Consider the following 57,671-nt stretch of genomic DNA (forward strand, 5'->3'; position numbering starts at 1 on the left):
CCGGGTGATCCGCACCCAGCAGGATCAGGGCGTGGTGATGCTGATCGATGACCGGTTTGGCGACAGCAAGGTCAAGCAGTTGCTGCCGCGTTGGTGGTCTGTTCGCTCAGCATCCGCACCCATTCAGTTGCAAAGCGATGACAGTCGCCTGGCCAGCGAGCGGTGAGCAATTGGCCGTCGCGAACCACAAAGCCGCGTTCCGGCTTGTCCGCCGAATCGCGTTTGGACAACCACGGGCCGCGCTGGAAATCCGCCGGTTGGCGCAGGGCGGCGCGGACTTCGTATTCGACGGTTTGCCAATAAGTCCGGTAATAGCGCCCCAGCCACAGCCCGGTGAGCAGCCAGGCCGGTTGCTCCATGGTGCTGGCCACCAGCGCCGTGACCTTATGCCCATCCAGCACCGGACGCCCGGTGTCAGGGTCAAGTGTGCGGGCCAGCAACAACACGCCGTGGCAGACCGCGGCCACCGGTTTATCGGTCTTGAAAAAGTGCCGGGCAATGCGCCGGGCCTGCCCGGACTCCAGCAGGCTGCGCATGCCCTTGGCGTGACCACCGGGAATCAGCAGCCCGCTGAATTGCGCCGGGTCGACATCGGCGTAGGCCAAGGGCTGGCGAAATCCTTCGTCCTCGATCATGCGGGCGTAACTGGCAAGATCGGGTTTGCGTGTCATCAACACCGGGTTCAACAGGCCAAAGCCGCCGTCCACCAGGCGCGGATCGGCGTAGGCGGGCAAGCCCTCGGGCGTGGCGAAACGCACCTCGATCCCGGCCTGGCGCATGGCTTGCCAGGGCACGCTGCTTTCAGTCGGATCGTAATCGCGGGTCGGCAACAGAATCAGAATCATCGAGGGAGTTTTCCTTGGCCGCAGGTGGTTGCTGGCGTCGAGAATAGAAGCTCTGTGACCATCACTCCACCCAGAACTTCCAAACCCAGGATTTGTCTTTCCAATTACGCGGTTTATCGCATACTCCATGAAACAACAATGCCGGGATGGATCAATGAGTGGTGATCGGACTAAAACCAAGGCTATCGAGGACAGCCGTTTCCGTCAGTTGATCGATTCCGTGGTGGACTATGCGATCTACATGATCGACCCGGATGGCATCATCACCAGTTGGAATGCCGGCGCCCGGCGTTTCAAGGGCTACGAAGAAGCGGAGATTCTCGGCCAGCATTTCTCGCGTTTCTATACGGAGCCGGATCGTCTTGCCGGTTTGCCCCAGCGCGCGCTGGATACGGCAAAGACCGAAGGACGTTTCGAGGGCGAAGGCTGGCGGGTGCGCAAGGACGGCACGCTGTTCTGGTCCCATGTGGTGATCGATCCGATTATCGACCCGTCGGGCACGTTAGTGGGTTACGCCAAGATCACCCGGGACCTGACCGACCGCAAAATGGCCGAAGAAACCCTCAAGCAAAGCGAACAGCAGTTTCGTTTGCTGGTTCAGAGCGTCACCGACTACGCGATCTACATGCTCTCCCCGGACGGGCACCTGACCAACTGGAACCTCGGCGCCCAGCGCATCAAGGGTTACCGCCCCGAAGAAGTCATCGGCAAGCATTTTTCGATGTTCTACACCCCGGCAGACCGCGAGGCCGGCGAACCGCAACGGGCGTTGGACACTGCGGCGCGGGAAGGCCGGTTCGAAAACAAGGCCTGGCGCCTGCGCAAGGACGGCACACAGTTCCTGGCCCACGTCGTGGTGGACCCGATCTGGGGGGAGACGGGGACGTTGCTCGGCTTCGCCAAGATTACCCGCGACATCACCGAAGTAACGCAAGCCCAGCACGCCCTTGAACAAACCCGTGAAGCGCTGTTCCAGGCGCAGAAGATGCAGGCCATCGGCCAACTCAGCGGCGGGATTGCCCACGACTTCAATAACCTGTTGACGGTGATTCTCGGCAATCTGGAAATCGTGCGTAAACGGGTGACGGACGATCCGAAAATCATGCGTTTGCTGGACAACGCCACCCAAGGCGCCATGCGCGGTGTTTCCCTGACCCAGCGCATGCTGGCCTTCGCCCGGCGCCAGGAACTCAAGACCGAACCGGTCGAGATCCCGGCACTGATTCAAGGGATCACCGGCCTGTTGCGCAGCTCCCTGGGGCCTTCAGTGGGTCTCGAAACCCGCTTCGCCCCCGACCTCGAACCCGCTTTGGCGGACCTCAATCAGCTCGAACTGGCGGTGCTGAATCTGGCGACCAACGCCCGTGATGCCATGCCCAACGGCGGCAAGATTGTCATCAGCGCCAGGAACGAGGCGGTCAGCGATCCGGCCCGGTCATCCTTGCCGGTCGGCCGATATGTGTGCCTGAGTGTCACCGATACCGGGGAGGGCATGGACCCGACCACGCTGGCGTCAGCAACGGATCCTTTCTTCACCACCAAAGGCGTCGGTAAAGGCACCGGGCTGGGGTTGTCGATGGTCCACGGCTTTATCGCGCAACTGGGCGGACGCTTCATTCTCCACAGTCAGAAAGACGTCGGTACGACCGCCGAACTCTGGTTGCCCGTCGCCATACCCGGCGCGGTACGCGCACCGGTTATCGAGACGCCCGCCATGTCGACGATACCGGGCTTAAGCGTGCTGGTAGTGGATGACGACAGCCTGGTGCTGACCAGTACCAGTCTGTTGCTCGAGGACCTGGGCCATCGGGTGATCAGCGCGACATCCGGTGCGCAGGCCCTGGAAGCCTTCGAAAGCGGCCAGGCCATTGATCTGGTCATCACCGATATGGCCATGCCGCATATGAATGGTGCGCAGTTGGCGCAGGCGATCCGCAACCGCCAGCCAGACCTGCCGATCATCCTGGCCACTGGCTACGCCGAGCGCCTGGAAGGCTTCGTGACCGAACTTCCGCGCTTGTCCAAACCGTTTACCCAATTGCATCTGGTGGAGGTCATTGCCCAAGCGATGAAATGACGGTTGGGAAGACGGGCTGAACTTTGCCGATGCGGGCTTCTTCTAAACGCTTTCCACTCTGTGTGTGAGCGCCGTGCCCAGAATCCTGACCGAAACCACTGCCGAAGAAGCGCTGACCGAACACAACGCCAAAATGTTCGGTTCGCCCAAGGAACGCCTGGACTTCTATCGCCGGGAAATCCAATACGAAACCAGCATTCTGGCCAACCGCACCGATGCTTATCTGGCGGCGCAATCGTTCCTGGTGATTGCCTTCGCGTCCTGCATGTCCAACCTCAACCCCGAGTGGGGCAAGTTGTTCACGCTGGTGGTGCCGCCCTTTCTGGCACTGCTGGGCGTGCTCAGTTCGTTGAACGCCTGGCCGGGCATTCGTGCGGCGTACGACATCATCGATCACTGGCACTTCAAGCAAAGCCAGTTGCTGGACAGCGAACCGCTGATGGGATTGGCCTACGATGAATCGCCGCTGTTCGCTGAGACAGAGTCGAGTCATAAGGGGTATCGCAAGTCGCTGTTGTTCTCCGTGCGCACCCCGTGGATCTTTGCGACGTTCTGGATGCTGCTGGGGAGTTATGCGTTTTACATTCAGGTCACAAACCCTGGGGCCTGAATGGATTTCTTGGTTAGAAAAGCATTTGTGGCGAGGGGGCAAGCCCCCTCGCCACAGGTTTAGTGCCAGCCTTGTGATCACGCCGCCATGTTGGCCGCCGTCATTTCTTTCTTGTATTGAACCTTGAGCATTTCCATCTGCTGCCCTAGCTCATCAAGTGTGGCTTTACCTAGCAGCTTCCTGGCTTGCGGGAACATCTCGGTTTCTTCTTCCTCGATGTGGTGTTCCAGCAGTTCCTTGACCACTTTCACCCGGCCCGAAAACTCAGGCGTCGAAGGGTCGGTGGTTTTCAGGTCCGGCAGGACCAGGGAGTCCACGGTCCGGTGTTCTTCCTTGGCTTCGTAGTACATGACTTCCTGCTCTTTGCCACCGGCCTTTTTGTAGGCGGGGTAGAGCACTTCCTCTTCCAGGCGCGTGTGGATGGTGATCTCCATTTCCAGTTTGGCGATCAACTCCGTGCGTTTTTTCACCGCGCGCTCCGTGGATTCACTCAACTGGCCAAGGATGCCTTTTACGCGTTCGTGGTCGGCTTTCAACAGGTCAATGGCGTTCATGTCGCACCTCTTGTTTTAGTCACGGGACAGCGCAGACGATCGGGTTGCCGTCAGTCGCTTACAGTGCAAGAGCATTTCCTGTGCCTGATTTCGCTTGCAGTTAAACGTCTATAAAACAATAAGTTAGCGCAGCTAATAGCCATTTGTACCGTGCAAGGTGCATGAATTGACGATGGCATCCAGTGCAGATCGCGGCATCGGAAGGCAACGCCAGAAACAAAAAATCGCAGCCGACACAGGAGCTGCCGAAGGCTGCGATCTTTTGATCTTCAACACACCTCAAACCCGCGAATCAAAACCCTCGCCAGAGGATTTCGAGCGCAATAACGCCAGGGTCTCCCGCGACGGAAACTCTTCTTCAATCAACCGCAGATGGTCAATTGCTTCCTGAAATTTCAAATCCGCCTTGTGCCGCAGCGCCTGGTAATGGGTAAACAACTCGGCATCCAGCTCGACTTTCTCCAGCAGTTCAAAGGCCTCCTGGCTCAACTGTTGCGCGTCCTCGAACAATTGACGATTACATTCGAGTGCGAAGTCGCGGCAAGCCTGAGGGTGTACCGGGGTCGAGTAGTACTGCATAGCGTTCACCTGATTTTGGGGGAGAGCCACTGGGGCTGGATAAACGTGTGACTGTTAACCTCTAGAGGAAATTTCATTATTTTCAGGCGGGAAATGGATGAATGCATAGCAGGCTATCGGAAAAAATAATCAGGAATCCCGATGATTGAGTCGTTCGTAGCGGGCCAGCATCGGTTGTGTGCTGATGCCATGAATCAAGATGCTCAGCGCCACCACTGACAGCGTCAGGTCCGTGCACAGGGTGGCCACGGAGGCGGGGAGGTCGTGGTTCAACACATAGAACAGGTAGTAAAAACTGCCGATCCCACGAATCCCGAACCAACCGATCAACGATCGTTGCCGCCCATCGAGCAATCGCCCCCAAGGAATCAGCCACACGCTCAACGGGCGGATCACACAGAACAAAACCGCCGCAATCACCAGCGCCCGCCAGTCCCAATGCGCCACCAGTACCACCCCGAGCAAGGTCACCAGAAACACTTCCATGGCCCGCTCCACCAGGCTGCCGAAAGCCAGCATATCGCCCATCATGATGCCGGCCGCGACCTGGGTGTCTTCGAGTGTTTCCACATCGCCATGTACCGCGGCTTCAGGCTCGACGTTCTGATGATTGACCAACGGCTGCACCAGATGCTCGGCTGGGATCTGGGTGTCGCCGGTGGATTTGACCTCGGCCTGGCGCAGTCCCAAACCCGCGGCAAACACCGACAGAAAACCGTAGCCGTGAATCGACTCCGCCGCCACATAGGCCAAAGCGATCAGCGCCAGGGTCAGGTAATCATTGGGAGAAAGGGTGCTGTCGGCGTTACGGATGCGCATCGACAACGTCACACGACCGATGCCGTGGCCCATCCAGTAGCCGGTCAGTAACCCGGCGGGCACCGCCCACAACAGGCTTTTCAGCGCCCAGTCATCGAGCCAGGCACTGGAATTGCCGCTCTGTTGCAGAAACAGCAAACCCAGGATGACAAAAGGAAACGCGACCCCGTCGTTCAGTCCGGCTTCACCCGACAAGCCGAAACGCACCGGATCGTAATCCTTGGCGTCATTGACCTGGACTAACGACGCCAGTACCGGGTCGGTCGGTGCCAGGATTGCGCCGATCAGCATCGACGGCCCCCACGCCAGCTCAAAGCCGTAATGCAGCAACAGGCACACGCCGGTAATGCTCAACAGCATCACCGGGCCCGCCAGCCCGAACGCAACCCGCCACTTGCGATCCCTGAACGGCAGACGCAACTTCAACCCGCAGACAAACAGCGAAAAGAGCACCGCGACTTCCGTCAGGTGCTCCATCCAGTTCGCCGCGTCCTTGATGTCCAGCTTGAGCAAACCCATGCCCGCCGGACCAATGCCCACCCCAAGTGCCAGGCACACCGCCGAGGTGGTCACCGGCATCCAGCGCAGGTACGACGAGGTCAGCGCCAGCGTCAGCAGCACCGCACCCAACACCGCCACCCACAGAATGAAGCTCATGCCGGACGCTCGCTGGGTGGGTGCATTCGCAGGATCAACCGACGGTCGCGCGCAGGTATTCAGGGGCCAGCACGTTGGTCCACAGCAGAATCATTTCCACCAGAATGGTCACCAACACCAGCAGGCCCAGCCCCCAGACACTGGCGGCGTACAGCAGGCCCTGTTCCTTGCGCTCGTGCATGAAGGTCGGCAGGCCGACGAACAACAGGAACGTCGCGTAGGCACACGCCGCTGCCAGCACGATGACGGCCAGCCAGAGGTTCGGGTACAGCCCGGCGAAACCGGCGATAAAAAACGGCGTCGCGGTGTAGGCCACAAAGCCGATGCACTGATTGACCGTTGGCCGGGCGTCGAAGGTGCGCGACATCCAGCGAATGAACAGCCCCATCAGCGCCACGCCGGCCAGGATGGTCAGGTACAACAACCCGCAGAGTTGCAGGGCGCTACTGGGGCTCAGCTTGACGACTTCGTTTTCGGCCAGGCTCCAGCCGACATAGGTGGTCCCGATAAACAGGCATATCGCAGGGATCAGTGCGAGTAGCACCAAATGCGCGAGGTAGTGCCGTGGATGTTCTTCCTCCTCGTGACGAATATCCGTCCAGGCGAAGTTGGGTTGGGTAAACAGCTTGATAATAGGTGCGGACATGACGACCTCCAGATATCAAAGGCCCGCCATGGGCAGGCCTATACAGGGTTGAGTTCTGGAATCGGTGGCGGGTTCCATTTAAAGGATCGGTTTGCCGCCCGTCACGCCGTAGCGCTGGCCGGTGATGTAGCTGGCTTCGTCCGAGGCCAGCAACACATAAATCGGCGCGACTTCCACCGGTTGTCCCGGGCGCCCGAGCGGTGTTTCGCCACCGAAGTTCTGCACCTCTTCATCGGTCATGGTCGACACGATCAGCGGCGTCCAGATCGGCCCCGGCGCCACGCTGTTCACCCGAATGCCTTTGGGCCCGAGCAACTGCGCCAGGCCACCGGTGAAATTGGCGATAGCGCCCTTGGTCGTGGCGTACGGCAGCAGGGTCGGTTTGGGCATGTCGGAGTTGACCGAACTGGTGTTGATGATCGAACCGCCCGCCTTCATGTGTTTCAGTGCGGCCTGGCAGATTCTGAAGATGGCGGTGATGTTGACGTCGAAGGTCATCACCCATTCTTTGTCGGGGATGTCTTCGAAATTCTGGTGGGTCATCTGGAACGCGGCGTTGTTGACCAGCACGTCGATGTGGCCGAAGCGCTCGACGGTTTTGCTGACGATGCCGTAGCACTGGTCTTTTTGCGCCAGATCCCCCGGCAGCAGCAGGCATTGACGCCCGGCTTGTTCGACCCAGCGCGCGGTTTCCTCGGCGTCTTCGTGTTCATTCAGGTAGGCGATGGCCACGTCGGCGCCTTCCCGGGCGAAGGCAATCGCCACGGCGCGCCCGATGCCGCTGTCGCCGCCGGTGATCAGGGCGATCTTGCCTTGCAGTCGGCCGGACCCCTTGTAGCTCTGTTCGCCGCAATCGGGATACGGGTCCATTTTCTTTTGCGAGCCGGGTACGGATTGCGGCTGTTTGGCGAAGGGCGGTTTTGGGTAGTCAGTCATCATCGATCTCCGGTCTCAAGGCAAAAGGGCGAGGGCGGATGCCGCTCATGCAGGGTTGACCCTGGCCTTTTGCGTTGAGTTCGGTTGGATTTCAGATGGCAAAGATCACACACGTTTTGCCTTTGTAGGAGCGAGGCTTGCCCGCGAAGGCGGCGGTCCAATCGATATTGATGTTGACTGACACACCGCTTTCGCGGGCAAGCCTCGCTCCTACAGGGGGTGGGGTCAGGCCTTCAGGCTGCGCGCCATCCGCGCGATCCCTTCTTCCAGCAACGCCCGCGGGCAGCCGAAGTTCAGGCGCACGAACTGCTTGCTGTGGTCACCGAAATCCAGGCCGGCGCTCAAGCCAACCTTGGCCTGTTTAAGAAAGAACTGCTGCGGATCATCCAGGCCCAGCGCCGAGCAATCGAGCCACGCCAGGTAAGTGCCTTGTGGCACGTTGATGGTCACGCCCGGCAACCGCGTGCGCACCGCGTTCACCAGATAGTCACGGTTGCCCTGCAGGTACGTCATCAGTTCCGCAAGCCACGGTCCGCCCTCGGTGTAAGCCACGCGAGTGGCTTCCAGGCCCAACGGGTTGACGCTGTCGACCAGGCCGCAACGGGCGTGATTGACCCGCGACAGCAGCGCCGGATCCTGAATGATCATGAACGAGGTTTTCAAACCGGCGATGTTGTAAGCCTTGCTCGCCGACATCAGGGTGATGGTGCGTTTGGCGACTTCCGGGCTCAGCGATGCCGTAGGAATGTGTACACGCCCGTCGTAACACAGCTCGGCGTGGATCTCGTCGGAGATGATCCAGGCGTCCTGTGCCAGGCAGATATCCGCCACGGCTTGCAGTTCTTCCCGGGGGAACACCTTGCCCAGCGGGTTGTGCGGGTTGCTCAGCAACAGCGCGCCGCCACCGGTCAGGGATTCGCGCAAGGCGTCGAGGGGCGTGGCGTAGGAACCGTCGGCCTGGGCGACAAATTCCAGTTCAACCTTGTTCAGCCCCCAGTGACCCGGTGCATGGCGCAGGGGCGGGTAATTGGGCGTCTGCACCACTACGTTCTGCTGCGGCTGCACCAGGGCATTCAGCGCCATGTTGAAACCCGATTCCACACCCGGCAGAAACACGATTTCCTGAGACTGGACGCGCCAGGCGTATTTGTTCCAGAGGTCGGCGACGATGGCGTCGCGCAAGTTGTCCGGGGCCACGCTGTAGCCGAGCAACGGGTGTTCCAGGCGTTTTTGCAGGGCCTGGATGATCACCGGTGGCGCGGCGAAATCCATGTCTGCGACCCACATCGGCAATACATCGGCCGGGTAACGGCTCCATTTGGTACTGCCGGTTGCGTGGCGGTCGAACACCTGGTCGAAATCGAAGGTCATGCGCGGTCTCATAGAAGGCAGGGTTAATCACGGCGGCCATGATAAGCCCCCACGTTCATCTCTGGTGACACCTCGCAAAAATAATACCGATGAATACGTATCTCCCCTGTAGGAGCAAGGCTTGCCCGCGATGGCGTCATCAAAATCGCTATCGCGGGCAAGCCTTGCTCCTACAAGGGATCGGCAGTGGAGGTGGGGTGCCGACGGTCGGTTTTCATATTTGAACTTGTCACCTTGGCCTAGAGTTTGAAGTACCGGCAGCCAAACTGCCGCGACCGTGTTTGTCCAGAAAAACCCGGCAAAGCACCGGGTCTTCACTGATCAGGAGTGCACGATGGACCTCAACCGTCGTCAGTTCTTCAAGGTCGCCGGTATCGGCCTTGCGGGCTCGAGCCTTGGCGCGCTGGGCATGCTGCCCACGCCGGCCTTCGCCGAGCAAGTGCGTCATTTCAAACTCGCCCACACCCATGAAACCCGCAACACCTGCCCGTACTGCTCGGTAGGCTGCGGCTTGATCATGTACAGCCAGGGCGACCAGGCGAAAAACGTCAGCCAAAGCATCATCCACATCGAAGGCGACGCCGATCACCCGGTCAACCGCGGCACCCTGTGCCCCAAAGGCGCGGGCCTGCTGGACTTCATTCACAGCCCCAGCCGCTTGCAGTACCCGCAAGTACGCAAGCCGGGCAGCACGGAATGGACGCGCATTTCCTGGGATGAAGCCCTGGACCGCGTCGTCGATCTGATGAAGGCCGACCGCGACGCCAATTTCATCGAGAAAAACGCGCAAGGCCAAACGGTGAACCGTTGGCTGACCACCGGGTTCCTCGCGGCGTCGGCGGCATCCAATGAAGCGGGCTACATCACCCACAAGGTGATTCGCAGTCTCGGCATGCTGGGGTTCGATAACCAGGCGCGTGTCTGACACGGTCCGACGGTGGCAAGTCTTGCCCCGACGTACGGCCGTGGTGCCATGACCAATACCTGGACCGATATCGCCAACGCGAACCTGATCCTGGTAATGGGCGGCAACGCAGCAGAAGCGCACCCTTGCGGCTTTAAATGGGTGACCGAAGCCAAGGCGCACAACAAGGCGCGGCTGATCGTGGTCGATCCGCGCTTCACCCGCACCGCGTCCGTGGCCGACTATTACGCGCCGATCCGCACCGGCACCGACATCGCCTTCATGGGCGGGTTGATCAATTACCTGCTGACCGAGGACAAGATCCAGCACGAGTACGTGCGCAATTACACCGACGTCTCGTTTATCGTCAAAGCCGGGTTCGGCTTCGAGGACGGGATTTTCAGCGGCTACGACGCGGAAAAACGCCTGTACACCGACAAGTCCGGCTGGGGCTATGAACTCGGCGAGGATGGCTTTGCCAAGGTCGACCCAACGCTGCAAGACCCGCACTGCGTCTATCAACTGATGAAAACCCACTACAGCCGCTACAACATCGACCTGGCGAGCCAGATCTGCGGCATGCCGGTGGACGCGATCAAGAAAATCTGGGAAGAAATCGCCACCTGCTCGACACCGGGCAAAACCATGACGATTCTCTATGCGCTGGGCTGGACCCAACATTCCATCGGCTCACAAATCATCCGCAGCGCGGCGATGGTGCAATTGCTGTTGGGCAACGTCGGCATGCCCGGCGGTGGGGTCAACGCCTTGCGCGGGCACTCCAACATCCAGGGCCTGACCGACCTCGGTTTGCTCTCCAACGCGCTGCCCGGTTACCTGACTCTGGGCGTGGACGCCGAGCAGGATTACAAGGCCTACATCACCAAACGCACGCAGACGCCGTTGCGGCCGGGGCAGCTCTCGTATTGGCAGAACTACAGTAAGTTCCACGTCAGCCTGATGAAGTCCTGGTACGGCAACAACGCCACCGCCGAGAACAATTGGGCCTACGACTACCTGCCCAAACTCGACATCCCCAACTACGACATCCTGAAAATGTTCGACCTGATGGGCCAGGGCAAGGTCAACGGTTACGTGTGCCAGGGCTTCAATCCGATTGCCGCGCTGCCGGACAAAAACAGGGTGATGGCGGCGCTGGCCAAGCTCAAATGGCTGGTGGTGATGGACCCGCTGTCCACGGAAACCTCGGAGTTCTGGAAAAACGTCGGGCCGTACAACGACGTGACCAGTGCCGACATTCATACCGAAGTCATTCGCCTGCCGACCACGTGTTTTGCCGAGGAGGACGGTTCGCTGGTCAACAGCAGTCGCTGGCTGCAATGGCACTGGAAAGGTGCCGACGGGCCGGGCGAAGCGCAGACCGACATCAAGATCATGGGCGAACTGTTCCTGCGCCTGCGCAAGCGCTATCAGGCCGAGGGCGGCGCTTTTCCCGATCCGATCCTGAAACTGTCGTGGCCCTACAAAATCCCCGACGAACCTTCGCCGGAGGAACTGGCCAAGGAAATCAACGGCAACGCCACCGTCGATTTCACCGATGCCACGGGCGCGGCGATCAAGGGCAACGCGCAATTGGCCGGTTTTGCGCAGCTCAAGGACGACGGCAGCACCGCGTCCGGCTGCTGGATTTTCTGCGGCAGTTGGACCGAAACCGGTAACCAGATGGCCCGTCGCGATAACAGCGATCCATACGGTATGAAGCAACACCTGGGATGGGCCTGGGCCTGGCCAGCCAATCGGCGGATTCTCTACAACCGCGCTTCGGCGGACGTACAGGGCAAACCGTGGGACGAGAAAAAACGCCTGGTGTGGTGGAACGGCAAGGCCTGGGGCGGCACCGATGTGCCGGACTTCAAGGTTGACTCGGCACCGGAAGCCGGGATGAACCCGTTCATCATGAACCCCGAGGGCGTGGCGCGGTTCTTCGCCGTGGACAAGATGAACGAAGGGCCATTCCCCGAGCACTACGAACCGTTCGAAACCCCGATCGGCATCAACCCGTTGCACCCCAACAACAAGAAAGCCACCAGCAACCCGGCAGCGCGGATTTTCGATTCGGTGTGGGATACCCTCGGCGTGGCCAAGGATTACCCGTACGCCGCGACGAGTTATCGGCTGACCGAGCATTTCCACTTCTGGAGCAAGCACTGCAAGCTCAACGCGATTGCGCAGCCGGAGCAGTTCGTCGAGATCGGCGAAGTGCTGGCCAAGGAAAAAGGCATCGTGGCTGGCGACAAGGTCCGGGTCAGCAGCAAGCGCGGCTTTATCGAAGCGGTGGCGGTGGTGACCAAGCGGATTCGGCCGTTGCAGGTTAACGGCCAGGTGGTGCACCACATCGGTATCCCGCTGCACTGGGGTTTTACCGGGTTGACGCGTCACGGTTATCTCACCAACACCCTGGTGCCGTTCCTCGGCGATGGTAATTCCCAGACCCCGGAATCCAAGTCATTCCTGGTCAACGTGGAGAAAGTCTAAATGGCCAGCCAAGACATCATTGCCCGCTCGGCTACGACGACTGTGCCGCCCTCGGCGCGTAATCAGGAGGAAGTGGCGAAGCTGATCGACACCACCAAGTGCATCGGCTGCAAGGCGTGCCAGGTTGCGTGCTCGGAATGGAACGAGTTGCGCGACGACGTCGGCCACAACCTCGGCACCTACGACAATCCCCAGGACCTGACGGCGGAAACCTGGACGCTGATGCGTTTCACCGAGCACGAAACCGACGCTGGCAACCTCGAATGGCTGATCCGCAAGGACGGCTGCATGCACTGCGCCGAACCCGGTTGTCTGGCGGCATGTCCGAGTCCGGGGGCGATCATCAAGCACGCCAACGGCATCGTCGATTTCGATCAGGACCACTGCATCGGCTGCGGCTATTGCATCACCGGTTGCCCGTTCAACATCCCGCGCATCTCGCAAAAGGATCACAAGGCCTACAAGTGCACGCTGTGTTCGGACCGGGTCGCAGTAGGGCTGGAACCGGCCTGCGTGAAAACCTGCCCGACCGGCGCCATCGTCTTCGGCACCAAGGAAGACATGAAGGAACACGCCGCCGAACGCATCGTCGATCTCAAGAGCCGTGGCTTTGAAAATGCCGGTCTGTATGACCCTGCGGGCGTTGGCGGCACCCATGTGATGTACGTGCTGCACCATGCCGATACGCCGCAGATTTACGCCGGCCTGGCGAAAGATCCTGAAATCAGCCCGTTGGTGGGCTTGTGGAAAGGCGTGAGCAAACCCTTGGGCTTATTGGCCATGGGGCTGGCGGTGGTGGTCGGGTTTTTCCATTACGTGCGCATCGGACCGCAAATTGTCGAAGAGGATGAGCTGCCACCGTTCAAGGACCCGGCGGTGCACGAAGTCGATCCGTCGGTGCACACCTTTGATCCGCGCGGGGAGGACAGACCATGATCCGCAAGCAGATCCTGCGCTACACCGCCAACCAGCGCACCAACCACTGGCTGGTGGCGATCCTGTTTTTCATGGCCGCGCTCTCGGGGCTGGCGCTGTTTCATCCGGCGCTGTTCTGGCTGAGCAATCTGTTTGGCGGCGGACCGTGGACGCGGATTTTGCATCCGTTCATGGGTGTGGTGATGTTTGTGCTGTTTCTCGGTTTGGTGTTCCGCTTCTGGCGCGCCAACTACTTCATCCGCAACGATGGGCTGTGGCTCAAGCGAATAGGGCGGGTGATCCAGAACGAAGAAGAAGGCGTGCCGCCGATTGGCAAGTACAACCCCGGGCAGAAGCTGCTGTTCTGGACGTTGCTGTTGTGCATGTTAGGGTTGTTGTTCACGGGGTTGGTGATCTGGCGCGCGTATTTCAGCGAGTATTTCGGCATCACGGTGATTCGCTGGGCGATGTTGCTGCACGCATTGGCCGGGTTTGTGCTGGTGTTGAGCATCATCGTGCACATCTACGCCGGGATCTGGATCAAGGGTTCCGTCAGCGCCATGGTCCACGGCTGGGTCAGTCGCGCCTGGGCGAAGAAGCATCATGAACTGTGGTACCGGGAAGTGACCCGCGACGAAGACCCCGACCGCCCCATCAGAAAAGGATAAGCACTTGGCGAAGATTCTTGAGCCTGGCGAAATCGAAGCGGCGGCGAGTTCTCCGCCGTTTTTGCATCTGCCACCGCGCAACCTGTTTACCCTGAGAGCGTTGGGGCTGGAGCGTTTGGCCGAGGGGCATCCGCTGGCGGATTACCTGCGGTTGGTGGCGGGGTTGTGTCATCTCCAACAGGATTTGCTGGATGACCTGCCGGTTGATGAGATGCCAGACACCGAACGGCTGAACGTCTGCCAACAACACGGTTTGCCGCCGTTCGCTGCCGACAGCCTGGTGCGCGAGGGTGAATGGCTGCCGTTTCTGTACGCCGTGTTGCTGCGCTATAAGCCACCGCCACAGCCAGCGGTCAAAAGCGCGATCAACACGCTGCTGGCTGCGAACCCCGGAGAGCTTAAGGCCTGGGGTGTTGCGTTGGTCAGCGGTCAATATTCGTTATTGCCGGCCGAAGTGGTGCCATTCCTCGGCGCGGCCCTGCAAGTTGCCTGGAGTCACTGGTTGCTCGACACGCCGAACCTCGACCTCAAACCCGGCGACAGCCTCAGCCAATGCCCGGCCTGTGGTTCGCCGGCCATGGCCGGGGTCATCCGTCATCGCGGCAAATTCAACGGTTTGCGCTATCTGGTGTGCTCGCTGTGTGCCTGTGAATGGCACGTGGTGCGGGTCAAATGCGTGTATTGCGAGCAGAGCAAAGGCCTGGAATACGTCAGCCTCGATGACGACCGATACGCGGCGAATCAGGCGCCGTTGCGTGCGGAGGTCTGTCCGGGCTGTAACAGTTATCTGAAATTGCTCTATCTGGAAAACGATGCCGAGGCTGAAGCCTTGTCCACCGACCTGACCAGTCTGTTGCTGGACATGCGTCTGGAGCAGGAAGGCTATCAGCGCCTGGCACCGAATCTGCTGTTGGCCCCCGGGGGCGAATGAACCCAGCGTCTACACTCAGGCGCGACGGTCTATCGCTTTCGGGAGTTGCCGATGTCCAACCTGCGCCTGCCCTCCATCGACAGTTTGCTGCGTCATCCCGCGTGTCAGCCGCTGGCCGAGCGCTATGGGCGCGATGCCTTGCTCGCCAGTCTGCGGCAGTTGCTCGATGATCTGCGCGAACCGATGTTGTCGGGGCAACTGGCGGCGGTCGAGATCGCCCCTGAAGTGTTGGCGGGCCGGGCCGGTGAGCGGCTGATGGCCCAACATCGCAGCCAGGTGCGCCGGGTGTTCAACCTCACCGGCACAGTGCTGCACACCAATCTGGGGCGGGCGCTGTTGCCGGAAGAAGCCATCGATGCGGTGCAAATGGCCGCGCGCTATCCGATCAATCTTGAGTTCGATCTGAACAGCGGCAAGCGTGGCGACCGTGACGATTTGATCGAAGGTCTGATCCGCGAGTTGACCGGCGCGGAAGCGGTCACAGTGGTGAATAACAACGCCGCTGCGGTGCTGCTGACCCTCAACAGCCTGGGTGCGCGCAAGGAAGGCATCATCTCCCGAGGCGAGTTGATCGAGATCGGCGGCGCGTTTCGCATCCCCGACATCATGGCCCGGGCCGGGGTAAAACTGGTTGAAGTCGGCACCACCAATCGCACCCACGCCAAGGACTATGAGGCGGCCATCGGCCTGCGCAGTGGTTTGATCATGCGCGTGCATGCGAGCAACTACGCCATCTCCGGTTTTACCACCAGCGTGCCGACGGCCGAACTAGCCGAGTTGGCGCACAAACATGCCTTGCCGCTGCTGGAAGATCTGGGCAGCGGCAGTCTGTTGGATCTGACGCGTTGGGGCTTGCCGGCGGAGCCGACGGTGCGTCAGGCGCTGCTGGACGGCGCGGATATCGTGACCTTCAGCGGCGATAAATTGCTTGGAGGTCCCCAGGCCGGGCTGATTGTCGGGCGCAAGGAGCTGATCGCGAAGATCAAGAAAAACCCGCTCAAACGGGCGTTGCGGGTCGACAAGTTGACGCTGGCGGCGCTTGAAGCGGTGTTGGGTCTGTACCGCGATCCTGATCGACTCGCCGAACGTTTGCCGAGTTTGCGCCTACTGACCCGGACTCAGGCTGATATCCTCGCGCAAGCCGAACGCCTGCAGCCATCACTGGCGCAGAGGTTGGGGGAAGGCTGGAATGTCAGCGCGGTGCCGGCGCTGGGCATGATCGGCAGCGGCAGCCAACCGGTGGCGCGCTTGCCGAGCGGGGCGTTGTGCCTGCGGCCGCTGGTGTCCAAACGTCTGCGTGGGCGGTTGTTGCTTGGGTTGGAAGCGGCGTTTCGCGCCTTGCCGATCCCGGTGCTCGGGCGCATTGACGATGACGCCTTGTGGCTGGACTTGCGGCAATTGGATGACGAAGCGGCATGGCTGGCGCAACTCGATCAGTTGCACGGAGGGCAGGGGTGATCGTCGGTACGGCGGGGCATATCGACCACGGCAAGACCTTGTTGCTGGAGGCGCTGACCGGTCAGGCCGGTGACCGTCGCCGCGAAGAGCGGGAGCGGGGAATGACCATCGACCTCGGCTACCTCTACGCGGCGCTGGAACCGGGTGCGGAACTGACCGGGTTTATCGACGTGCCGGGGCATGAGCGCTTTACCCACAACATGCTCGCTGGGGCGCAAGGGATTGATCTGGTGTTGCTGGTGGTGGCGGCGGATGACGGGGTGATGCCCCAGACGCGGGAGCATCTGGCGATTGTCGAGTTGCTGGGGATTCCTCGGGCGCTGGTGGTGATCACCAAGTGTGATCGGGTTGAATCGGATCGAATCGAGGAAGTCCGGGCGCAGATCTCAATGTTGTTGGCCCCTGGACCTTACGCCGATGCGCCGTTGATTGCGGTGTCGAGTGTGACGGGTGAGGGCGTTGAGACTTTGCGTAAAGCCTTGCTCGAAGTGCAGAAACACGTGCTTCAACGCAGTACCCGTGGCGGGTTTCGCTTGGCGATTGACCGTGCCTTCAGCGTGGCCGGTGCGGGCATTGTGGTGACGGGTACGGCGTTGTCCGGCTCCGTCACCGTGGGCGATACGTTGCTGCTCGGTCCCCAGGGAAAACCCGTACGGGTGCGGGGCCTGCATGCGCAGAATCAGGCTGCCGAGCAGGCGTTCGCCGGGCAACGGGTCGCCTTGAACCTGAGTGCCGAGCGCCTGAATCTGGAGCAGATCCACCGAGGCCAATGGCTGCTGGCCGAGTGGCTGCACGCACCGACCCAACGCCTGGATATCGAGATGCAGCTGTTGCCGAGCGAAACCACGGCGTTAGCGCATTTCCACCCGGTGCACGTGCACCTCGGCACCCAGGACGTGACCGGGCGTGTGGCGTTGCTGGAAGGCCCGAGCCTGGCCCCCGGTGGGCGGATGTTCGCGCAACTGCTGTTGAACACGCCGGTACATGCGGTGAAGGGCGATCCGTTGATCCTGCGCGACCAAAGCGCCCAACGCACCCTTGGTGGTGGTCGGGTGCTGGATCCCTTCGCCCCGAGCCGCCACCGCCGCAGCCCCGAGCGACTGGCGCAGCTGCAAGCCCTCGCCAGCACCGACAGCCTTGAAGCCGTCATGCCTGCGCTGCTGGCCCACAGCGACACCGGCCTCGACCCGCAACGCCTGGAGCGCCAATTCAACCGTCCGCGCAATAGCTGGGCGCTCCCCGCCGACGTGCGCCTGATCAACACGCGCCAAGGCCCGCTGCTGTTCAGCGCCGAACGCTGGGACGCGCTCAAGCCGCCGCTGCTGGAACACCTCGCACGCTTCCATCAACTGGAACCGGACCAAATGGGCCCGGACCGCGATCGCCTGCGGCGTTTCACCGGCACCGCGCTGGACCGCCCAACGTTCATCAGCCTGCTCGACGAATTGCTCGCCAGCGGTGCCATCGTCAGCAGCGGGCCGTGGCTGCACCTGCCCGATCACCAAGTACGCCTGAGCGCCGAAGACGAAACCATGTGGCAGCAATTGCAGCCGACTTTCGAACAGGCCGGTTTCAATCCGCCATGGGTGCGCGAACTCGGGCATGACGAAGCGGCGGTGCGCGCGCTGTTGCGCAAAATGGCGCGACTGGGACTGCTGCACCAAGTGGTGCGCGACCTGTTTTATACCGACGCGGTGCTGCGGCAATTGGCGGCTATGCTGATGCAACTGGCGGGGGAAAACCCGGTGATCGAGGTTGCGGCGTTTCGTGATGCGGTGGGCCTCGGGCGCAAGCGCAGCGTGCAGATTCTTGAATACTTCGACCGGATCGGCCTGACTCGACGCCTCGGCGACCGTCGTCAGATCCGTCTCGACAGTGCACTGGCGCAGGCCAACGAATAAGGAAGGCAATCGCGCCCGGTGGCGCGGCCGGGCTTCAAACCCGGTTGGGGACGGCATCCGTTCCCGGGCAGGTTCGACTCCGGCTGCCTTCCGCCAATTTCAGCGTGGTGCCAGTTCCTTGATCAGGAAATCAATGAACGTGCGGGTCTTCTGCGGCACTCGCCGCGCCGACGGGTACACCGCGTTGATGGTGATCGGCGGCGCCTGCCACTCGCACAGCACCGGCACCAGCCGACCCGCCGTCAACGCGTCTTCGACGATGAAATCCGGGAGCAGGGCGATGCCCATGCCGGCTTCGGCGGCCTGGGCCAGCAAGTCGCCGTTGTTGGCGTGCAAGGGGCCGGTGACGTTGACCCGTTGCGTGTCCTTGCCGTTGCTCAGTTGCAGGCTGACGCCGCTTTGCAGGTAGCCGTAGTTCAAGCATTGATGGCTGGTCAGGTCTTTGGGAATTTGCGGCGTGCCGGCACGTTTCAGGTAGGCCGGCGAAGCGACCATGATCCGTGGGGCCGGGGCGATGAGGCGGGCGATCATCGATGAGTCCGGCATGCTCGCAATCCGCAGTGTTACGTCGAAACCACCGCGCACCGGGTCCACTTGTTGATCGCTGAGCACCAGTTGCAGCTCGATGTTCGGGTGCAGTTCATGGAACAGCGGAATCAGCGGCCCCAAACGCCGCAAGCCGAATGACATCGGCGCGTTGATCCGCAGCACGCCGCGCAATTCCCCGATACCGTCCCGCGCCCGTTGTTCGGCTTCGTCCAGCGAGGCGATCAGTTCCCGCGCGGCGTCGTAATACTCGGCGCCGGCCTCGGTCAGGTGCAGGCTGCGGGTGGTGCGTTGCAGCAATTGCACGCCGATGGCTTCTTCCAATGCCTGAATCTGTTTGCTGACTTTTGAGCGCGGCACGTCCATCGCCCGGGCTGCGGCGGCGAAGCCGTTTTCACCGACGGTGGTGATAAACGCGCGCATGCATTCAATACGGTCCATGACTGTCCCTGATTTGGAATCAATGATTCCCGATTTTAGGTAATTGTTCCTTTAATGGCCAGGACTTACATTAGCTCCACGCCAAGCAAACAACGGCTAACCCATTAAACAGAACTCATCGACATCAAAAGGAACTCGCCATGTCCATTCGTGAATTGCTCAACCCAACCAACTCCGCCCTGATCCTGATCGACCACCAGCCGCAGATGTCCTTTGGCGTGCAATCGATTGATCGCCAGACCTTGAAGAACAACACTGTGGCTTTGGCCAAAACGGCGAAGATCTTCAACGTGCCGACCATCCTGACCTCGGTGGAAACCGAAAGCTTCAGCGGTTTCATCTGGCCGGAATTGCTCGGTGTGTTCCCGGACCAGCAGCCGATCGAGCGCACCTCGATGAACTCCTGGGAAGACAAGGCACTGGTGGCGGCGGTGAAAGCCACCGGGCGCAAAAAGCTGATCATGGCGGCGCTGTGGACTGAGGTCTGCCTGAACTTCCCGGCGCTGGAAGCCCTGGCTGAAGGCTACGAGGTGTACATCGTCACCGACGCCTCCGGCGGCACCACCAAAGAAGCCCACGACATGTCGGTGCAACGCATGATCCAGGCCGGCGCGGTGCCGGTGACCTGGCAACAAGTCCTGCTCGAATACCAACGCGACTGGGCCCACAAAGAAACCTACGACGCGGTGATGGAACTGGTGCGCGAACACAGCGGCGCCTACGGCATGGGCGTGGATTACGCCTACACCATGGTGCACAAGGCGCCGCAGCGTAAGGCTTGATCAAGGATCGTCCACCGGCCCTGAGCCAGGCTCAGGGCTAAAGTGGGAGCGGGCTTGCTCGCGAAGGCGGAGTGTCAGTCACCAGAAATGTTGACTGATCCACCGCTTTCGCGAGCAAGCTCGCTCCCACATTTTGGTCTGTGTGAAACCCAATCCCGCGACCACCGCCATTCCCCTTGTAGGAGCGAGGCTCGCCCGCGAAGGCGGAGTGTCAGTCGACAGAACTACTGACTGACCCACTGCCTTCGCGAGCAGGCTCGCTCCCACATTTGGTCCTGTGTGAAACCCAATCCCGCGACCACCGCAATTCCCTTTGTAGGAGCGAGGCTTGCCCGCGAAGGCGGAGTGTCAGTCGACAGAAATGCTGGCTGACCCACCGCTTTCGCGAGCAAGCTCGCTCCCACATTTTGTCCTGTGTGAAACCCAATCCCGCGACCACCGCCATTCCCCTTGTAGGAGCGAGGCTTGCCCGCGAAGGCGGAGTGTCAGTCGACAGAAATGCTGGCTGACCCACCGCTTTCGCGAGCAGGCTCGCTCCCACATTTGGTCCTGTGTGAAACCCAATATTGTGACCACCGCCATTCCCCTGTGGGAGCGAGCCTGCTCGCGAATGCGGTCTGGCTGATTCAGGGATATTGAATGTGCCGCCGTCTTCGCGAGCAGGCTCGCTCCCACATGTTGGTCTGTGTGAACGCCGATCCCGCGACCACCGCAATTCCCCTTGTAGGAGCGAGCGGTGCGGCGATCCGACTTGCCCGCGAAGGCGTCGTATCAGTCGCCATCATCATCGACTGACACACCGTCTTCGCGGGCAAGTCGGATCGCCGCACCGCTCGCTCCTACAGGGATTTTGGGTGAATCAGAAAGGCCCGAAGTTCAGCGGGTATTGGATGACGACATACACGCGGTCGATGTCGTCGCCAGCCTGGGCGGAGTTGCCCCGATGTGAAACATGGGACAGTTGCAGCGATAAGCCTTTGGCCGACCCTGATTGCACGATGTAGCGCAAGTCGATATCCCGCTCCCAATGCTTCCCACCATCCCCCTGTTGCGGCACGTACTCGCCACTTTCCTCATCGAACGGGTTATACGCGCCGCCCTTGGGGGCATGGGTGCCGTCGATGTTGCGACCGGTCACGTAGCGGGTCATGAAGTTCAGTCCCGGAATGCCAAACGCACCCAGGTCGAGGTCGTAGCGTGCTTGCCAGGAGCGTTCATGGGCGCCGTTGAAGTCGGCGTATTTGATCGAGTTGGCCAGGTAGATGGAATCGCCACCGACGAAATCGAACGGCGTATCACCGTTGATTTGCTGGTAGGCGAGGGTAAAGGCTTGGGCGCCGAGGGTGTATTTGCCCGACAGACTGTAGGCGGTGTTGTCGATTGCACCCGCCAATGCCCGCCCGGTGTCCTGCGTGTGGTACAGGTTCGCATCGAGAAAAACATCAGACTGCTTGAGGTGCAGATTGCCGTAGTACTGGTGCCAGGTGTCGCTCAGTTCGGAGGCATACAACGCGCCGCCGACCGGGCTGTTGGTGAACAGGTCGGCCCCCAGGAAAGAGATTCCGCCGGCCTCGGTGTTGGCGCCGTAACCGAAAAAATCGCCCTTGCCCGATGAACTGTCCTGGTTCTTGAACGCCGTGAAGTGCCCGGCCACCAGGTTGATGCCGTCGATTTCCCGACTGTTCATCAGAAAACCCGTGGCGTACTCCGGTTGCAGGCGTTTGTCGGACGTATCGAACACTGGGGTTTCCACGGTCATTTCACCGAAGGCCAGGGTGGTGCGAGACGCCTTGACCTTGATCGCGCCGCCGCCACTGGAGTAGTTGCTGTCGCTGCGACCGTCATCATCCACCGGCAGCAACCCAGTGCCTGAATGGCCTTTGCCGCCATCGAGCTTGAGCCCGAAAAACCCGTGGGCGTCGAGGCCAAAACCAATCGCGCCATCGGTGAAACCGGATTCAAAGTTGCTGATAAACCCTTGAGTCCATTCGGCTTTGTAGCTTTTGCCAGAGGGCGAGGGCGTTCGGTAATCGCTGTTGAGGTAGAAGTTGCGACTCAGCACCCCAAGCGTTGCGCCCTCCAGAAAACCGGTGGGCGCCGGTTCATCCGCCAGGGCCGTGCCGGCGAACAGTATCGACAACCACAGGCTGCGATTTAGCGAAGAAATCATCATCGATCGATCACCACGAGGGCAGCGACTGCGCAAGCAAGCCACGCAGTCGCCGTTGTTGCTTAATGGCCTTCGGACGCGCCGAACATGGTTTTGGCGTAGATCAGGCCCAAACCGTAGGAGCCGCCGTTGGCGATGGAGGTTTTCACGGTTTCTTCGTACGTCTCGCTGCGCGCCCAGTCACGTTGCAATTCCAGCAGGTATTGCAGCGAGGTCATTGGCCGTGCGCCGAGTTGGATCATGCGTTGAATCGCCATTTCATGGGCTTCAATCGACACATCGCCGCAAGCATCGGCGATGAAGTACACCTCGAAACCCTGATCGATGGCTGACAGCGCCGGGCCGACGATGCACACGGAAGTCCACAGGCCGGCGAGGACGATTTTCTGTTTGCCGAACTTATTGACTTCAACCGCGATGCGCTCGTCTTCCCAGGTGTTCATGCTGGTGCGGTCGATCACGTTGTGTTCCGGGAACACCGACTTGATTTCGTCGAAGATCGGCCCGGAAAAGCTCTTCTCGGCGACGGTAGTAAGAATGGTCGAAACCTTGAAACCACGCGCAGCCTTGGCCACCAGCGCGGCGTTGTTGCGCAGGGTCACGGCATCGATGGACTTGGTCGCAAAGGACATCTGCGACTGGTGATCGATCATGATCAGAGTGTGGTCGGTCGGGGTCAGCAGGGTTTTGCCGGGAACTGCTTTTGCAATGGCCATCACGAGGTCCTTACGGGAGTGAGTGAAGGCTCATGGTTGCGCAGATTCGGCTGGGGATATTGAGTGGGTGTGCTGTGTTTGGGTCCTGTGTCAGCCCTGCGCGATGCTGATTGATCGCGCAGGGTGGAGCGTTATTGCATCACATAGCGCCCCGGTGCCGACTCAATCGCCGGGTATTGGGCATTGCCGATGTGCAGCGCCGAAGGCTGGCGCTCCCCGGCGTGCTCGGCCAGCCAGGCAAACCAGTCATTCCACCAGCTACCCGGATGTTGCTGGGCATTCATGAACCACGTATCCGGTTTTTTGCTGACGCGGTTGTTGGTCCAGTAATGACGCTTCTGATTGGCCGGCGGGTTGATCACCCCGGCGATATGCCCCGAGGCGCCGAGCACAAAACGCTTGGTTCCGCCGAGTAACTCGGTGCTGGCGTAGGCGCTTCGCCACGGCACGATGTGGTCATCGTGGGTGGCAAGGATGTAGGCCGGCGCCTCGATGGTCCGCAGGTCGAGTTTGACGCCGCAGCAATCCAGCTCACCGGATTTCAAGTCGTTCTGCAAATACGTGTGGCGCAAGTACCAGCAGTACATCGGGCCGGGCAGGTTGGTGCTGTCGTTGTTCCAGAACAACAGGTCCAGGGCAATCGGCTTCAGACCCTTGAGGTATTTGTCGACGTTGTAGTTCCACCACAAGTCATTGGGGCGCAGCAGGGAGAAGGTGTTGCCCATGTCCTCGCCCTTGAACAGACCGATAGGGCCGTCCTTTCCGCCGATGGTGCGTTCGCGGTAGGCCACCAGTTTCTCGTCGACAAAAATGTCGATGGGGCCGGTGTCGAGGTAATCAAGGAAGGTGGTCAACAGGCTGACACTGGCGATGTCTTTATCGCCGCGCGCCGCCAATACGGCCAGGGCGGTGCTTAACAGCGTGCCGCCGATGCAAAAACCGACGCAATTGGGCCGTTGCTCGCCGCTGATTTCACGGGTCACTTGCAGGCCTTTGATGATGCCGGTTTCGATCAGGTCATCCCACGTGGTGTTGGCGTGTGCCTGGTCGAAGTTGCGCCAGGACATCAAGAACACCGGATGCCCTTGCTGTAACAAATGGCCGATCATCGAGTTGTCGGGACGCAAATCGAGGATGTAGTACTTGTTGATCGACGGCGGCACCACGAACACCGGGCGCCGGTACTGGGTTTCGGTTTGCGGGTAGTACTGGATCAACTGGAACAGTTCGTTCTCGAACACCACTTCGCCGGGGGTGGTGGCCAAATCCTCGCCGACCTTGAACGCATTGCTGTCGCACTGGCGCATCTTGCCTTCTTGCAGGTCGGCGGCCAGATGCAGTAACCCCGTGAGCAGGCTGGCACCTTGAGTATCGACCACCCGTTGCAAGGCATCCGGGTTACTCGCCAGGAAGTTGCTTGGCGCTCCGGCGGCGATGGCTTGCTCCACCAGGTACAGCAGGCGCTGGCGTGGTTTCTTTTCCTTGATCGGCAGTTTATCCAGCAGCTTCAGCAGGAAACCGGCGTTGAGCAGGTAAAACGCCGCCAGCGAACCAAACAGCGGTTGGCTCCAGGCGCCACTGGCGAAGCGTCGATCCTCAAATGTGAACGGCTGGCCGGTCATCAGGCGCTGGCCGAGGTCGCCCCATTGCAGTTGATAGTCGGACTGCAGGCTGTCGAGGGTGCCACGGGGCAGGTCAAACCAGTCGTTGTGTTCCTGCCCTGTGAACCACGGATTGGTGCTGACCCACAGACGTAATTGTTGCACCGCAAAGGACGCAATGAACGGAACCTGGCCAGACCAGTAAGTGTTGAAGGTGTGCGCGTTGTTATCCATGGAACTCCTTGCCCACAAAGGTCAACCGGGCAGAAAAAAGCGCGACACCGCGTACGGTGCCGCGTCAGTAGCAAAGGCAAGCAGTTCGGTATGACTAGCGCTCGATGACCAGGCTGACGCCTTGACCACCACCGATGCACAACGTGGCCAGGCCTTTGTGACCATCACGACGAATCAGCTCAAACAACAGCGACACCAGAATCCGTGCACCCGATGCACCGATCGGATGACCGAGGGCAATCGCACCACCGTTGACGTTGACCTTGCTGGTGTCCCAGCCCAGTTCCTTGCCGACCGCCAGGGACTGCGCGGCGAAGGCTTCGTTGGCTTCGATCAGGTCCAGGTCATCGAGGCTCCAGCCGGCCTTTTCCAGCACCAGGCGGGTGGCCGGCACCGGGCCGATGCCCATGATCGACGGGTCGACACCGGCACTGGCGTAAGCCTTGATCCGTGCCAGTACTGGTAACCCCAAGGCCTGGGCCTTGGCGGCGCTGGCGAGTATCAGCACGGCGGCGCCATCGTTGAGCGTCGAGGCGTTGCCGGCGGTGACGCTGCCGTCCTTCTGGAACGCCGGTTTGAGCTTGCCCAGGGACTGCACGCTGGTGTCCGCGCGTGGTTGCTCGTCGGTGTCGAAGGCCAGCGGCTCACCCTTGCGCTGAGGAATCAGAATCGGGGTGATTTCACGCTTGAAGTAACCGGCTTCGATAGCGGCGGCGGCTTTCTGCTGCGAGGCGGCGGCGAAGGTGTCTTGTTGCTCGCGGGTCAGGCTGTACTTCTGCGCCAGGTTCTCGGCGGTGATGCCCATGTGGTAGTCGTTGAAGGCATCCCACAAACCGTCCTGAATCACGCTGTCTTGCAGTTGCGCATGACCCAGGCGCAAACCGGTGCGGGCCTTGGGCAATACGTAAGGCGCCAGGCTCATGTTTTCCTGACCGCCGGCAATCACCAGTTCGGCGTCGCCACAGCGGATCGCCTGAACCGCCAATTGCACAGCCTTGAGGCCCGAACCACAGACCTTGTTCAAGGTCATGGCGGGGGTGGTGAAGGGCAGGCCGGCCTTGATCGCGGTCTGGCGCGCCGGGTTTTGCCCGGCACCGGCGCTGAGCACCTGGCCGAGGATCACTTCATCGATCTGTTCGGCGTTGATACCGGTCTGTTCCAGCAAACGGCGAATCAGCGCCGCGCCCAGTTCGGTGGCTGGAATCGCGGACAAGGCACCCTGGAAGCTGCCAATGGCGGTACGAGTAGCGGCAACGATTACGACTTCGTTCATGCGTGACCTCATAGGATTTATGTCGAACTGCAGCAGAGCCTCCTTGCTCTACGCGGGTTACTGCATGTTCATGCCTCCGTTGACCGAGAAGTCGGCGCCGGTGCTGTAGGCCGACTCATCGGACGCCAGCCAGGCGACGATGGAGGCGATTTCCTCGGGTTGGCCGAGGCGACCGACCGGTGTGGCGGCGATCATGCCATCGAGGATGTCCGGGCGGATGGCCGCGGTCATGCTGGTCTGGATGTAGCCCGGCGACACGGTATTGACCGTCACGCCCTTGCCCGATACTTCCCGCGCCAGGGCCATGGTGAAGCCGTGGATGCCGGCCTTGGCCGCGCTGTAGTTGGTCTGGCCGAACTGGCCGCGCTGACCGTTGATCGAGGAGATGTTGATGATCCGGCCCCAGCCTTTGCTCAACATGCCTTCAATCACCTGTTTGGTGGTGTTGAACATGCCGCTGAGGTTGGTGCCGATGACGGCGTTCCAGTCTTCGGGGGTGAGCTTGCGAAACGAGGCATCACGGGTGATGCCGGCGTTGTTGACCAGCACATCGACCGGGCCGTACGTCTCTTTGACCCACTCAAACGCCGCGCGGGTCGACTCCCAATCGGTGATGTCACCGTAGACAAAATCGAACTCATATCCGGCGGCCGACTGGCTGGCGGCCCATTCTTCCTTGCGACTGGAATTGGCGCTGCAACCCACCACGACCTTGAAACCTTCCTTGTAAAGACGCTGGCTGATCGCCGTACCAATCCCACCCATACCGCCGGTTACCAATGCAATACGACTAAGCGACTTCATAGACTTCTTCCCTTTTTTCTTTTGCGCTGCAAGATGCAAGGATTGTTCGGCATCTGCGGGGGCGGCGGGAAGTGTTGTGAGGTGACTGTCTGGTGTCCAACGGTGACAGACATGGCTAAAAGCGAGGAGTACCTATACTGGGATCAACACTCGAAACCGAGCGGCCCGTTATTCTTTGATTCAACGCAGATCCGTATGGCCCGAACAGGATGTTCGGTTCCACAGGTCATTGAGGACGCCATGTACAGAATGAGTTCAGGCTATGCCAGCGTGCTGGTGAATACGCTTTCGGCTCAAGGACTGGATGTCGCCAGTCTGTGCCGGGAGGCCGGACTGGACATCAATCTCGCAAACCTGCCAGGCGCGTTTTGCGAGCGAAGGACGATTTATCGATTGTGGACACTGGCGGCCCAGGCCAGCGGTGATCCGGACATCGGCTTGAAAGCTTATGGCAACTTCCACCCCGGCAGTTTTCAGATTGTCGGCTACACCATGATGTCCAGCCTGAACCTGAAAAAGGCGATTGAACGGCTGGTGCGGTTCAGCCCGTTGATTGGTACCGGATTCAGCCTGTTTTTCACTGCCGAGCAGCAAAACTATCGATTGGCGGCGCTTGATCATCAACAGGCCGGCTCGGTCAAACCCAGGCAATACGTCGATGCCGCACTGGCGTCCCTGATGGGATTTTGCCGTTGGTTGGCGGGGGGCAACTCGCCCAAGCCGTTGCAGGTGGAGTTCAGTTATCCGGAACCCGCCGACACCTCGGAGCACCGGCGTTTGTTTGGCTGCAACCTGCTGTTTGACGCCCCCTACGACAGTATTCTGTTCGACGGCCAGGAAGTCTTGCGCCCGTTGAGCATGGCCAATGAAGCGCTGGCGGTGCTGCATGACAGTTTTGCCGAGGCGCAACTTGACCTGCTGTTTGGCTTCTCGATTGTCTGCAGGATTCGCGCGTTGATCAGCGAGCGCTTGAGCCAGGGGCAGGGGCAGTACGACATGGAGTCGATCGCCGCAGCGCTGAACATCAGCAAACGCACGTTGCAACGGTCGCTGGAAAAAGAAGGGGTGCAATTCAAGGATGTGCAGAACGCCGTGCGCCGGCAATTGGCTGACTTTTACCTGCGCCATTCTCATTTCAACATGAAGCATGTGGCGTATCTCCTTGGTTTTCATGACCACAGCAGTTTCAACAAGGCGTGCAGCCGCTGGTTTGGCATGACGCCGGGGCAGTATCGGGCGGATGAGTCCTTTGAAGTCGAAGAAGCCGCTCCGGTCTGAGAACCACCCCTCTCCCTAACCCTCTCCCCAAAGGGGCGAGGGGACTGACCGAGTTGTTCTTCGATCTACATCGACCTGATAAACCGAGTTGAACTCAGGTTTTGACGGGGTTGGCCGCGTCTCACCTTTCGACCTACATCGACCTGAAATACTGAGTCGAACTCAGGTTTCGAAAACCATGGAGATCGGCTCCCTTTCCCCCTCTCCCCATTGGGGAGAGGGCTGGGGTGAGGGGTGGATCTGGAGAGCAACACAATTTGATCTATTTACCCGTTGGTTTCCTGCCACCTTTACGGGGTTTGGCAGGCAGGCGGGTCGGCGTTTCAATCTTGGCAACCGTCACAGGTTGCTCAACGACATCTACTTCACCGGGCGGCTGAGTCAGGTCGAACCCCGGCAGCGGCACCTCAAGCAGCGTATGCAGCTCACACCAGAACCCGTGCCCAGCCGCGGTTTCGTTCAACAACTCCGGCAGCAGATTGGCGACGGCCGCCAAGACCTGCTGGCGTTCTTCGGTTTCAGGCAACAACAACGGCAGGCTTAGCAGGCTTTCCTGCGGGTGGGTGAGCACCAGCATTTTCTGAGTTTGCAGGGTTTCGCGAAGGTCCAGGGGGGCGGCGCTGTGGTCTTGCAGCAACACCTGTAATTGTTGCAACAGTTTTGCCAGATTGGCCTTGCCCGGCGCATCGCTGTCGCGGCCCAGCAGGAACAGGATGCGCACCAAAGCTTCCATCAGGCCGCCCAAGGGCAGGGCGGTTTGCAAGCGTTCGAGCAGCACCTTGTCGTGGTTTTCGGCATGCGCTTGCAGATCACGTTCCGACGGGTTGCCGACGAGGCTGTTGAGCGCGCCATACACGCCGTAGAAACACAGTTCCTGGGTGGCATCGCGCAGATCGCGGTAACCGTTCAGCGCGTCCTGAATCTGATTGGAAAACAACGCCTGCCAAGCCAGCAGCGGGTTGTCGACGGCGGCGGGGCGACGATCATTGCGCGCCTGGTCGGCGCTGCCAGCCAGCCACCACAACGCCGGATTCATACTGCTCCAGAGCAGTTGCTGTTGATGGAAAGGGTGAGCCTTGCGCATCAGCGCGGCGGTGGGTTCGTTGATCAATGGCCGCAGCCACGGGCGAATGAAGCTGTCGTACAGGCCGTTATTGAAGTCCGAGGCGCGCTCGACCAGGGCAAATTCACGATCATCGTCACGGGGCGGCTGCACATCGCCATGGATATCAGCGATGCGCCGCGGCTCGAAACGCACGGCGTATTGGGTGTCGGGAAGGTCGTCGATCAGCATTTCATAGAGCCCGGCGGGCAGGGCGTTGATGGTTTCGACCGCGCCCAGCAGCTCCCGGTGTTCACGCCGGGCCACTTCGCCGGAGACGAAAATCCCCAAGTGACCGATGCTGGCGTGACGCAGATAAACAATGGTCCGCCCGGCGTTTTGCAGGGCAAGATCACTTGGGTACACATCGGCGATCCAGTCCAGCGCCTGTTGCGGCGAGGTGATGTTGTCGCCATAGGAACAAAACACCACCACCGGCACTTCAATGCGTTTGAGGTCGAGCCCGCTGCTCTTGCGCCCGAGTCCGCCGGACAACTGATTGCCGATAAACAGGTCATCGACAATCATCTCGATTTCTTCGCTGTTGAGCAGTGTCGGGCTGCCCCACCAGCGCTCGAAATCGAGGAAGCGCGCGGCTTCTGTATCGACCTCACTGAACAGGTGGTAGTACTTGCCCCAATAGGTGTTGGCCGGGTCGAGGTTCTCGAAATTGCTCACCAGCCAGGTGCCGTCGAACCGATCGTTGCCCAAGTCACTGCCCAACCGCGCCATCCAGCCGCCACCGAGCAAACCGCCGGTGTAGCGCATCGGATTGCGCCCGTTGACCCCGGCCCAGTACGACAGCGGTGCGCCATTGACGATGATCAGCCCCGGCAACTCTGGCCGCGTGGCCGCCAGCCCCATCAATGCCCAACCCGCCTGACAGTTGCCGATCACCACCGGTTTGGCGCTGGCGGGATGCCGGGCGCTGACCGTTTCGATAAATCGCGCCTGTGCCTCGACGATATCCGCCAGGGTCTGCCCAGCGGCAGGCGAGTGACTGAAGGCGATGAAATACGTGGGATGGCCGGCGCGCAGGCTTTCACCGATGAGTGAATCCTGCTTGAAACCGCCGATGCCCGAACCGTGGCCACCGCGTGGGTCGATGATGATGACTGGCGGTTGAGCGTCGATGGCTGGCTCGGGGCTGAGGATGCGCAACAGTGAGTAGTTGACCGGGCGTGGCAGGTCGGCACCGTTGACCAGGGTTTCATGCTCGAACTTGAGCAGCAGCGGAAAGCCTGCGCGTTCGTGAGCCAGGGTGTTGTCGCCGCGCTGGCGCAAGGTGTCCCAGAACAGCAGGCCGCGTTGGCCGAAATCGGTGAAGTATTCCTGCCAGTCCGCCGCCGTGGGGTGTTTGAGCAGGCCTTGGCTGAGCGGCGCGAAGGTTTTGACCTGGCGCTGCTGCACGGCGTCGAGCACGTTGCGAGCATTCAGGCGTTGCAGGTGATTCAGGTGTTCAAACAAACCGGCCGCTGAGGAAAGCCCTTCTTCTTGCGCTGCAATATTTTCTTCCTGGCCCATGGTGAACTCCTGACACTGTGCGGGGAGTCGTCAGTCAGACTAGCAATGGCTAGGCCGATCATCGGATTTTCACAAGTCTATAGCGAATAACCACAGAAGGAACACCGTTTATTTTGCACTGCACAAAATATCCGTTGCCAAACAGTTTTGTGCACTGCAATATCAAGGCTAACGCGACGACTGCCCAAATCGCTGTCGCGTCCTCAGGCCTGAATGGGCCTTCCAGTACCAGGAGATTTCAGCATGTCTTTTTTCAACTCGGAAAAACTGCAAGCCACCCAGAAAGCCAACCTCGATCTTTTGCAGCAAATCAGCGGCAAAGTCTTCGCCAGCGTTGAACAGCTGAGCCAGTTGCAGTTCAAGGCGCTGCGTGACTCCACCGAAGAGCACTTCGAAGGCGTGCGCAAGCTGCTGGCGGTACGTGACCCACAAGGTTTTGCGGATTTGCAGGCGTCGTTCACCCAACCGAGCGCGCAAACCGAACGCCTGGCTGAATTCAATCGTCAGGTGCAGGCGCTGATCGTTGGCACGCAGTCGGACATCGCCAAATTGACCGAGGGTCAAGTCCAGGCGGGCACCCAGCAGGTGAATGAGTTCGTTGAGTCGATCAGCAAGAATGCCCCGGCTGGCTCTGAGCCAGTGGTCGCAGCATTCAAGTCGGGCCTGGCGAATGCCGGCACCGTGTTCGAAAGCGCACAGAAAGCGGTAAAGCAGGCGTCTGATGTGGCCCAGAGCGGTTTTGACGCTGCCACGGCTGCCGCCGGTAAAGCCGCTCCAGAAGCGGGCGCCAAGGCTACCAACGGCAACAAATAAGTCAGATCAGGCCAGCAGCACCGATGGCGATGGGGTTATTCCCCATCGCCATTTTTTTTCGGCCCTTTATCGGTGCCCGGCTTGGCGCCGAACAGCCCGAACATGTTCTGGGTATTGAGGTACAGGGCCTTGGACTGGTCGACGTATTGGCGCATCAAGTCCTGCATCACCGGCGCCTGCTGGTGCATGAACGTGCTCCAGGCCTCGGACGACTGAGCGCCGGTCTGGGACTGGATGTCGATCACGGTCTGGATGCTTTTGTCCAGGTAGCTGCCGAGCACGCCTTGGTACGGGCCGTAGAACTGGATGATGCCCATCAGCATTTCACTGCTGAAGATCGGCTCACCACCGCTTTCGGCTTCCAGAATGACTTGCAGCAAAATACTGCGGGTCAAGTCTTCGCCACTTTTGGCATCGACCACCTGGAACGGGACCTTATCGACCACCAATTGACGAATGTCGGCCAGGGTCAAGTGGCTGCTGGTGTGGGTGTCATACAGGCGGCGATTGGGGTACTTCTTGATCAGGCGGGGGGTGTTGGGGTTGTTATCGGTCATGCGGGGCGTCTCGCGGCGAGCCTGATTTGCAGGCATCTTAACCTACTATCGCCGGTGTCGCAGACCGCCGACGTCGCCAGACAACGCTGATCGTTCCCACGCTCCGCGTGGGAATGCATCCATGGACGCTCTGCGTCCGCTCTTGGGACGCGGAGCATCCCGGGCGGCATTCCCACGCGGAGCGTGGGAACGATCAGCATGGGAACGATCATTACGGGTTACCAGATCGGCAGGGTGTAGCTGACGATCAACCGGTTCTCGTCCAGATCACTGCCGAAGTTAGTCGAGCGTACGGTCGCATTGCGCCATTTGACCCCAACGTTCTTCAACGGGCCACTCTGCACGACATAACCGATATCGGTATCGCGCTCCCATTCCTTCCCCTCCGGGCGATTGCCCCCCAGATCGATGTTGTCGCCCGTCAGGTAGCGGGTCATGAAGGTCAACCCCGGCACGCCCATGGCCGCGAAGTTGTAGTCGTAACGGGCTTGCCAGGACTTTTCATCCTTGCTGGCGAAGTCGCCAATCTGCACAAAGTTCACCAGGAACGCATCAGTGCCATTGATGTAGGCAAACCCGGTGTCGCCGCTCATGCTCTGATAACCCAGCCCCAATGCATGGCCGCCGAGGGTGTAGGTGAACATCGCCCCCAACGCCTTGTTATCGACGTTGCTACCGCCGTCATCAGTGGAGCGGGCAAAACGCAAATCGCTCTTGAACGACTGGCCCGCCGTCACCGGCAACACGTAGGTCAGGTTGACCATATGCTGGCTGTACAAGTTGTCGAGATGGCCATAGCTGTAGCCCGTGGCGAGGTTGCCGGTCCATTTGTAGCTGAGGCTGGCGAAGTCGAAGCTGTCGCTGGTGGCGTGCGGCGTGATGATGCCTTTGGCGCCGGTCTTGGTGATGCTCATGTCTTCGTAATCGGAGGAATCGCGCTGGTTGACCTGTTTCAGGCGCCCGCCGTCTACGGTCAGGCCTTCGACTTCCAGCGAGGTCAACTGACCGCCCTCGAATGTCTGCGGCAACAGCCGCGAATCGTTGGCCAGCACCGTCGGTAACTTGGGCAGCAAAGTGCCGAGTTTCAACACCGTTTTAGAAGCGCGCACCTTGGCGGTCACACCCAGTTCACCGTATTCATCCTGGGCACCTTTGCTGGTGGTGCGATGGCGTTGCAACAGGCCGGAACCGGCGCGATCCGGGCTGGAATCGAGTTTGACTCCGACCAGGCCAATGGCATCAACGCCAAAGCCAATCAACCCGTCCGTGAAGCCCGATTCATAGCGCAGCAGAAAACCCTGCGCCCATTCCTCCTGCTTGGATTGCGCAGCATTGTCCTGGCGAAAATCGCGGTTGAAGTAGAAGTTGCGCAGCTCCAGGCTGGCCTTGCTGTCTTTGATAAAGTCCGCTGAGGCGGGGGCCGAGAGGCTGATAATGCCGCCGGCCAATAACAGTCGGGTAGCGAGAGTGCGGGTGTGACGGTCCATGGTGAAGCCCCTGTGTTTTTATTTTTTTTGGAAAAGCGTTTCACACACCCTCGCCAGACAGGCGAGGGCTTGTTCAGTAAAAAACGCGAACGCCCAAAGAGAGGAGCGGAGGCGCCGCGTGCGGTTCAATCGTTAAAACTGTTCGGCGCTCAGGCCATACAACGAGCCACTGCCGGCGCGAATGGATTGCTCCAGGCTCAAAATGCGCGGCAGCAAACGCTCGATATAGAAGTCAGCGGTGGCCATCTTCGCCCCATAAAAGGCGGGATCTTCACTGCGCTTTTTCTTCGCGACCTGGGCCATCCGCGCCCACAGCCAGGCGTAGGCGACATACCCAAACAAGTGCAGGTATTCCACCGACGCGGCGCCGACTTCATTGCGGTTGGTCGCCGCCTGGTCTTGCAGCCAGTCGCTGAGGTTTTCCAGGCGCTGCACGGCGTCGAACAGTTGAATGGAGTAGGGCGCATCGGGCTGATGGGCGAAGTGGCGGATCTCGCCGGTGAACTGGCGCAGCGCCACGCCGTTGTCGGCCAGAACCTTGCGGCCGAGCAGGTCCAGCGCCTGGATGCCGTTGGTACCCTCGTAAATCTGCGCAATGCGCACGTCACGCACCAATTGCTCCTGGCCCCATTCGCGGATGTAGCCGTGACCGCCGAACACTTGCTGGCCGTGGATGCAGCTTTCCAGGCCGGTGTCGGTGAAAAACGCCTTGGCCACTGGCGTCAGCAGCGCCACCAGGGTTTGCGCGTTGTCACGCTCCCGGGCGTCATCGGAGAACTTCGCCAAATCCAGTTGCTGACCGACGTAACTCGCAAACGCCCGGCCGCCTTCGGTCATGGCTTTCATGCTGAGCAGCATGCGGCGCACGTCAGGGTGAACGATGATCGGGTCGGCGATCTGGTTCGGGGCCATGGCGCCGGTTGGCGAGCGGCTCTGCACCCGTTCCCGGGCATATCTCACCGCGCTCTGATACGACGCTTCTGCGCAGCCGATGCCCTGAATACCAATGGACAGGCGTTCGTAATTCATCATGGTGAACATCGCCGCCAAGCCTTTATTGGCTTCACCCACCAGCCAACCGCTGGCGCCGTCGAAGTTCATCACGCAGGTGGCCGAGGCCTTGATGCCCATCTTGTGTTCGATCGAACCGCAACTCACCGCGTTGGCATGACCGAGGGAACCGTCGGCATTCACCAACACCTTGGGCACCACAAACAGCGAGATGCCTCGGGGACCGGCCGGCGCATCCGGCAGTTTGGCCAGCACCAAGTGGATGATGTTTTCGGTCAGGTCCTGATCGCCACCGGTGATGAAAATCTTGCTGCCGCTGATGCTGTAACTGCCGTCCGCCTGAGGTTCGGCGCGGGTGCGGATGATCCCAAGATCGGTACCGGCGTGGGCTTCGGTCAGGCACATGGAGCCGGCCCAGCGGCCTTCGTACATCGGCGGCAGATAGATGTTTTTCAGTTCTTCACTGGCGTGGGCATCGAGGGCCAGGCACGCCCCGGAGCTCAACGCCGAATACAGCGCAAAGCTTGAATTGGCGCCGTAGAGCATTTCTTCGAACTGCACGGAAAGCATCTTTGGCATGCCCATGCCGCCGAACTCGGCGTTACCGGACAAACCGACCCAGCCACCTTCAATGTAAGTGGTGTAAGCCTGTTTGAAACCGATCGGCGTCGTGACCTGGCCATAGACCCAATGCGCGCCTTCTTCGTCGCCGCTGCGATTGAGTGGCGCAATCAGGTGCGAGGTGACCTTGGCCGCTTCTTCAAGAATGGCGTCGGCAGTGTCGGCATCGACGTTGTCCGCCAGCGCTGGCAGGCGTGCCCACAGGGCCGGGGCGTCGAACACTTCATGCAACACGAAGCGCATATCGCGCAGGGGAGCGTTGAATTCGGGCATAACGTGAACCTCGTTGGGACGGTGGGCACGGCGCCGCAACGGGCGGGCCGTGCTTTTTCAATCAATGACTGGAAGCGCTGGCGGCGCCGAGGCCGGTCTGGGCGCGCACGAACTGGTCGGCGTAGGCATCACGCTCCTTGTCGGCGCGCACGCTGCGGTCGAGTTTCGACACGACCACAATCACCAGGAACGCCAGCGGCATGGAGAACAGCGCCGGGTGGTCGTAGGGGAAGATCGCGTGGGCATGGCCGAGCACGGTGACCCACACGGCAGGCGACAGAATCACCAGCACCAACGCGCAGATCAGCCCGGCGAAACCACCGAGGATCGCGCCTTTGGTGGTCAGGCCTTTCCAGTACATGGCCATGATCAGCACCGGGAAATTGGTCGACGCGGCGATGCCAAACGTTAGGCCCACCAGGAACGCGACGTTCATCTTCTCGAACAGAATGCCCAGCAGAATCGCGATGATCCCCAGGCCGACGGTGGCCATGCGCGTGACGCGCATTTCCTGTTTCTCGCTGGCCTTGCCTTTCTTGAACACCGTGGCGTACAGGTCATGGGAAATCGCCGACGCACCGGCCAGGGCCAGCCCGGAAACCACGGCAAGGATGGTGGCGAACGCAACCGCCGCAAGGAAACCGAAGAACAGGTTGCCGCCCACGGCTTTGGCCAGGTGCATGGCGACCATGTTGCCGCCGCCGATCAAGGCGCCGCCGACTTCACCGTTGACGTAGTACTGCGGATCGGTGCCGATGATCACCATCGCCGCGAAGCCCAACGTGCAAACCACGAGGAAGAAGAAACCGATGAAACCGGTGGCGTAGAACACCGATTTACGCGCTTCCTTGGCGTTCGGCACGGTGAAGAAACGCATCAGAATGTGCGGCAGGCCGGCGATCCCGAACACCAGGCCGAGAGACATGGACGCGGTGTTGATCGGGTCGGCGAGCATCGCGCCCGGGCCCATGATGTTCCAGCCACTGGCGTGGGCCTGAACCGCTTTGGCGGCGAGGGTTTCGTAGCTGAAACCGAACTGCGACATGGCCATAACCGCCAGGGTCGTGCCACCGGCGAGCAACAACACAGCCTTGATGATCTGCACCCAAGTCGTCGCGATCATGCCGCCGAAAATCACGTACACCAGCATCAGCGCACCGACGATGACCACAGCTACCGGGTAATCAAGGCCGAACAACAATTTGATCAACTGCCCGGCACCGACCATCTGCACGATCAAGTAGCAGCACACCACCGTCAGCGAACCGAACGCGGCGAAGATCCGCACTTTGTTCTGGTCCAGCCGATAGGACACGATGTCAGCGAAGGTGTAGCGCCCCAGATTGCGCAGGCGTTCAGCCATCAGAAAGGTGATGATCGGCCAGCCGACGAAGAAGCCGATGGTGTAGATGAAACCGTCGTAGCCCTTGGCAAACACCAGGCTCGACAGCCCGAGCAACGTGGCGGCAGACATGTAGTCGCCGGCAATTGCCAGACCGTTCTGGAACCCGGTGATGCCGCCACCCGCGGTGTAGAAATCCGAGGTGGATTTGGTTTGCCGCGCTGCCCACCAAGTGATGCAGAGGGTGCCGAGCACGAACACAAAAAACATGCTGATCGCGTTCAGGTTGAGCGGTTGTTTCTCCACCGCGCCGGTCAGCGGCGCAGCGAGCACGACGCCGGACGACAGCAGGCCTGCACCGGCGAGGAATAGGTTCTTGAGCAGTTTCATCACTTGCTCTCCTCAAGAATGGCCGCGCCGAGCGCATCGAAACGAGTGTTGGCGCGATAGACGTACCAGCCCGTCAGCAGCCAGGAAAAAATGATGATCGCCGCGCCCACCGGCATGCCCAGGGTCAACATCCGGTTCTCGCCCAGCGGCGCGTGCAACCACTGCGGGGCAAACGCCACCACCAGCATGAACAGGTAGTAAGTGCCCAAAACCGTGGCACTCAATGACCAGGCCAGGCGCGAACGGCTGCTGACCAGTTGAAGAAATTTCGGATTGGCGCGAATCCGTTCGCAGCGCTGGGTGTCGGTTGAATGGATGTCGATCATCGGTAGCTCCACATTGTTTTTGTTGTCGGTGTGTGGGGGCAGGGCGAGGGCGCGCCGAATTGAGCGCGCACGAGCCCGAAACGGCAGGTTCGCGACCTGCCGCTTGAAGCGTTCAGCGTGGGTGAGGGTTAGAGCGCCTGGGCCCGTTCGCGCAGCACGTACTTCTGGATCTTGCCGGTGGAAGTCTTCGGCAACAGGGTAAAAATCACCGTGCGCGGCACTTTGAACCCGGCCAGGTGCTCACGGCAGAAACTGATGATGTCCGCCTCGCGCACGTCCTGGTGATCGGCCTTCAAGGTGATGAACGCGCAGGGGGTTTCGCCCCATTTTTCATCGGGCCGCGCAACGACTGCGGCTTCCATCACACCCGGATGGCGGTAGAGCACGCCTTCGAGTTCGATGGTGGAAATGTTTTCGCCGCCGGAGATGATGATGTCCTTGAGCCGGTCCTTGATTTCGACATAGCCGTCGGGATGACACACCGCCAGGTCGCCGGTGTGGAACCAGCCGCCCTCAAACGCCTCGGCGGTGGCGGTCGGGTTCTTCAGGTAACCCTTCATCACGGTGTTGCCGCGCATGAAGATCTCGCCGATGGTCTTGCCGTCACGCGGGGTCGGTCTGAGCGTCGTCGAATTGCCGACCATCACACCCTCCAGCGTTGGATAGCGCACGCCCTGACGGGATTTGATCTGCGCCCGCTCATCCAGTGGCAATTCATCCCACTCGGCATGCCAGGCGCAGAGCGTCACCGGGCCATAGGTTTCGGTCAGGCCATAGACGTGAGTGACCTTGATGCCCATTTCTTCCACGGCGCCGATGACTTTTGCCGGCGGCGCGGCGCCGGCGACCATGGCGTTGACCGGGTGATCGATGGCGGCTTTTGCCGAGTCCGGCATGTTGACCAATGCATTGAGCACAATCGGCGCGCCACACAGGTGAGTCACCTGATGTTCGCGGATCAGGGTGAGGATTTTCTGTGGATCGACCCGGCGCAGGAACACATGCACGCCGGCCAATGCAGTGATGGTCCACGGGTAGCACCAACCGTTGCAATGGAACATCGGCAGGGTCCAGAGGTACACCGGGTGGTTGCCCATGGCCCAGGTCATCTGGTTACCCAAGGCGTTCAGGTAGGCGCCGCGATGGTGATAGACCACGCCTTTCGGGTTGCCGGTGGTGCCGGAGGTGTAGTTCAGCGAGATGGCCTGCCACTCATTGTCCGGCCATTGCCAGGCGAACGCCGGATCGCCTTCGGCCAGCAGCGCTTCATAGTCCAGGTCGCTGACGGCCTGGCCTTCGCCGTATTCCGGATCGTTGACGTCGATCACCAGCGGCGGATGGTCGAGCATGCCGATGGCGGCGTGAATCACAGTGTGGAACTCACGGTCAGTGATCAACACCTTGGCTTCGCCGTGTTGCAGCATGAACGCGATGGCCTCGGCGTCCAGACGCACGTTGAGTGGGTTGAGCACGGCGCCGATCATCGGTACGCCGAAGTGCACTTCCAGCATCTCCGGGATGTTGGGCAGCATCACCGCAACGGTGTCGTCCTTGCCGATCCCGCGACCGGCCAGGGCCGAAGCCAGGCGTCGGCAACGGCTGTAGGTTTGTGCCCAGGTACGGCGAATCGAACCGTGGATGACGGCGGGGTAGTCGGGGTAAACGTGGGCGGTGCGCTCGATAAAGCTGAGCGGCGACAAGGCAATGTGATTGACAGCCGTAGGGCTAAGCCCTTGTTCGAAGATCGACATGACGGGTACTCGGTGGCTGATTGTTAGCTCTGTAGCTGACCTTTCAGCGTAGCCGCTGAGGTCAACTTTTATGTCCGGTGTGCTTTATATAACAATCTGACGGAGATATGGAAGTACAACCTATGTTGTATAGTATAAATACTATATGTCGTTCTTCGGACGCTAAATGAATGCGGCGATTTCCCCACGGCCGGTATATTCTTGGCTTTCCCCCACGTAGCGGACCTGTGATGACGCCCGACTCACCCTTATTGAGCTATGACCCACAGCCGAGTGTGCTGCTCGATAGCCAGGGTCAGCCGCTGGAGTTGAATGCGGCGTTGCTGGCACTGCTGGCGCAGCATCCTCACAGCTACGTGCTGGGTTTTTTGCCGAACAATCATCGGGACCTGGTGCGCGCCTGCCTGGCGCAGCAGCGCGCCATCGAGGGGGTCGAGGCCGAGTTCCAGGCGCAGATTCTGATCTGGACCTTTATCCCTGATCCGCAGCACAGCCGCGTGCTCGGCCGTTGCTATGTGGCGACCACGCAAGTCTTGGCAGAGCGCGAGGCGGCCACCGCGCGGCGCCTGTATCGGCTGATCATCGAGAACACCACCGACCTGATTTCCCGGCATACCCCGGACGGGCGTTTTCTCGATGCGTCGCCGGCGTCCTGGAGCTTGCTCGGTTATTGGCCCGAACAGTTGCGCGGGCAAATGGCCCAGGGCCTGTTCCACGGCCAGGACCTGGCCAATCTGGTACAAACCGCCCGCGATGCCCTGGAGCAGGACGGTTATCACACGATGACTTATCGCATCCGCCATCGCGACGGGCATTACCTGTGGTTCGAAACCGCCAGCCGGGCGATTCGTGAAACCTACACCGGGGCGGTGGTCGAGGTGGTTTGCGTCTCACGGGACATCACCGCCCGCGTGCAATCCGAAGAAAACCGGCGGCGTCTGGAGGACGAACTGGCGCACACCGCGCGACTGGTGACACTCGGGGAACTGGCCTCGGGCATCGCCCATGAAATCAACCAGCCACTGGCGGCAGTGGTGAATTATGCCAACGCCAGCCAGCGCTATTTGCAGGCCCTGGGCAGCAATCCCCAGGCGGCTGAACGGGTCGCCCAAGGTCTGGAACGCATCACGTTGCACGCCACTCACGCTTCGGAAGTCATCCGCCGTTTGCGCGGTTTCCTGCGCAAGGGCCAGCGGCGCATGCAGGCACTGAACGTGGCTGATGTCGCCCGTGGCGCCGTGCGCTTGTGTGCCTGGGAGGCGACCCAGTGCCACGTGACAATTGAAGATCGGCTACCGGATAATCTGCCGCCCGTTTATGCCGACCGGGTGCAACTGGAGCAGGTGCTGCTCAACCTGTTGCGCAATGCCATCGATGCCAACCGCGAACAACATCCGGGCCGACCGTCACTGATCATGATGGCGGCGGGGCAAGTCAGTGGCGCCACGGTGGAGATCAGCGTGCACGACCAGGGACCGGGCGTCAGCGAGTCGCAGCTTGAACAAATCTTCACCCCGTTCTACACCAGCAAGCCCGATGGCCTGGGCCTTGGCTTGTCCATGAGCCGCAGCATCATCGAAGGGTTTGGCGGCGAACTGCAGGCGCGCCGACAATCGATCGGGCTGCAGGTTTATTGCCGTTTGCCACTGGCCGGCCCAACAAAACAACAACAGGAATAACGCAATGGCAGCTGTGACGGAACACGTGGTGTACGTGGTCGACGATGATCAAGGCATGCTCGATTCGACGGTCTGGTTACTGGAATCGGTGGGTTTGAAAGCCTTGCCGTTCACCAGTGGCGTCGAATTTCTTGAGGCCTGCGATGCGAAGCTCAATGCCTGCGTGCTGCTGGATGTGCGCATGCCCGGCATGGGCGGTTTGAACGTGCAGGAGGCCATGCGTGAACGCGAGCTTAAACTGCCGATCATCTTCGTCAGCGGCCACGCCGATGTGCCCATCGTGGTCCGTGCGTTCAAGGCTGGCGCCCATGACTTCATCGAAAAACCCTACAACGAACAGCTGCTGCTCGACAGCGTGCAACAGGCCCTGAGCAACTGCGCGGCGAATCGTTCGGGCAATGTCGGCCACGAGGAATTGCAGGCACGTTTGCTGACCCTGACACCCCGGGAGCGGGATGTGTTGCTGCCGCTGGTTCAGGGTTACACCACTAAGGAAATCGCCGAGCAACTGGGCGTCAGTGCGAAAACCGTCGATCTGTATCGTTCTCGGGTGATGAAGCGCATGCAGGCCAATACCTTGCCGGATTTGGTGGGGATGGCGATTGCGGCGCAATTGGTCGATCCACTGAAGCTGCGTTAAGCCAGACCGGACGTCCCGTCGGCGTCCTGACTCACTGGGCTTGCGCTAGCATGGAGGATGAACAAGTCACTGAGTCGAGCGCGTTCTGTGTCGATCACAGGGACCGGAGGAGGCGTCTTGAAACCCTTTCTGCCCAGGCCCAGCGCTTCAACGCTGAACATGTTGCGCGAAGGCTGCCTGCAACGCCGCGATGCGGTGCCACAACCACTGACGGAAAATGCAGTCATCCCCGGCATCCCGAATGCGCGCTACTGGCTGGACCAGGATCTGACACCCTTCATCCGCGATGCAAGTGAGGCCAACGTTCGGGAGTACGAGGCGTTCGGCAATATCGAGGACCCGAGTGACATGCTGCCGCTGGCCGATATGCTGGCCGTTTCGGGCGGTGGCGACGCAGGCACCTTCGCGGCGGGCATCATTGCCGGATGGACCCTGCATGGGTCCCGACCGGTGTTCAAGGTCGTCACCGGCATCAGCGCAGGGGCATTGGTTGCGCCGTTTGCTTACCTGGGGCCCGAATATGACCCTGTGATTCTTGGGATCTGCAACGGCATCGGTCCCAAAGACGTGTTCCGTTCGCGCAATGTGCTGACCCGTCTGGCGAGCGACGGTATGGCGGACAGCAAGCCTCTGTCGCGACTTATCGCCAAGTACGTCACGGCCGAGGTGCTGGCGGCCATCGCCGCGCAATACGCCAAGGGACGCCTGCTGATGATTGGCACCACCGACCTTGATTCAGGGCGGGCCGTCACGTGGAACATGGGGGCGATTGCTTCCAGCGATGCACCGGGAGCGCTCGAGTTGTTTCGCAACATCATGGTCGCGTCGATGAGCATTCCCGGTGCCGTGTCACCAGTGATGATCGACGTGGAAGTTGATGGCAAACAGTTTCAGGAAATGCACGTGGACGGCGGCGTCCTCACTCAAGTGTTCCTTTACCCGCCAGGCACCGTGATGGCGCTGAACAATGTGGTGGGAGCGCGCCTGCGCCGGGAGCGACATTTCTACGTCATCCGCAACGGCAAACTGGAACCGCAATGGTCCGGCACCAAGCGCCGCACCTTGAGCATCGGCGGTCGTGCCATCAGCACATTGATTCAAACCCAAGGCATCAGCGACCTGGATCGTATCTACCGAATTGCGCAGCAGGACGGGGCGGACTTTAACCTCGCGTACATCGGCGCCGATTTTCTCTGCCCGCGTAATCGTAAATTCGATGGCGAGTACATGAAGCGCCTGTTCGATTACGCCTTTGAAGTCAGCGCGAAAGGTTATCCGTGGCATAAGTCGCCGAGTACGTGAGTGACGCCCCAAGTGTGCTTTGGTCGAGATTTACCGAGGCAAACCCGCCGTACACAATTCCCCGGTAGCGCGAATCAACGCCAGTTCATGCAACGGATCCGTGGCCAGGCTGGCGCGTGCCTTTGCAATCCAGTTCGCGCAGCTGGGGTCGTTTCGAAAGGGCGCGAAGTCGGCGTATTGCTGCAATAGGCGGTTTTGCAGCTCATCCAGCCGTGGGCGGATTTGCTTGGCCAAGTCCGGGCGCGGGGTGTCCGGTGCCTTGCCGGCGGCTTGCCAATTGGCGAGTAGCCCGTACTGCACCAGTTTGTTCGCTTCCATCTGCGCCGCGAGTAACTGGCCCACGTCTTCCGGGTCCATTTTCCGGTCGGTGGCCAGTTGCTTGGCGTTGGCAATCACTTGCGCTTCCCTCGGACTGTCCTGGATCGGTTTGCCGCTGTCCCATTTGGTCAGGGCGACCAGATCGCCGATGTTCAGGCGTTCGTTCAACGTTACCAGCAGCGGTTGCAAGGCCTTGGGGGGCGAGGAGGGCGCACTGGCCTCGGCGCTGAGAACGGCGAGGCCGAGGGCGGCGAAGCACAGGATCTGGAGTGGAAGTTTTGGTTCGATGCTCATTAATGGATATCCAGGGACGCAATTAGAGGTCGACCACTACTTTACCGATTGCTTGTCCTGCGGCAACGATGGCGTGGGCATCATTGACGTTTTCCAGGCTGAAGTGTCGATCGTCCAGCAAAACCCGCAGTTGTCCTGCTTCAGCCATCCGGGTGGCTTCAGCGAGGATTTCGCCGTGGTGTTTGCGACCTTTGCCAGTGATCAGGGGCAGTAGCGTGAAGACCCCGGAGTAAGTCGCGCCCCGGAACGACAGTGGCGCGAGTTTGTGTTCGCCCCAACCGAGGCAACTGACGACGTGGCCGGTGTAGAGCTTCAACACGCCGAACGAAGCGTCCAGCGTCGCGCCGCCGACGGTGTCGTACACGATGTCAAAACCCTCGCCATCGGTGTATTGCGCAAGGTAATCGGCCGGCGCCTGACTGCGGTAATCAATCGCTGTGGCGCCGAAGCTTTCGATGATTGCCAGGCCTTTGCCACTCCCGGTGGCGAACACGTCGGCCCCGCGAGCCTTGGCGATTTGTACAACGATATGCCCGACACCACCGGCGCCGCCTTGTACCAACACCTGTTGCCCGGCCCGAACATTGGCCCGGTCCACCAGTCCTTCCCAGGCCGTGATGAAAATCAGCGGCAGCGCCGCAGCTTCACGCATGCTCAGATTACGGGGCTTACGCGCCAGCAAATCGGCATCGACGGCGATGTATTGCGCCAGCGAACCCTGATTGCCGCCAATCCCGCCGGCCATGCCGTAGACCTCATCGCCGATGTTGAATGCGCTGACGTCCGCACCAACCACTTCGACAACCCCGGCCAGATCTATGCCCAAAACTGCGGGCAACGGTTGCCGGGCATGCCCGCCCTGGCCGCTGCTGATCTTTGTGTCCAGCGGGTTGACGCCACTGGCGATGATTTTTACCAACACCTGGCCTGCCTTGATTTCAGGCAATGGCAGGTTTTGCACTTGCAGTGCGGCGCCAGCGGTTACAGCGATGGCGGCGCGCATGGTGGTCTGGCTCATGGGGTGACTCCTGATGACGATGAGGTGATGGCCACAGTTTCATCTAAGGTACGGATTCCGATAAGGCGACAAATACCTATAGTATTCATTCCAAATCACCACTAAGTAGGCCGTGATGGATACGTTAGAAGCGATGTCGATGTTTATGCGGGTGGTGGAGCGGGGCAGCTTCTCGGCCGTTGCCCGGGAGCTCGGCCTCAGCCAGCCGACCATCAGCAAACAGATCGGCGCCCTGGAAAAACGCCTGGGCGGCCGACTGTTTGCCCGCAGCACTCGAAATCTGAGCCTGACAGACGAAGGTCAGCGCTATTACGAACATTGCCGGCAGATTTTGGCGGCGGTGGACAACGCCGAACACAGCTTCCAGACCGGCCAGGAACGGGTGGCCGGGCCGCTGCGTATTGCCTCTTCCGGCAGTTTCGGGCGGATACAGATCGCGCCTCGGCTGCACGGATTTCTTCAGCAGCACCCCGAGGTGACGATCGACTTGCAGTTGAGCGATGAGAACGTCGATCTGGTCAGCGAGGGGATCGATGTCGCGGTGCGAATTGGCGAGTTGAAGGACAGTAGTCTGGTTGCCCGGCAAATAGGCCTGACCCGACGCCGGGTATTCGCAGCGCCCGGTTATCTCGAACACAACGGCGTGCCCGCGACACCCGACGCACTCAGCGCTCACAACTGCCTGGTCTTCAATCAGATGGAGCATTTCGACAGTTGGCGTTTCGAACACGCCGGCGAATGGCAGAGCGTGCAGGTCAAGGGCAATGTACGCAGTAACAACAGCGAAGCGATTCGGCAAATGGTCCTGAGCGGGTTGGGCCTGTCACTGTCGCCGTCATGGTTGTTTCGCGAGGAACTGCAGGCTGGGCGCGTGGTGGCGGTGCTGGAAGGGTACACACCGTCGTCGCTGCCGATCCATGCTGTGTTTGCACCGGATCGTCGCCAATCGGCGCGGGTGCGGGCGTTTACTGACTATTTGCGCGATGCATTTGCGCTGGATGGCGATGTTTGCCTTCGCTGAGCTAGTGGTCAGCGACTTCATGAATCACGTCGATCAGTGCGCGCAGACCGGCAGGCAAGTGTCGATGGCCTGAGTAATACAGGGAAAGCCCGGGCGCCGGTGTTTCCCATCGCTCCAATACTCTTGTCAGTCGCCCGCTGGCCAAATCATCCGTGACGTACCACTCGGGCAGTTGCGTGAGCCCCAGGCCTTGCCTCGCGGCTTCCAGCATCAGGATGGGCGAGTCCAAAACCATGGGGCCCAGCACTTCAATCTTCAGCGTCTTATCGTCCTGAATGAACTCCCACGGTGAGGGAATCCCACTGGGAAGACGGGCGCGGATGCAGCTGTGCGCTGCAAGGTCATCGAGATTGCCTGGCGCGGGATGCTGGCTCAAGTAGTCCGCCGAAGCCACCACGACCATCGAGATTTCTTTACTGATGGGCACGCGGATCATGTCCTGCGGCACCCGTGAACTGGCGCGCAAGCCGGCGTCGAAACCCTCGGCAATGATGTCCACCATCCGCCCGTCAGTCGCGATGTCTACTGTCATGCCGGGGTAGCGGCGCAGGAACTTCAAGAGTATGGGTTGGAAAACCATCAGCGCCGCGCCGAGCGAACTGTTGATGCGTAAGGTGCCGGTTGGAGCGCGATTGTGCTCCAGGAGGTTGGCCATCGCCTCTTGGATAGTGGTGACCGATGGGCCGATTTGCTTCACAAAGGTTTGGCCGGCCTCGGTCAAAGAGACGCTGCGGGTGGTGCGGTGAAACAGTCGCACACCCAGCCTGGCTTCCAACCCGGCCACGGCATTGCTGACAGCCGTGGTCGACATATCCAGTTCTACCGCTGCCGCGCGGAAGCCGTTGCGCCTGGCCACGGCCAGTACGACTTCCAGTTCAGTGAGGCCACTTTTATACATAATCCCGGTTTCCGAAATAGCTCATCCGCATTTGATCACATTATCAAAACAGTGAAGAGTCCTTAGATTGTGGGGACCCAAACAAAACACAGTCAGGAATCCCCATCATGTGGACTATCAATCAGGCCTATATCGACGGTCAGTTCGTTCCGGTGCAGGGGCGTGAAATCGTTGAGTGCATCAATCCAACGACAGAAGCGGTCATGGGCACCGTCACCTTGGCTGATCGGAACGATGCGAAGCAGGCGATTGCGGCGGCCCGACGTGCTCAGGCAGCAATGGGCCGCACCACCAAGGCTGAACGTATCGACATGCTCAAGCGCCTACAGGCGGCCGTGCTGGCAAGCACCGAGCAGATACGCGACACCGCCATCGAAGAATACGGCGCCCCTTTTGCCCGCGCCCAATGGGTGAGCCAATATGCTTCGCAGTGCTTTGCCAACGCAGCGCAAACCCTGGAGGCCTACGATCTGGTTCGCCCGATGGGCGCGGCGCGGGTGTTTATGGAACCCGTCGGCGTTGCAGGCTTGATTGCCCCCTGGAACAGCACCGCCGGCACTCTTTGCAGCAAACTGGCCTCCGCGATTGCCGCTGGCTGTGCTTCGGTGATCAAGCCCAGTGAGATGAGTGCACTGCAAGCCCACACACTGGCCCAAGCCCTCGATCGTGCAGGTTTGCCAAACGGTGTTTTCAATATCCTGCTTGGGCGGGGAGATGAGGTGGGCGACGAAATCAGCACCAGTCCGCTCATCGCCAAAATCTCATTCACGGGCTCCACCCCGACCGGCAAGCGGATTGCTCGCGCAGGTGTCGAGACCCTGAAACGGGTGAGCCTGGCGCTCACTGGGAAATCCGCCTCTATCGTCCTTGAGGACGCGGATTTCAACATCGCCATTCCCTTGGCGCTGAATGCCGCCTTCATGAACAACGGTCAGGCGTGTGTCGCTGGCACTCGTCTGCTGGTGCCGCGTGCACGCTTGAAGGAAGTCATCGAACGGGTCAAGACGTTAGTGGCTGCGATGGTCGTGGGAAATCCTCTAGATCCGGCAACGGATATCGGGCCACTGGTCAGCCAGGCCCAATACGACCGGGTACAAGGTTTTATCCGGCGCGGCCATGAGCAAGGCGCGACGCTGATTGCCGGTGGGGAAGGCCGGCCCGTGGGGCTGGAAAAGGGATACTTCGTGCAGCCCACGGTATTTGCCGACGTTGATAACGACATGGACATCGCGCGTGAAGAAATTTTCGGCCCGGTGCTGTCAATCCTTGCCTATGACAGCGAGGCGCACGCCATAGAAATCGCCAACGCCACGATTTACGGATTACAGGCGTATGTGTTTTCGCAGCGGCCAGAACGCGCGAACCACATCGCCTCCCGATTAGAGGCGGGCACGGTATTGATCAACCGAATTGTTCCGGATCTTCTCGCACCGTTCGGGGGTTTCAAGCAGTCCGGGATCGGCAGGGAATTTGGCGTCCTTGGGCTGGAGGCATTCCTGGAAGCAAAGACGATTGCATCGCAATGAGCCTGCGGGTAGCAAAATCAGCCGACCGGCTCGGCCGTACAACTCATTGCCCCTGAACCTGGTTTCTGGAAAAGCACCCCGTTGTCGGTTTGCCAGAAACTGTAGTCACCCTGGCGATCCTTGCCGGTGTAACGGGTGCCCGAATCGCTCGGCACCTGGTTCAGGGTGATCGAGGTGTTTGCCCATTTCAGGTACACGGCACCGGGGTGCGTGAGATAGAACGTGGCGGCCATCGGCGCGTTCAACCCGGCACAACGAAACGCCAGCGGGCCTTCGGTGAGACGGTCGGGATCCTTGGTTCTGACAATCGCCGAGCCCTGGCGCAGCTGGTGGGCGCGCTCGGCATAACTGCGAATCACGCACGCCTTGGGCTCTGGGTCGGCGCCACACTGATTGCGCGCGTCCATCCAGAATCGCTGGTCGATGGCGATTTTGTCTGGACGCGGGACTGCACGTTCGTCGGTGAGCGCCAGGCGATAGAGGCGCATCAGTTCGATATCCATCTGCTTCAATTGCGGGTCGCGACAGATCAGCTTCTCGACGGAGGTTTTTGCCTGGGTGCAATCGAAGGTGGTCTTGATCGGCGAAGGGGGCTCGGCACCGGCGTTCGCCGCCACGCAGACGTTGGCGGCGAACAGACAGGTGAAAAGGGCCGTGACCGTTTTCATGTTGGCTTTACCCGGTTCATTGACTGAAGAGGACTATAACCTCAAGCGGATAGAGTTCCACTCCGATACATCTGCCGGATGCTGCGCTGCCGATTTATTTGTGGAGCCCGTCAGAACTATATTTTGGTCGTCGTCCCCAGCGGTGCCCCACTTACCTCATTTCAACACCAGCAAGCTATAAACCCCTGCCTCACTTTCGATCCCATGGGTGTCGTGGGTGAAACCGGGGAAGGATTTGTCAAAAGCCTCCAGTGCCTTGAGATACGCCAAAAACGGCCCATCCGCAGGTCCGGCGTTCTCGCCTGGCATCAGCAACGGAATGCCCGGTGGATAGGGCACGATGCCGGTGGCGACGATACGTCCGGCGGCTTGTTCGAGGGTGACCCGCTCGATGTCGTTGCGCACCAGCTTCTCGTAGGCCTCCACCGGGCTGAATTCGGCTTTGGGCAGCATGCCGAAGGCCTGGGCCATGTTGGCGGTGGTCTTGTGTTTTTTCATGGCGGCGAAGATGTCGTCGGCCAGGTCCTTGAGGCCCATGCCGTTGTATCGCGTCTGGTTGGCGGCCAGCAGGTCGGGCAGGCACAGTTCCAGTTCGACGTTGTCGTCGTAGTCGCGCTTGAAGTCGAGGAGGGCGTTGACCAGGGTGCCCCATTTGCCTTTGGTGATGCCGATGGAGAACAGGAACAGGATGGTGAAGTCGGTGGTTTTTTCGACCACGATGCCTTGGCGACCGAGGTAGGCCGTGAGCACACACGCCGGGATGCCCGAGTCGAGCAGGTTGCCGTCGTCGCCCATGCCGGGGCTGAGCACCGAGACCTTGATCGGGTCCAGCATGCAGTAGCCGTCCTCGATGTCGCCGAAACCGTGCCAGACCTCGTTCGGGTGCAGGACCCAGCAGTTCGGCTCGGTTTTCAGCAGTACCGGATCGACTTCATGGAACGGCACGGTTGTGCCACCGATGTGTACCGACGGCGGCTGCCAGCAGGTGAAGAACCAGTCGTCCTTGCTCAGCATCTCGTTGTGCATACGCGAGATGACCTGGCGGAACGAGACGGCTTCTTCGATGGATTCGCTGGTGAGGATCTGCCCGCTCGGGGCTTCCATCATTGCCGAGCTGACGTCGCAGGAGGCCATGATCGCGTAGTTGGGCGAGGTCGAGGCGTGCATCATGAACGATTCGTTGAAGCGCCCGTGTTCGATGGGATTGCGACCATTGCGCACGTGAATCATCGAGGCCTGGGAGAGGGCGGCCAACAGTTTGTGGGTCGATTGGGTGGCGAACACGGTTGGCTTCGACGCGTCGTGATCGTCCGGGCTGCCGTGCATGGCGAAGCGCTCGCGATACAACGGGTTGAACCGCGCGTAGCCATACCAGGCTTCGTCGAAATGCAGCCGGTCGACGCTCTGGCCCAGCAGCTCTTCAACCCGGGTGACGTTGTAGGTCAGGCCATCGTAGGTGGAGTTGGTGATGATCGCGTGAACCGGTGTCGGATCGATCCCGTCCTTGACCAACGGGTTGTTGGCGATGGCGGCTTTCACGCCTTCGGCGCTCAGTGTCTGCGGCAGGATCGGGCCGATGATGCCGTAGCGGTTGCGGGTCGGCACCAGGTACGTCGGGATCGCGCCAGACAAGGTCATCGCGTGTTCGGCGGACTTGTGGCAATTGCGATCGCACAGGGCAATCTGATTGCGTGTGACGCTGGCCATCAGGATGACCCGATTGGAGGTCGACGAACCGTTGGTGACGTAATAGGTGCGGTGGGCGCCGAAGACCTTGGCGGCGTAGCGCTCACCCTGGCCGATCGGGCCGCTGTGATCGAGCAGCGAACCGAGTTCGCCCACCGAGATCGACAGGTCGGAACGCAGCAGGTTTTCCCCGAAGAATTCGTAGAACGCACGGCCCGCCGTGCTTTTCAGGAACGCGGTGCCGCCGGCATGGCCGGGGGTGTGCCAGGAATATTCATAGGTTCGGGCAAACTTCACCAGGGCGCCGAACATCGGTGGCAACGCAGCCTGACGATAGCGTTCGATGGCGGCCAGGATGCGACCGCTGAGGAAGCGGCTGGTGTCTTCGGGCAGCCAGATAAAGTCGTCGGCGTGTTGCATGACCACCAGCGGAATGCTCGACGCGGTGCTGCGGTCGCTGATCAGGAACACCGGCACGCGGGTGTTGCGTTCGCGCAGGCTGACCAGCAGTTTGATGCATTCTTCGTGGCCTTCGCTTTTGTCCATTTCCCAACTGAGCAGCACGCATTGCACGGCCGGGTCAGAGCGCAGGATCGACGTGGCGTCGCTCAGGGTTTCCGAGGCGATGACGTGTACGGCGCGTTCTTCCACATCGTTGATCAACTGATCCAGGGCACGACCGAACACGGTGCGTTTGTCCGGCGGGTTGCTCACCAACAGCGTGAGCATCCCGAGCGTGTGTCGATATTCCGTCATGATTGAGGCTCCAAAGTGGCGGATTGCAAGTGGTTGACCGGCACCGGCTCGCCCTTGATGTGCTGCGCACTGACGGTTTGCGTCGGTACGCTGTTGTTGAGTGCTTCGAGGCGGATCAGGCGGTTATTGACGAAGCCGAACAGCGTGTAGCCGAAGATCGTCGCCACACCGCCGAGCATCAGCGCTTGCTCGCCCGAACTGTAGAGCGCGAGATAGCTGTAGGCCGCCGCCACCCAGGCAATGATGTTGGTGACCAGCGCCTTGCCGGCCGGCACGTTGGACACTTTCTGCATCGTCGCCAGCGCCGCCATGGACAGGATGTACGGCACCAGATTGGTCACCACCGCGAGGTTGACGAGGGTGTCGAACTGCTTGCTCAGGTCCGGGCTGATAGTGAGCAGGCCCAGCGCAGTCTGTCCGGCGAGGAGAATCAGCATGCCGACAATCGGTGTGCCGGCCTTGTTGGCCTTGGCGAAGATCGGCAGGAAATAACCGGTGTCCGCCGAGCTCTTGAACACCTGGGCGATGGTGAACTGCCAACCGAGCAGCGAGCCGATGCAGGCCAGAATCATCGCTGCCATCACGATATCGCCGATCAACGGCGTGAACATCTTGGCGAACACCAGCCCGAACGGGGCCGTGGAGGAGGCCAGTTCCGGGTTGGAGACGATACCGGCGATGACATTGGTGGAAACGATGTAAATCACCGCCGCCCCCAAGGTGCCGCCGAGCACGGCAATCGGTACGTTTTTCTCGGGGTTTTCCACGGCGTCGGTGTTGGCGCACGCCGATTCCAGCCCGAGGAATGCCCACAAGGTGATCGCCACTGAGGCACCAGCAGCTTCGAACCAGCCCTTGTCGTGCGGGTTCCAGCCAGCGGCGTAGATGCTGCTGTCAAACCAGAACCAGCCGACCGTGGACACCAGCACCACGGGCGCAATCACGCCCCACACGGTCACCGCGCCGATGCGCCCGGTAATCCGCGCGCCACCGAAGTTGGCGAAGGTGGTGATCCACAGCAAGGCAATCGTTGCCAGTCCCACTTGCAGCGAATCCAGTTTCACGTCAAACAGCACCTGGATGTAGCCAACCGCCGTAATGCTGATCGCCACATTGGCAATCAACAGCGATACGCCGTAGGTGTAGTTGGTCAGGTAGTTACCGGCCTTGCCGAAGGTGTATTCGGCATAGCCACCCATGCCGCCGGTCTTGCGACTGAGCATCCCGCAACGGGCAAACGCGTACGCCAGGGCCAGCGAGCCAGTGGCCGTGATCAGCCAGGAAAGAATCGAAATAGCGCCGACTTCGGCGAGTTTGGTCGGTAACAACACAATGCCCGAGCCCAACATGTTGACGGCCGTCAACATCGTCAGTTGCCCCACACTCATTTTCTTCGCGACTGACATTCCGTTGCCTCTTTAGATAGCGTTGTGGAGTTTTAGATATAGCAAAGGATGGGGAGGGTGCAAGGAATGGAGGTGTTTAATCACGATTTGGAATAAGTCGAAGTCAGGACGTTTCGATGTCAGTTCGGTTATTGCCTGATCGATCGGGCGGTCGCACTGACGAAGACCAGAAGGACAATCACGCCGCTCAGCGCGACGGACAAGCTGCTGAGATGGGCGACTGCGCCGATCACTACCGGACCGAGCAGAATGCCGGCGTAGCCCATCGAGATGACGGCGGGGATGGCCACCGCTTGTGGCATGCGTTGTTGGCGGCCGACCGCGGTAAAGAGCACGGGGACAATGTTCGAGCAACCCGCCCCGACCAGCGCGTAACCCACCAAGGATGCGGGCCAGCCATCGAATGCCAGTGATACGGCCATGCCCGCCGCTGCGCATAACCCACCCAGCGCAATCACCCGCACACCGCCCAATCGGCTGACGATGGCATCACCTGTCAGACGGCCGACCGTCATGGCCGCGGCGAAGGAGGCGTAGCCCAATCCCGCAATGCTCGGGTCCAGCCCTCGGTGAGAGACAAGGAACACTGCACTCCAGTCGAGCATCACGCCTTCCGTCATGAAGATGATGAAACACAGCATGCCCAGCAGCAGCACGATACCTCTGGGAATCGCGAACAACGGACCGCCGCGTTCAGTGCCGTAAACCAGCAACGCAGGTGCCGCCTTGTACAGCGCGCCGAGTACGACGGCAACCATGCAGAGCGTCGCTATCAGTGGATCGAACCCCACTGACAGCAGGGCAGTCATCGCGCCGGCGCCCAGGATGCCGCCGACGCTGTAGAGGCCGTGGAAACCGGATTGCAGTGCTTGCCCGCTGTTCTTTTCGACAATCACCGACTGAATGTTCATCGCGCAATCCAGCATGCCCATGCTGGCGCCGAAGAAAATGACCGCGATGACCAGGCCGGGTAGCCAGATCACTGTGCTCAAGATTGGAAGAACGGCACACAGTGCAATCGTCGCGCAAATGATCACCGGCCGACAGCCATAGTGAGCCGTGAGGTAGCCAGCGAAGGGCATCGCGACAATCGATCCGCCCCCCAGCCCGAGCAGTAGTAAGCCGAGACTTCCGTCATCCAGGCCAACGCGTTGCTTCACCAGCGGCACCAGTGGCGCCCAGGCGGACATCAGCAGGCCCGCAATCAGGAAGGCGATGCGCGTGGACAGGCGCTCGCCATATTGAGCCCGGGCACCGGCAAACTCAGCGCCTGCGTTCATAGGTGGCCCTGTAGTTGCTCGGCGCAACGCCGAAGAAGTCACGAAATCGCCGATGGAAATTGGCGAAACTGCAAAAACCGGTGGCAATCGCGATATCGGTGATGGGCCGGTTGCTCTGCAAAATCAGCTGCCGCGCCCGGGTCAGGCGAAGCTCGAGGTAGTAGCGCTTGGGCGTGGCGCCAACGAAGCGGCAGAATCGCCGCTCCAGTTGGCGTTTGCTGATGTTCACCCAGCCCGCCAGCTCGTCGATCGACAGCGGCTCTTCGATATTTTTCTGCATCAGCTCCAGCGCGAGTTTCAGGGATTGGGGCAGGGTGGGATCCGAATCCACGGTGACCGCCGATATGCCGGAGACTTCACCGGGTTGATCGCAACCAAGGATTTCCTCTACGGCGTGGGTCAGCGACACGCCTTTTTGGGCGCTGATGAGTTGCAGCATCATCCGTAACGAACTGCTGGCGCCAGCGCAGGTGATGCGGTTTCTGTCGATGACGTGGGTTCGGCTGGAGACCACTACTTTGGGAAATACATCCTGCATCATCGCGCGCCCGTCTGGATGAAACGCACACTCGACACCATCCATCAGTTGCGCGTCGGCCAGGAAGAAAGCGCCATTCCATAAACCCCCGAGGGTCGCGCCGAGCGAGGCGACGTTGCGCAGCTTGCGGCGTAAAAGCGGGTCGCTGATCAGCTTTACCCTCAACCCACCGGCCACGATCAGGACGTCGATCCGATCGGGCAAGTGGGCCAATTCCAGGTCGGCGGAAATGGCAATTCCCAGGTCGCTCATCACCAGGCGACTCTTCAAGCCGACTGTCAGCACCTCAAACCCCGGCGTCTCGCTGATCAGGTTTGCGGTCACCAACGCATCAATGGCGCCGGTGAATGACATCATCGAGAAATTGTTCAAAAGGACGAAGGCGACACGGGTCAGGGCCTGCGGCTTCACGGTTTTTTCCGCCGTGCAGGCGTACCCCATGTTCTTGTCCTTGAGCACGCTCTCGAATACGAATGTCATGACTAGACAGCGCTTTTCGGCGCGTTGAGCAACAACTCAAGAAAGGCCTGGCAATCCTGACTGTCGGGCAAGGCTTGAATGGCCTGTTTAATCCCGTTGCTGAGGGTGACACCCAGGCTGTCATCCGCGAGCAGATGGTATTTATCGATCAGCTCGGCGCTCGACATCGGGTTGCCCGGGTCGCCCTTGGCGGTGGCCGTAGGGCTGGCGAGACGGCTGCCGTCTTTCAGGGTCACGGTCACGCGGGAAAGAATTTCCTCCGGGAATCGGCTGGACAGATCGGGCGCCTCGCGAAGGGTGATCTTCGCGCTGACACTCAAAATGTCCGGCGAATGAATGGCGTCTCCGGTGACCTCGCCAGGGCCAAGCTTTCCGCGCGTTATCAAGGCGGCCAGTGGAAACGCCAGCGCGTACTGGGCTTCATCCGCGTTCTTCGGGAAATACCCCTGCAAGCACACGGATTCATGGAATGTTTCAACGTCGATGGTTTCGATCGACTCAGGCTTGATGGCGGGATGCGTTTGCATCAGCGCGGTCATCGCTGTGAGTGCCGGTTGCGCCCAGCGACACACGGGCCATGGCTTGAAATATTGCTCGTCGATTTCCCAGCGGGTGCCGATGTCCTGCCAGAAGCTGGAAATTTCCAGCGGTTCGACCGTCGCCGCCGGGGCACCGGTAATGCCCATCCGGGCCATCAGTAGCGCGTTGACTCCGGCAAACGCCCCGGCGCCGTGGGCATCACGCAGCATCGACGGGAAGCTGATCAACCGCATCATCGGGCACCTCGGGCCGAAGTATTCGGCGATACCCAGGGCGTGGCGAAACGTCGTTTCGTCCAGCTTCAGCAAGCGTGCACCCGCACAGACAACGCCGATCCCGGAAAAAGCTCCCGACGCGTGATATTCCGGGGCTGTGGCCATCAAGGCCTGACCGGCACGCAATGCTGTTTCATAACCGATGCATAGCGCCATGAGCAGCTCTTCGCCGCTGATGTCTTGCCCTTGATTGAAGCAAGCATCCACCAACGCAATCACCGCAGGCACAACCGTTGCACCGGCGTGGCCTTTGGAGGTGAAGTGGCCTTCATGGGCGTCCAGGCTATCGACACTGAAACCACCCGCATACGCGGCGCCCAATGGATGAACAGCCCTGCCGTCGAACCACAATCGGCTGGCGAGTTGATTGGCCGAGAAGTTCGCCTCAGCGTAGGCCTTGAGCAAGACGCTGGTTTGATTGTCACGAGCGCCCGCGGCCACACCGATAATGTCCAGCAGGCAGGTTTCAACCAGCTCGCGTGTGTGCTGCGGAACGTCCTTGTAGCTGAAATTCTGGACGAAAGAATACAACGGCATCTTATGATTCCTGAAGAGTGAATTCCGAAACAGAAGAAAAGTTGCCGGGCCAGGGCAACTTATTAAGCAGCTTTAAACGCGGAGGTTATTTCTGTGCAGTGGCGGTATTTGCAGCGGCGCGTGCATCCGCTAACCAGCTGTCGTACTTCCCGCGATGGGCGGCGATCCATTCCGCGGCATGACGAGTGATGTCCGCTGCACTTTTCTCGCCGTTGTGCATTTTCAGATTCTGCGCACTTTCATCGTCGGTGGAGATTTGCATCTCGGACAGAAACTTGGTGGCCACCGGATTCTTCTCGGCGAACTCTTTGTTCAGGACAGCCCTGACCGAATCCACCGGGAAACCGAGGTTTTTGCCGTTAAACGTCGTATTGGTATCGTTTTTACCGCTGGGCAGATCGGTACGCGGTACGGTCAGCCAGACAACGTCTTTACCTTCAACCAGCACACCGGAAATCCATTGCGGCACCCAGGTGTAATAGAGGATGGACTTGCCTTGTTTATAACGGGCGATGGTGTCGGCCATCAGCGCAAAGTAGGAGCCCTGATTGTTTGAAACGGTCTTGGTCAGGCCATAGGCTTTCATCTGGTGCGCAATGATCAGTTCGCAACCCCAGCCTGGATTGCAACCGGTGAGGTCGGCTTTACCGTCGCCATCGCCATCGAACAGCTTGGCAATCTCGGGTTTCTGCAAGTCTTCAATCGAGGTGATTTTGTATTGGTCAGCGGTTTTTTTATCAATCATGTAGCCCTGCAACACGCCCGGCATGATATCGCCGGATTTCACCATCGCATCATCGCCACCGGCTTTGTCGTAGAACGATTCATGCAGTTTTTCCCACATGTGCACGGTGAAGTCGGCGTCGCCACTGGCGAGCGCAACAAACATGGTGGAGTACTCGGTCTCCTTGGGCGGCTGAACTTTGTAGCCAAGTTCCTTGAGGCCCGCCATGGCAATCTCGCCGCGGAATCGCTCTTCGGCGATTGACGGGAAAATAGGGGTGATCGATACCCCTTTGCCTGGTTCTGGCGCATTCGCGGCGGACGCGAAAACTGGAGATACCGCCAAGGCTAGAAGCGCCACGGAACGAATAAGATTTTGTGCAATTGCGCGTTGTGTGAAATTCATTGTCGTTACCCTATGTGAATTAAGGAGCTGGCATTTCTTATGGTTCACGGCGCCGCCAGGCGGGTTAACTTTCTTTCGGACTGACTTCGATTTTTTGAATGGGGGGTTTTCTTTTCAGGCGAAACAACACGCCTACAGGGCCTGTCTGGTACCAGCGCTCACCTTTGGTGGCCCGGTTACTGCGCTCGCCCATGGCCTGGGTCAGGCGGTCGAGGAAAATCGCCAGCAATACCAGGCCTACGCCACCGACGGTCGCCAGGCCCATATCGAG

Annotated in this window: 48 protein-coding genes and 1 tRNA gene (2 of these 49 running past the window's edge); 18 read left to right on the forward strand and 31 right to left on the reverse strand. The window is 60.2% G+C overall.

The window, feature by feature from the left end; translation table 11 throughout:
• Window positions 1-166 carry the final stretch of an ATP-dependent DNA helicase gene (locus BK667_RS12660; RefSeq protein ID WP_123597797.1) on the forward strand. The gene continues 2,147 nt to the left of window position 1, outside the view, so the window shows 166 of its 2,313 coding nt (coding positions 2,148-2,313); its start codon lies beyond the left edge, outside the window; the stop codon is at window positions 164-166.
• Here the strand turns inward: BK667_RS12660 and BK667_RS12665 are convergent.
• Window positions 72-845, reverse strand: coding sequence for a DJ-1/PfpI family protein (locus BK667_RS12665; RefSeq protein ID WP_123597798.1), 774 nt, complete (start codon window positions 843-845; stop codon window positions 72-74). The two genes, BK667_RS12660 and BK667_RS12665, sit on opposite strands and share 95 nt — an antisense overlap.
• 154 nt (window positions 846-999) lie before the next feature.
• Here BK667_RS12665 and BK667_RS12670 point away from each other — a divergent pair, with 154 nt between their 5' ends.
• Window positions 1,000-2,922, forward strand: a complete 1,923-nt coding sequence (locus BK667_RS12670) for a hybrid sensor histidine kinase/response regulator (RefSeq protein WP_123597799.1) — start codon at window positions 1,000-1,002, stop codon at window positions 2,920-2,922.
• A gap of 73 nt (window positions 2,923-2,995) precedes the next feature.
• Window positions 2,996-3,532, forward strand: a complete 537-nt coding sequence (locus BK667_RS12675; RefSeq protein WP_123508505.1) for a hypothetical protein — start codon at window positions 2,996-2,998, stop codon at window positions 3,530-3,532.
• Window positions 3,533-3,609: 77 nt separating this feature from the next.
• On the opposite strand, the gene BK667_RS12680 is transcribed toward BK667_RS12675, so the two are convergent.
• From BK667_RS12680 to BK667_RS12705, 6 genes are all read right to left on the reverse strand, one after another.
• A complete protein-coding gene (locus BK667_RS12680) occupies window positions 3,610-4,086 on the reverse strand; it encodes a PA2171 family ribosome-binding persister protein (protein WP_123508405.1) in 477 nt (158 codons plus the stop codon).
• A 279-nt stretch (window positions 4,087-4,365) separates the two neighbouring features.
• On the reverse strand, window positions 4,366-4,665 hold the full coding sequence (locus BK667_RS12685; protein ID WP_123508404.1) for a hypothetical protein: 300 nt from the start codon (window positions 4,663-4,665) through the stop codon (window positions 4,366-4,368).
• 129 nt (window positions 4,666-4,794) lie between these two features.
• On the reverse strand, window positions 4,795-6,141 hold the full coding sequence (locus BK667_RS12690) for a cation:proton antiporter (protein ID WP_123597800.1): 1,347 nt from the start codon (window positions 6,139-6,141) through the stop codon (window positions 4,795-4,797).
• A 34-nt stretch (window positions 6,142-6,175) separates the two neighbouring features.
• On the reverse strand, window positions 6,176-6,787 hold the full coding sequence (locus BK667_RS12695) for a Yip1 family protein (protein WP_123508402.1): 612 nt from the start codon (window positions 6,785-6,787) through the stop codon (window positions 6,176-6,178).
• A 78-nt stretch (window positions 6,788-6,865) separates the two neighbouring features.
• The gene (locus tag BK667_RS12700; RefSeq protein WP_123597801.1) at window positions 6,866-7,723 is read right to left on the reverse strand and encodes a glucose 1-dehydrogenase; all 858 of its coding nucleotides are present in this window, start codon (window positions 7,721-7,723) and stop codon (window positions 6,866-6,868) included.
• A 225-nt stretch (window positions 7,724-7,948) separates the two neighbouring features.
• Window positions 7,949-9,094 (reverse strand): MalY/PatB family protein, encoded by a 1,146-nt coding sequence (locus tag BK667_RS12705; protein ID WP_123597802.1) that lies wholly within the window; start codon window positions 9,092-9,094, stop codon window positions 7,949-7,951.
• A 334-nt stretch (window positions 9,095-9,428) separates the two neighbouring features.
• Between BK667_RS12705 and fdnG the strand changes: the two genes are divergently transcribed.
• The 7 genes from fdnG to BK667_RS12745 all read left to right on the forward strand — a co-directional run bounded on the left by fdnG (window position 9,429) and on the right by BK667_RS12745 (window position 18,463).
• Window positions 9,429-12,494, forward strand: a complete 3,066-nt coding sequence (fdnG, locus tag BK667_RS12715; protein ID WP_148060136.1) for a formate dehydrogenase-N subunit alpha — start codon at window positions 9,429-9,431, stop codon at window positions 12,492-12,494.
• Window positions 12,495-13,430: a formate dehydrogenase subunit beta gene (gene fdxH / locus BK667_RS12720; RefSeq protein ID WP_123597805.1), complete on the forward strand. Its 936-nt coding sequence runs from the start codon at window positions 12,495-12,497 to the stop codon at window positions 13,428-13,430.
• Window positions 13,427-14,077 carry a formate dehydrogenase subunit gamma gene (locus BK667_RS12725; protein ID WP_123597806.1) on the forward strand — a complete coding sequence of 217 codons (651 nt, stop codon included), beginning with the start codon at window positions 13,427-13,429 and terminating at the stop codon, window positions 14,075-14,077. Before fdxH ends, BK667_RS12725 begins: the two co-directional genes overlap by 4 nt.
• 4 nt (window positions 14,078-14,081) lie before the next feature.
• Window positions 14,082-15,008 carry a formate dehydrogenase accessory protein FdhE gene (gene fdhE, locus BK667_RS12730; RefSeq protein ID WP_123508386.1) on the forward strand — a complete coding sequence of 309 codons (927 nt, stop codon included), beginning with the start codon at window positions 14,082-14,084 and terminating at the stop codon, window positions 15,006-15,008.
• 51 nt (window positions 15,009-15,059) lie between these two features.
• Complete coding sequence (gene selA / locus BK667_RS12735; protein WP_123597807.1) at window positions 15,060-16,466, forward strand: L-seryl-tRNA(Sec) selenium transferase; 1,407 nt, start codon at window positions 15,060-15,062, stop codon at window positions 16,464-16,466.
• A complete protein-coding gene (gene selB / locus BK667_RS12740; protein WP_123597808.1) occupies window positions 16,463-18,367 on the forward strand; it encodes a selenocysteine-specific translation elongation factor in 1,905 nt (634 codons plus the stop codon). The genes selA and selB overlap by 4 nt, the downstream gene beginning before the upstream one ends.
• A tRNA-Sec gene (locus BK667_RS12745) sits at window positions 18,368-18,463 on the forward strand.
• A gap of 3 nt (window positions 18,464-18,466) precedes the next feature.
• Here the strand turns inward: BK667_RS12745 and BK667_RS12750 are convergent.
• The gene (locus BK667_RS12750) at window positions 18,467-19,354 is read right to left on the reverse strand and encodes a LysR family transcriptional regulator (protein ID WP_123597809.1); all 888 of its coding nucleotides are present in this window, start codon (window positions 19,352-19,354) and stop codon (window positions 18,467-18,469) included.
• Window positions 19,355-19,494: 140 nt separating this feature from the next.
• On the opposite strand from BK667_RS12750, the gene BK667_RS12755 reads away from it, so the two are divergent.
• Window positions 19,495-20,136, forward strand: a complete 642-nt coding sequence (locus BK667_RS12755) for a hydrolase (RefSeq protein ID WP_123408359.1) — start codon at window positions 19,495-19,497, stop codon at window positions 20,134-20,136.
• 859 nt (window positions 20,137-20,995) lie between these two features.
• Here the strand turns inward: BK667_RS12755 and BK667_RS12780 are convergent.
• The 5 genes from BK667_RS12780 to phbB form a co-directional block, all read right to left on the reverse strand.
• Window positions 20,996-22,309: an OprD family porin gene (locus tag BK667_RS12780; protein ID WP_123597810.1), complete on the reverse strand. Its 1,314-nt coding sequence runs from the start codon at window positions 22,307-22,309 to the stop codon at window positions 20,996-20,998.
• Between the two features lie 59 nt (window positions 22,310-22,368).
• Entirely contained in the window at window positions 22,369-23,022 is a 654-nt protein-coding gene (locus BK667_RS12785) for a hydrolase (protein WP_123508379.1), read from the reverse strand.
• Window positions 23,023-23,153: 131 nt separating this feature from the next.
• Window positions 23,154-24,857 (reverse strand): class I poly(R)-hydroxyalkanoic acid synthase, encoded by a 1,704-nt coding sequence (gene phaC, locus BK667_RS12790; protein WP_123508378.1) that lies wholly within the window; start codon window positions 24,855-24,857, stop codon window positions 23,154-23,156.
• A gap of 94 nt (window positions 24,858-24,951) precedes the next feature.
• Window positions 24,952-26,130, reverse strand: a complete 1,179-nt coding sequence (locus tag BK667_RS12795; RefSeq protein WP_123597811.1) for an acetyl-CoA C-acetyltransferase — start codon at window positions 26,128-26,130, stop codon at window positions 24,952-24,954.
• A 57-nt stretch (window positions 26,131-26,187) separates the two neighbouring features.
• The gene (gene phbB, locus BK667_RS12800) at window positions 26,188-26,934 is read right to left on the reverse strand and encodes an acetoacetyl-CoA reductase (RefSeq protein WP_123597812.1); all 747 of its coding nucleotides are present in this window, start codon (window positions 26,932-26,934) and stop codon (window positions 26,188-26,190) included.
• Between the two features lie 240 nt (window positions 26,935-27,174).
• On the opposite strand from phbB, the gene BK667_RS12805 reads away from it, so the two are divergent.
• Window positions 27,175-28,212: an AraC family transcriptional regulator gene (locus BK667_RS12805; RefSeq protein ID WP_123508375.1), complete on the forward strand. Its 1,038-nt coding sequence runs from the start codon at window positions 27,175-27,177 to the stop codon at window positions 28,210-28,212.
• Between the two features lie 262 nt (window positions 28,213-28,474).
• On the opposite strand, the gene BK667_RS12810 is transcribed toward BK667_RS12805, so the two are convergent.
• Window positions 28,475-30,838, reverse strand: a complete 2,364-nt coding sequence (locus tag BK667_RS12810) for a DUF3141 domain-containing protein (RefSeq protein ID WP_123597813.1) — start codon at window positions 30,836-30,838, stop codon at window positions 28,475-28,477.
• Between the two features lie 243 nt (window positions 30,839-31,081).
• Between BK667_RS12810 and BK667_RS12815 the strand changes: the two genes are divergently transcribed.
• Window positions 31,082-31,651: a phasin family protein gene (locus BK667_RS12815; protein WP_123508373.1), complete on the forward strand. Its 570-nt coding sequence runs from the start codon at window positions 31,082-31,084 to the stop codon at window positions 31,649-31,651.
• Between the two features lie 35 nt (window positions 31,652-31,686).
• On the opposite strand, the gene phaR is transcribed toward BK667_RS12815, so the two are convergent.
• From phaR to BK667_RS12845, 6 genes are all read right to left on the reverse strand, one after another.
• Entirely contained in the window at window positions 31,687-32,208 is a 522-nt protein-coding gene (gene phaR, locus BK667_RS12820) for a polyhydroxyalkanoate synthesis repressor PhaR (RefSeq protein ID WP_123597814.1), read from the reverse strand.
• A 218-nt stretch (window positions 32,209-32,426) separates the two neighbouring features.
• The gene (locus tag BK667_RS12825) at window positions 32,427-33,695 is read right to left on the reverse strand and encodes an OprD family porin (RefSeq protein WP_123597815.1); all 1,269 of its coding nucleotides are present in this window, start codon (window positions 33,693-33,695) and stop codon (window positions 32,427-32,429) included.
• 132 nt (window positions 33,696-33,827) lie between these two features.
• Window positions 33,828-35,600: an acyl-CoA dehydrogenase C-terminal domain-containing protein gene (locus tag BK667_RS12830; RefSeq protein ID WP_123508371.1), complete on the reverse strand. Its 1,773-nt coding sequence runs from the start codon at window positions 35,598-35,600 to the stop codon at window positions 33,828-33,830.
• Between the two features lie 61 nt (window positions 35,601-35,661).
• A complete protein-coding gene (locus tag BK667_RS12835; protein ID WP_123597816.1) occupies window positions 35,662-37,332 on the reverse strand; it encodes a cation acetate symporter in 1,671 nt (556 codons plus the stop codon).
• The gene (locus BK667_RS12840) at window positions 37,332-37,658 is read right to left on the reverse strand and encodes a DUF485 domain-containing protein (RefSeq protein WP_123508369.1); all 327 of its coding nucleotides are present in this window, start codon (window positions 37,656-37,658) and stop codon (window positions 37,332-37,334) included. The genes BK667_RS12835 and BK667_RS12840 overlap by 1 nt, the downstream gene beginning before the upstream one ends.
• 128 nt (window positions 37,659-37,786) lie before the next feature.
• Entirely contained in the window at window positions 37,787-39,409 is a 1,623-nt protein-coding gene (locus tag BK667_RS12845; RefSeq protein WP_123597817.1) for an acyl-CoA synthetase, read from the reverse strand.
• Window positions 39,410-39,639: 230 nt separating this feature from the next.
• On the opposite strand from BK667_RS12845, the gene BK667_RS12850 reads away from it, so the two are divergent.
• From BK667_RS12850 to BK667_RS12860, 3 genes are all read left to right on the forward strand, one after another.
• Window positions 39,640-41,088 carry a sensor histidine kinase gene (locus tag BK667_RS12850; protein ID WP_123597818.1) on the forward strand — a complete coding sequence of 483 codons (1,449 nt, stop codon included), beginning with the start codon at window positions 39,640-39,642 and terminating at the stop codon, window positions 41,086-41,088.
• Between the two features lie 4 nt (window positions 41,089-41,092).
• The gene (locus BK667_RS12855; protein ID WP_123508366.1) at window positions 41,093-41,728 is read left to right on the forward strand and encodes a response regulator transcription factor; all 636 of its coding nucleotides are present in this window, start codon (window positions 41,093-41,095) and stop codon (window positions 41,726-41,728) included.
• A gap of 117 nt (window positions 41,729-41,845) precedes the next feature.
• Complete coding sequence (locus BK667_RS12860) at window positions 41,846-43,030, forward strand: patatin-like phospholipase family protein (RefSeq protein ID WP_259698017.1); 1,185 nt, start codon at window positions 41,846-41,848, stop codon at window positions 43,028-43,030.
• 30 nt (window positions 43,031-43,060) lie between these two features.
• On the opposite strand, the gene BK667_RS12865 is transcribed toward BK667_RS12860, so the two are convergent.
• The gene (locus tag BK667_RS12865) at window positions 43,061-43,642 is read right to left on the reverse strand and encodes a chorismate mutase (protein WP_123597820.1); all 582 of its coding nucleotides are present in this window, start codon (window positions 43,640-43,642) and stop codon (window positions 43,061-43,063) included.
• Window positions 43,643-43,664: 22 nt separating this feature from the next.
• Entirely contained in the window at window positions 43,665-44,660 is a 996-nt protein-coding gene (locus BK667_RS12870; protein ID WP_123597821.1) for a zinc-dependent alcohol dehydrogenase family protein, read from the reverse strand.
• A 115-nt stretch (window positions 44,661-44,775) separates the two neighbouring features.
• On the opposite strand from BK667_RS12870, the gene BK667_RS12875 reads away from it, so the two are divergent.
• Window positions 44,776-45,681, forward strand: coding sequence for a LysR family transcriptional regulator (locus BK667_RS12875; protein ID WP_123597822.1), 906 nt, complete (start codon window positions 44,776-44,778; stop codon window positions 45,679-45,681).
• Between the two features lies 1 nt (window position 45,682).
• Here the strand turns inward: BK667_RS12875 and BK667_RS12880 are convergent, their stop codons facing one another.
• Window positions 45,683-46,579: a LysR family transcriptional regulator gene (locus tag BK667_RS12880; RefSeq protein WP_123597823.1), complete on the reverse strand. Its 897-nt coding sequence runs from the start codon at window positions 46,577-46,579 to the stop codon at window positions 45,683-45,685.
• A gap of 107 nt (window positions 46,580-46,686) precedes the next feature.
• On the opposite strand from BK667_RS12880, the gene BK667_RS12885 reads away from it, so the two are divergent.
• Window positions 46,687-48,105 (forward strand): aldehyde dehydrogenase family protein, encoded by a 1,419-nt coding sequence (locus BK667_RS12885; RefSeq protein ID WP_123597824.1) that lies wholly within the window; start codon window positions 46,687-46,689, stop codon window positions 48,103-48,105.
• 17 nt (window positions 48,106-48,122) lie between these two features.
• Here BK667_RS12885 and BK667_RS12890 read toward each other — a convergent pair whose 3' ends face one another.
• The 8 genes from BK667_RS12890 to proW form a co-directional block, all read right to left on the reverse strand.
• Complete coding sequence (locus BK667_RS12890; protein WP_123597825.1) at window positions 48,123-48,773, reverse strand: MliC family protein; 651 nt, start codon at window positions 48,771-48,773, stop codon at window positions 48,123-48,125.
• 156 nt (window positions 48,774-48,929) lie between these two features.
• Complete coding sequence (locus BK667_RS12895; protein ID WP_123597826.1) at window positions 48,930-51,215, reverse strand: Orn/Lys/Arg family decarboxylase; 2,286 nt, start codon at window positions 51,213-51,215, stop codon at window positions 48,930-48,932.
• Window positions 51,212-52,621, reverse strand: a complete 1,410-nt coding sequence (gene potE, locus BK667_RS12900) for a putrescine-ornithine antiporter (protein ID WP_123597827.1) — start codon at window positions 52,619-52,621, stop codon at window positions 51,212-51,214. Before potE ends, BK667_RS12895 begins: the two co-directional genes overlap by 4 nt.
• Window positions 52,622-52,749: 128 nt before the next feature.
• Window positions 52,750-53,901, reverse strand: coding sequence for an MFS transporter (locus BK667_RS12905; protein WP_123508356.1), 1,152 nt, complete (start codon window positions 53,899-53,901; stop codon window positions 52,750-52,752).
• Window positions 53,885-54,919: a GlxA family transcriptional regulator gene (locus BK667_RS12910; protein WP_123508355.1), complete on the reverse strand. Its 1,035-nt coding sequence runs from the start codon at window positions 54,917-54,919 to the stop codon at window positions 53,885-53,887. The genes BK667_RS12905 and BK667_RS12910 overlap by 17 nt, the downstream gene beginning before the upstream one ends.
• 2 nt (window positions 54,920-54,921) lie before the next feature.
• The gene (locus tag BK667_RS12915) at window positions 54,922-56,271 is read right to left on the reverse strand and encodes an MmgE/PrpD family protein (RefSeq protein WP_123508354.1); all 1,350 of its coding nucleotides are present in this window, start codon (window positions 56,269-56,271) and stop codon (window positions 54,922-54,924) included.
• An 85-nt stretch (window positions 56,272-56,356) separates the two neighbouring features.
• The gene (proX, locus tag BK667_RS12920; protein WP_123508399.1) at window positions 56,357-57,355 is read right to left on the reverse strand and encodes a glycine betaine/L-proline ABC transporter substrate-binding protein ProX; all 999 of its coding nucleotides are present in this window, start codon (window positions 57,353-57,355) and stop codon (window positions 56,357-56,359) included.
• A 109-nt stretch (window positions 57,356-57,464) separates the two neighbouring features.
• A protein-coding gene (gene proW, locus BK667_RS12925) for a glycine betaine/L-proline ABC transporter permease ProW (RefSeq protein WP_123597828.1) crosses the window boundary here: on the reverse strand, window positions 57,465-57,671 show its 3' portion. It continues 759 nt past the right edge of the window; the window shows 207 of its 966 coding nt (coding positions 760-966); its start codon lies beyond the right edge, outside the window; its stop codon occupies window positions 57,465-57,467.

Origin of the sequence: Pseudomonas frederiksbergensis (assembly GCF_003732705.1) — a bacterium.
Taxonomy (GTDB): domain Bacteria; phylum Pseudomonadota; class Gammaproteobacteria; order Pseudomonadales; family Pseudomonadaceae; genus Aquipseudomonas; species Aquipseudomonas frederiksbergensis_F.

What these genes read in the sequence shown, in the direction of transcription:
- BK667_RS12665 (WP_123597798.1), bottom strand. Translation starts at nt 845, where the DNA reads ATGATTCTGATTCTGTTGCCGACCCGCGATTACGATCCGACTGAAAGC.
- BK667_RS12670 (WP_123597799.1), top strand. Translation starts at nt 1,000, where the DNA reads ATGAGTGGTGATCGGACTAAAACCAAGGCTATCGAGGACAGCCGTTTC.
- BK667_RS12680 (WP_123508405.1), bottom strand. Translation starts at nt 4,086, where the DNA reads ATGAACGCCATTGACCTGTTGAAAGCCGACCACGAACGCGTAAAAGGC.
- BK667_RS12685 (WP_123508404.1), bottom strand. Translation starts at nt 4,665, where the DNA reads ATGCAGTACTACTCGACCCCGGTACACCCTCAGGCTTGCCGCGACTTC.
- BK667_RS12690 (WP_123597800.1), bottom strand. Translation starts at nt 6,141, where the DNA reads ATGAGCTTCATTCTGTGGGTGGCGGTGTTGGGTGCGGTGCTGCTGACG.
- BK667_RS12695 (WP_123508402.1), bottom strand. Translation starts at nt 6,787, where the DNA reads ATGTCCGCACCTATTATCAAGCTGTTTACCCAACCCAACTTCGCCTGG.
- BK667_RS12700 (WP_123597801.1), bottom strand. Translation starts at nt 7,723, where the DNA reads ATGACTGACTACCCAAAACCGCCCTTCGCCAAACAGCCGCAATCCGTA.
- BK667_RS12705 (WP_123597802.1), bottom strand. Translation starts at nt 9,094, where the DNA reads ATGACCTTCGATTTCGACCAGGTGTTCGACCGCCACGCAACCGGCAGT.
- fdxH (WP_123597805.1), top strand. Translation starts at nt 12,495, where the DNA reads ATGGCCAGCCAAGACATCATTGCCCGCTCGGCTACGACGACTGTGCCG.
- BK667_RS12725 (WP_123597806.1), top strand. Translation starts at nt 13,427, where the DNA reads ATGATCCGCAAGCAGATCCTGCGCTACACCGCCAACCAGCGCACCAAC.
- selA (WP_123597807.1), top strand. Translation starts at nt 15,060, where the DNA reads ATGTCCAACCTGCGCCTGCCCTCCATCGACAGTTTGCTGCGTCATCCC.
- BK667_RS12750 (WP_123597809.1), bottom strand. Translation starts at nt 19,354, where the DNA reads ATGGACCGTATTGAATGCATGCGCGCGTTTATCACCACCGTCGGTGAA.
- BK667_RS12755 (WP_123408359.1), top strand. Translation starts at nt 19,495, where the DNA reads ATGTCCATTCGTGAATTGCTCAACCCAACCAACTCCGCCCTGATCCTG.
- BK667_RS12780 (WP_123597810.1), bottom strand. Translation starts at nt 22,309, where the DNA reads ATGATGATTTCTTCGCTAAATCGCAGCCTGTGGTTGTCGATACTGTTC.
- BK667_RS12785 (WP_123508379.1), bottom strand. Translation starts at nt 23,022, where the DNA reads ATGGCCATTGCAAAAGCAGTTCCCGGCAAAACCCTGCTGACCCCGACC.
- phaC (WP_123508378.1), bottom strand. Translation starts at nt 24,857, where the DNA reads ATGGATAACAACGCGCACACCTTCAACACTTACTGGTCTGGCCAGGTT.
- BK667_RS12795 (WP_123597811.1), bottom strand. Translation starts at nt 26,130, where the DNA reads ATGAACGAAGTCGTAATCGTTGCCGCTACTCGTACCGCCATTGGCAGC.
- phbB (WP_123597812.1), bottom strand. Translation starts at nt 26,934, where the DNA reads ATGAAGTCGCTTAGTCGTATTGCATTGGTAACCGGCGGTATGGGTGGG.
- BK667_RS12805 (WP_123508375.1), top strand. Translation starts at nt 27,175, where the DNA reads ATGTACAGAATGAGTTCAGGCTATGCCAGCGTGCTGGTGAATACGCTT.
- BK667_RS12810 (WP_123597813.1), bottom strand. Translation starts at nt 30,838, where the DNA reads ATGGGCCAGGAAGAAAATATTGCAGCGCAAGAAGAAGGGCTTTCCTCA.
- BK667_RS12815 (WP_123508373.1), top strand. Translation starts at nt 31,082, where the DNA reads ATGTCTTTTTTCAACTCGGAAAAACTGCAAGCCACCCAGAAAGCCAAC.
- phaR (WP_123597814.1), bottom strand. Translation starts at nt 32,208, where the DNA reads ATGACCGATAACAACCCCAACACCCCCCGCCTGATCAAGAAGTACCCC.
- BK667_RS12825 (WP_123597815.1), bottom strand. Translation starts at nt 33,695, where the DNA reads ATGGACCGTCACACCCGCACTCTCGCTACCCGACTGTTATTGGCCGGC.
- BK667_RS12830 (WP_123508371.1), bottom strand. Translation starts at nt 35,600, where the DNA reads ATGCCCGAATTCAACGCTCCCCTGCGCGATATGCGCTTCGTGTTGCAT.
- BK667_RS12835 (WP_123597816.1), bottom strand. Translation starts at nt 37,332, where the DNA reads ATGAAACTGCTCAAGAACCTATTCCTCGCCGGTGCAGGCCTGCTGTCG.
- BK667_RS12840 (WP_123508369.1), bottom strand. Translation starts at nt 37,658, where the DNA reads ATGATCGACATCCATTCAACCGACACCCAGCGCTGCGAACGGATTCGC.
- BK667_RS12845 (WP_123597817.1), bottom strand. Translation starts at nt 39,409, where the DNA reads ATGTCGATCTTCGAACAAGGGCTTAGCCCTACGGCTGTCAATCACATT.
- BK667_RS12850 (WP_123597818.1), top strand. Translation starts at nt 39,640, where the DNA reads ATGACGCCCGACTCACCCTTATTGAGCTATGACCCACAGCCGAGTGTG.
- BK667_RS12855 (WP_123508366.1), top strand. Translation starts at nt 41,093, where the DNA reads ATGGCAGCTGTGACGGAACACGTGGTGTACGTGGTCGACGATGATCAA.
- BK667_RS12865 (WP_123597820.1), bottom strand. Translation starts at nt 43,642, where the DNA reads ATGAGCATCGAACCAAAACTTCCACTCCAGATCCTGTGCTTCGCCGCC.
- BK667_RS12870 (WP_123597821.1), bottom strand. Translation starts at nt 44,660, where the DNA reads ATGAGCCAGACCACCATGCGCGCCGCCATCGCTGTAACCGCTGGCGCC.
- BK667_RS12875 (WP_123597822.1), top strand. Translation starts at nt 44,776, where the DNA reads ATGGATACGTTAGAAGCGATGTCGATGTTTATGCGGGTGGTGGAGCGG.
- BK667_RS12880 (WP_123597823.1), bottom strand. Translation starts at nt 46,579, where the DNA reads ATGTATAAAAGTGGCCTCACTGAACTGGAAGTCGTACTGGCCGTGGCC.
- BK667_RS12885 (WP_123597824.1), top strand. Translation starts at nt 46,687, where the DNA reads ATGTGGACTATCAATCAGGCCTATATCGACGGTCAGTTCGTTCCGGTG.
- BK667_RS12890 (WP_123597825.1), bottom strand. Translation starts at nt 48,773, where the DNA reads ATGAAAACGGTCACGGCCCTTTTCACCTGTCTGTTCGCCGCCAACGTC.
- BK667_RS12895 (WP_123597826.1), bottom strand. Translation starts at nt 51,215, where the DNA reads ATGACGGAATATCGACACACGCTCGGGATGCTCACGCTGTTGGTGAGC.
- potE (WP_123597827.1), bottom strand. Translation starts at nt 52,621, where the DNA reads ATGTCAGTCGCGAAGAAAATGAGTGTGGGGCAACTGACGATGTTGACG.
- BK667_RS12905 (WP_123508356.1), bottom strand. Translation starts at nt 53,901, where the DNA reads ATGAACGCAGGCGCTGAGTTTGCCGGTGCCCGGGCTCAATATGGCGAG.
- BK667_RS12910 (WP_123508355.1), bottom strand. Translation starts at nt 54,919, where the DNA reads ATGACATTCGTATTCGAGAGCGTGCTCAAGGACAAGAACATGGGGTAC.
- BK667_RS12915 (WP_123508354.1), bottom strand. Translation starts at nt 56,271, where the DNA reads ATGCCGTTGTATTCTTTCGTCCAGAATTTCAGCTACAAGGACGTTCCG.